General features: G+C 58.9%; 60 protein-coding genes and 1 tRNA gene (1 of these 61 running past the window's edge). 29 read left to right on the forward strand and 32 right to left on the reverse strand.

Annotated elements, in window-relative coordinates; translation table 11 throughout:
• Positions 1 to 75: 75 nt before the first annotated feature.
• Positions 76 to 2,211 (reverse strand): malate synthase G, encoded by a 2,136-nt coding sequence (locus ACRZ9U_RS08985; RefSeq protein ID WP_170404124.1) that lies wholly within the window; start codon positions 2,209 to 2,211, stop codon positions 76 to 78.
• 204 nt (positions 2,212 to 2,415) lie between these two features.
• Between ACRZ9U_RS08985 and pepN the strand changes: the two genes are divergently transcribed.
• The 6 genes from pepN to ACRZ9U_RS09015 all read left to right on the forward strand — a co-directional run bounded on the left by pepN (position 2,416) and on the right by ACRZ9U_RS09015 (position 10,305).
• Positions 2,416 to 4,968, forward strand: coding sequence for an aminopeptidase N (gene pepN / locus ACRZ9U_RS08990; protein ID WP_170404128.1), 2,553 nt, complete (start codon positions 2,416 to 2,418; stop codon positions 4,966 to 4,968).
• Positions 4,965 to 5,393: a hypothetical protein gene (locus ACRZ9U_RS08995; RefSeq protein WP_170397141.1), complete on the forward strand. Its 429-nt coding sequence runs from the start codon at positions 4,965 to 4,967 to the stop codon at positions 5,391 to 5,393. The genes pepN and ACRZ9U_RS08995 overlap by 4 nt, the downstream gene beginning before the upstream one ends.
• 126 nt (positions 5,394 to 5,519) lie before the next feature.
• Positions 5,520 to 6,779, forward strand: coding sequence for a hypothetical protein (locus ACRZ9U_RS09000; RefSeq protein ID WP_170404131.1), 1,260 nt, complete (start codon positions 5,520 to 5,522; stop codon positions 6,777 to 6,779).
• A 77-nt stretch (positions 6,780 to 6,856) separates the two neighbouring features.
• Positions 6,857 to 8,368 (forward strand): Asp-tRNA(Asn)/Glu-tRNA(Gln) amidotransferase subunit GatB, encoded by a 1,512-nt coding sequence (gene gatB / locus ACRZ9U_RS09005; protein ID WP_170404134.1) that lies wholly within the window; start codon positions 6,857 to 6,859, stop codon positions 8,366 to 8,368.
• A gap of 153 nt (positions 8,369 to 8,521) precedes the next feature.
• On the forward strand, positions 8,522 to 9,760 hold the full coding sequence (pepT, locus tag ACRZ9U_RS09010; RefSeq protein ID WP_170404137.1) for a peptidase T: 1,239 nt from the start codon (positions 8,522 to 8,524) through the stop codon (positions 9,758 to 9,760).
• A gap of 98 nt (positions 9,761 to 9,858) precedes the next feature.
• Positions 9,859 to 10,305: a DUF4177 domain-containing protein gene (locus ACRZ9U_RS09015; protein WP_170404140.1), complete on the forward strand. Its 447-nt coding sequence runs from the start codon at positions 9,859 to 9,861 to the stop codon at positions 10,303 to 10,305.
• Positions 10,306 to 10,577: 272 nt separating this feature from the next.
• Here the strand turns inward: ACRZ9U_RS09015 and ACRZ9U_RS09020 are convergent, their stop codons facing one another.
• Together ACRZ9U_RS09020 and ACRZ9U_RS09025 are read right to left on the reverse strand one after the other, a co-directional pair.
• Entirely contained in the window at positions 10,578 to 10,820 is a 243-nt protein-coding gene (locus ACRZ9U_RS09020; RefSeq protein WP_170404143.1) for a glycine zipper 2TM domain-containing protein, read from the reverse strand.
• Positions 10,821 to 11,182: 362 nt separating this feature from the next.
• Positions 11,183 to 11,258 (reverse strand) — tRNA-Thr (locus tag ACRZ9U_RS09025).
• A 179-nt stretch (positions 11,259 to 11,437) separates the two neighbouring features.
• Between ACRZ9U_RS09025 and ACRZ9U_RS09030 the strand changes: the two genes are divergently transcribed.
• Positions 11,438 to 12,313, forward strand: coding sequence for a hypothetical protein (locus tag ACRZ9U_RS09030; RefSeq protein WP_170404147.1), 876 nt, complete (start codon positions 11,438 to 11,440; stop codon positions 12,311 to 12,313).
• Between the two features lie 10 nt (positions 12,314 to 12,323).
• Here the strand turns inward: ACRZ9U_RS09030 and ACRZ9U_RS09035 are convergent, their stop codons facing one another.
• Entirely contained in the window at positions 12,324 to 12,590 is a 267-nt protein-coding gene (locus ACRZ9U_RS09035; RefSeq protein WP_170397751.1) for a DUF2312 domain-containing protein, read from the reverse strand.
• Between the two features lie 147 nt (positions 12,591 to 12,737).
• On the opposite strand from ACRZ9U_RS09035, the gene ACRZ9U_RS09040 reads away from it, so the two are divergent.
• A complete protein-coding gene (locus ACRZ9U_RS09040) occupies positions 12,738 to 12,956 on the forward strand; it encodes a hypothetical protein (protein WP_170397154.1) in 219 nt (72 codons plus the stop codon).
• A 9-nt stretch (positions 12,957 to 12,965) separates the two neighbouring features.
• Here the strand turns inward: ACRZ9U_RS09040 and ACRZ9U_RS09045 are convergent, their stop codons facing one another.
• Positions 12,966 to 13,181 (reverse strand): hypothetical protein, encoded by a 216-nt coding sequence (locus ACRZ9U_RS09045; protein WP_170397156.1) that lies wholly within the window; start codon positions 13,179 to 13,181, stop codon positions 12,966 to 12,968.
• A 242-nt stretch (positions 13,182 to 13,423) separates the two neighbouring features.
• Between ACRZ9U_RS09045 and ACRZ9U_RS09050 the strand changes: the two genes are divergently transcribed.
• From ACRZ9U_RS09050 to ACRZ9U_RS09065, 4 genes are read left to right on the forward strand one after another with little or no spacing between them, the layout of a single operon-like run.
• A complete protein-coding gene (locus ACRZ9U_RS09050; protein ID WP_170397158.1) occupies positions 13,424 to 14,287 on the forward strand; it encodes an MBL fold metallo-hydrolase in 864 nt (287 codons plus the stop codon).
• 19 nt (positions 14,288 to 14,306) lie between these two features.
• The gene (locus ACRZ9U_RS09055; RefSeq protein ID WP_170404150.1) at positions 14,307 to 14,735 is read left to right on the forward strand and encodes a YeeE/YedE family protein; all 429 of its coding nucleotides are present in this window, start codon (positions 14,307 to 14,309) and stop codon (positions 14,733 to 14,735) included.
• Positions 14,735 to 15,166 carry a DUF6691 family protein gene (locus ACRZ9U_RS09060; protein ID WP_170404153.1) on the forward strand — a complete coding sequence of 144 codons (432 nt, stop codon included), beginning with the start codon at positions 14,735 to 14,737 and terminating at the stop codon, positions 15,164 to 15,166. Before ACRZ9U_RS09055 ends, ACRZ9U_RS09060 begins: the two co-directional genes overlap by 1 nt.
• 9 nt (positions 15,167 to 15,175) lie before the next feature.
• Positions 15,176 to 15,604: a protein tyrosine phosphatase family protein gene (locus tag ACRZ9U_RS09065; RefSeq protein WP_170397163.1), complete on the forward strand. Its 429-nt coding sequence runs from the start codon at positions 15,176 to 15,178 to the stop codon at positions 15,602 to 15,604.
• Positions 15,605 to 15,609: 5 nt separating this feature from the next.
• On the opposite strand, the gene ACRZ9U_RS09070 is transcribed toward ACRZ9U_RS09065, so the two are convergent.
• The 5 genes from ACRZ9U_RS09070 to ACRZ9U_RS09090 form a co-directional block, all read right to left on the reverse strand.
• Positions 15,610 to 16,704, reverse strand: coding sequence for a flagellar motor switch protein FliM (locus ACRZ9U_RS09070; RefSeq protein ID WP_170404156.1), 1,095 nt, complete (start codon positions 16,702 to 16,704; stop codon positions 15,610 to 15,612).
• Between the two features lie 77 nt (positions 16,705 to 16,781).
• Entirely contained in the window at positions 16,782 to 19,463 is a 2,682-nt protein-coding gene (locus ACRZ9U_RS09075; RefSeq protein ID WP_170397168.1) for an ATP-binding protein, read from the reverse strand.
• Entirely contained in the window at positions 19,451 to 19,771 is a 321-nt protein-coding gene (locus tag ACRZ9U_RS09080; RefSeq protein WP_170397170.1) for a hypothetical protein, read from the reverse strand. The genes ACRZ9U_RS09075 and ACRZ9U_RS09080 overlap by 13 nt, the downstream gene beginning before the upstream one ends.
• A complete protein-coding gene (locus ACRZ9U_RS09085) occupies positions 19,768 to 20,148 on the reverse strand; it encodes a response regulator transcription factor (RefSeq protein WP_170397172.1) in 381 nt (126 codons plus the stop codon). The genes ACRZ9U_RS09080 and ACRZ9U_RS09085 overlap by 4 nt, the downstream gene beginning before the upstream one ends.
• Positions 20,149 to 20,226: 78 nt before the next feature.
• Entirely contained in the window at positions 20,227 to 21,522 is a 1,296-nt protein-coding gene (locus tag ACRZ9U_RS09090) for a helix-turn-helix transcriptional regulator (RefSeq protein ID WP_170397174.1), read from the reverse strand.
• 176 nt (positions 21,523 to 21,698) lie between these two features.
• On the opposite strand from ACRZ9U_RS09090, the gene ACRZ9U_RS09095 reads away from it, so the two are divergent.
• From ACRZ9U_RS09095 to aat, 4 genes are all read left to right on the forward strand, one after another.
• Complete coding sequence (locus tag ACRZ9U_RS09095) at positions 21,699 to 22,235, forward strand: helix-turn-helix domain-containing protein (protein WP_170397176.1); 537 nt, start codon at positions 21,699 to 21,701, stop codon at positions 22,233 to 22,235.
• A gap of 149 nt (positions 22,236 to 22,384) precedes the next feature.
• Positions 22,385 to 22,879, forward strand: coding sequence for an acetyl-CoA carboxylase biotin carboxyl carrier protein (gene accB / locus ACRZ9U_RS09100; RefSeq protein WP_170397178.1), 495 nt, complete (start codon positions 22,385 to 22,387; stop codon positions 22,877 to 22,879).
• Between the two features lie 9 nt (positions 22,880 to 22,888).
• On the forward strand, positions 22,889 to 24,235 hold the full coding sequence (accC, locus tag ACRZ9U_RS09105; protein WP_170397180.1) for an acetyl-CoA carboxylase biotin carboxylase subunit: 1,347 nt from the start codon (positions 22,889 to 22,891) through the stop codon (positions 24,233 to 24,235).
• Positions 24,236 to 24,286: 51 nt separating this feature from the next.
• On the forward strand, positions 24,287 to 24,919 hold the full coding sequence (gene aat / locus ACRZ9U_RS09110) for a leucyl/phenylalanyl-tRNA--protein transferase (RefSeq protein WP_170404159.1): 633 nt from the start codon (positions 24,287 to 24,289) through the stop codon (positions 24,917 to 24,919).
• Here the strand turns inward: aat and ACRZ9U_RS09115 are convergent.
• From ACRZ9U_RS09115 to ACRZ9U_RS09140, 6 genes are all read right to left on the reverse strand, one after another.
• Positions 24,883 to 25,242, reverse strand: a complete 360-nt coding sequence (locus ACRZ9U_RS09115) for a DUF2155 domain-containing protein (RefSeq protein WP_170404162.1) — start codon at positions 25,240 to 25,242, stop codon at positions 24,883 to 24,885. The genes aat and ACRZ9U_RS09115 overlap by 37 nt on opposite strands.
• Positions 25,239 to 25,691, reverse strand: coding sequence for an outer membrane lipid asymmetry maintenance protein MlaD (gene mlaD, locus ACRZ9U_RS09120; protein ID WP_170397186.1), 453 nt, complete (start codon positions 25,689 to 25,691; stop codon positions 25,239 to 25,241). The genes ACRZ9U_RS09115 and mlaD overlap by 4 nt, the downstream gene beginning before the upstream one ends.
• Positions 25,692 to 25,701: 10 nt before the next feature.
• Entirely contained in the window at positions 25,702 to 26,085 is a 384-nt protein-coding gene (locus ACRZ9U_RS09125) for an NADH:ubiquinone oxidoreductase subunit NDUFA12 (RefSeq protein WP_010443266.1), read from the reverse strand.
• 79 nt (positions 26,086 to 26,164) lie between these two features.
• The gene (locus ACRZ9U_RS09130) at positions 26,165 to 26,527 is read right to left on the reverse strand and encodes a RidA family protein (RefSeq protein ID WP_170397754.1); all 363 of its coding nucleotides are present in this window, start codon (positions 26,525 to 26,527) and stop codon (positions 26,165 to 26,167) included.
• Between the two features lie 62 nt (positions 26,528 to 26,589).
• Positions 26,590 to 27,855, reverse strand: a complete 1,266-nt coding sequence (gene clpX, locus ACRZ9U_RS09135) for an ATP-dependent Clp protease ATP-binding subunit ClpX (RefSeq protein WP_170397188.1) — start codon at positions 27,853 to 27,855, stop codon at positions 26,590 to 26,592.
• 136 nt (positions 27,856 to 27,991) lie between these two features.
• A complete protein-coding gene (locus ACRZ9U_RS09140) occupies positions 27,992 to 28,624 on the reverse strand; it encodes an ATP-dependent Clp protease proteolytic subunit (protein WP_039970058.1) in 633 nt (210 codons plus the stop codon).
• Positions 28,625 to 28,933: 309 nt separating this feature from the next.
• Between ACRZ9U_RS09140 and ACRZ9U_RS09145 the strand changes: the two genes are divergently transcribed.
• The 3 genes from ACRZ9U_RS09145 to ACRZ9U_RS09155 all read left to right on the forward strand — a co-directional run bounded on the left by ACRZ9U_RS09145 (position 28,934) and on the right by ACRZ9U_RS09155 (position 30,623).
• On the forward strand, positions 28,934 to 29,275 hold the full coding sequence (locus ACRZ9U_RS09145; RefSeq protein WP_170397190.1) for an ArsR/SmtB family transcription factor: 342 nt from the start codon (positions 28,934 to 28,936) through the stop codon (positions 29,273 to 29,275).
• A 99-nt stretch (positions 29,276 to 29,374) separates the two neighbouring features.
• Entirely contained in the window at positions 29,375 to 29,512 is a 138-nt protein-coding gene (locus ACRZ9U_RS09150; RefSeq protein ID WP_010443271.1) for an entericidin A/B family lipoprotein, read from the forward strand.
• A gap of 829 nt (positions 29,513 to 30,341) precedes the next feature.
• The gene (locus tag ACRZ9U_RS09155; RefSeq protein WP_170404165.1) at positions 30,342 to 30,623 is read left to right on the forward strand and encodes a type II toxin-antitoxin system Phd/YefM family antitoxin; all 282 of its coding nucleotides are present in this window, start codon (positions 30,342 to 30,344) and stop codon (positions 30,621 to 30,623) included.
• A 228-nt stretch (positions 30,624 to 30,851) separates the two neighbouring features.
• Here ACRZ9U_RS09155 and ACRZ9U_RS09160 read toward each other — a convergent pair whose 3' ends face one another.
• Positions 30,852 to 31,301, reverse strand: a complete 450-nt coding sequence (locus tag ACRZ9U_RS09160) for a hypothetical protein (RefSeq protein ID WP_170404170.1) — start codon at positions 31,299 to 31,301, stop codon at positions 30,852 to 30,854.
• Positions 31,302 to 31,431: 130 nt separating this feature from the next.
• Positions 31,432 to 31,752 (reverse strand): hypothetical protein, encoded by a 321-nt coding sequence (locus tag ACRZ9U_RS09165; protein WP_170397195.1) that lies wholly within the window; start codon positions 31,750 to 31,752, stop codon positions 31,432 to 31,434.
• A gap of 187 nt (positions 31,753 to 31,939) precedes the next feature.
• Between ACRZ9U_RS09165 and ACRZ9U_RS09170 the strand changes: the two genes are divergently transcribed.
• On the forward strand, positions 31,940 to 32,887 hold the full coding sequence (locus ACRZ9U_RS09170) for an aldo/keto reductase (protein ID WP_170397197.1): 948 nt from the start codon (positions 31,940 to 31,942) through the stop codon (positions 32,885 to 32,887).
• A gap of 28 nt (positions 32,888 to 32,915) precedes the next feature.
• On the opposite strand, the gene lepA is transcribed toward ACRZ9U_RS09170, so the two are convergent.
• A complete protein-coding gene (gene lepA / locus ACRZ9U_RS09175; RefSeq protein ID WP_170397199.1) occupies positions 32,916 to 34,715 on the reverse strand; it encodes a translation elongation factor 4 in 1,800 nt (599 codons plus the stop codon).
• Between the two features lie 87 nt (positions 34,716 to 34,802).
• A complete protein-coding gene (locus ACRZ9U_RS09180) occupies positions 34,803 to 35,357 on the reverse strand; it encodes an RNA ligase family protein (protein WP_480901629.1) in 555 nt (184 codons plus the stop codon).
• Between the two features lie 244 nt (positions 35,358 to 35,601).
• On the opposite strand from ACRZ9U_RS09180, the gene ACRZ9U_RS09185 reads away from it, so the two are divergent.
• Together ACRZ9U_RS09185 and ACRZ9U_RS09190 are read left to right on the forward strand one after the other, a co-directional pair.
• The gene (locus ACRZ9U_RS09185; protein ID WP_170404173.1) at positions 35,602 to 35,910 is read left to right on the forward strand and encodes a hypothetical protein; all 309 of its coding nucleotides are present in this window, start codon (positions 35,602 to 35,604) and stop codon (positions 35,908 to 35,910) included.
• Between the two features lie 65 nt (positions 35,911 to 35,975).
• Positions 35,976 to 36,917 carry a LysR family transcriptional regulator gene (locus ACRZ9U_RS09190; protein WP_170404783.1) on the forward strand — a complete coding sequence of 314 codons (942 nt, stop codon included), beginning with the start codon at positions 35,976 to 35,978 and terminating at the stop codon, positions 36,915 to 36,917.
• Positions 36,918 to 37,023: 106 nt separating this feature from the next.
• On the opposite strand, the gene ACRZ9U_RS09195 is transcribed toward ACRZ9U_RS09190, so the two are convergent.
• Both ACRZ9U_RS09195 and ACRZ9U_RS09200 read right to left on the reverse strand, forming a co-directional pair.
• On the reverse strand, positions 37,024 to 37,827 hold the full coding sequence (locus ACRZ9U_RS09195) for an FkbM family methyltransferase (RefSeq protein ID WP_170404176.1): 804 nt from the start codon (positions 37,825 to 37,827) through the stop codon (positions 37,024 to 37,026).
• A gap of 420 nt (positions 37,828 to 38,247) precedes the next feature.
• A complete protein-coding gene (locus tag ACRZ9U_RS09200) occupies positions 38,248 to 38,697 on the reverse strand; it encodes a low molecular weight protein-tyrosine-phosphatase (RefSeq protein ID WP_170404179.1) in 450 nt (149 codons plus the stop codon).
• Positions 38,698 to 38,724: 27 nt separating this feature from the next.
• On the opposite strand from ACRZ9U_RS09200, the gene ACRZ9U_RS09205 reads away from it, so the two are divergent.
• Together ACRZ9U_RS09205 and ACRZ9U_RS09210 are read left to right on the forward strand one after the other, a co-directional pair.
• A complete protein-coding gene (locus ACRZ9U_RS09205) occupies positions 38,725 to 39,423 on the forward strand; it encodes an NAD-dependent deacylase (protein ID WP_170404182.1) in 699 nt (232 codons plus the stop codon).
• Positions 39,424 to 39,484: 61 nt separating this feature from the next.
• Complete coding sequence (locus tag ACRZ9U_RS09210) at positions 39,485 to 40,093, forward strand: HdeD family acid-resistance protein (protein ID WP_170397206.1); 609 nt, start codon at positions 39,485 to 39,487, stop codon at positions 40,091 to 40,093.
• Between the two features lie 68 nt (positions 40,094 to 40,161).
• Here the strand turns inward: ACRZ9U_RS09210 and ACRZ9U_RS09215 are convergent, their stop codons facing one another.
• The 5 genes from ACRZ9U_RS09215 to meaB form a co-directional block, all read right to left on the reverse strand.
• A complete protein-coding gene (locus tag ACRZ9U_RS09215; protein WP_170404188.1) occupies positions 40,162 to 40,626 on the reverse strand; it encodes a copper chaperone PCu(A)C in 465 nt (154 codons plus the stop codon).
• 45 nt (positions 40,627 to 40,671) lie between these two features.
• Positions 40,672 to 41,022, reverse strand: coding sequence for a glycosyltransferase family protein (locus tag ACRZ9U_RS09220; RefSeq protein WP_170404192.1), 351 nt, complete (start codon positions 41,020 to 41,022; stop codon positions 40,672 to 40,674).
• A 405-nt stretch (positions 41,023 to 41,427) separates the two neighbouring features.
• The gene (rpmB, locus tag ACRZ9U_RS09225) at positions 41,428 to 41,715 is read right to left on the reverse strand and encodes a 50S ribosomal protein L28 (protein WP_008756960.1); all 288 of its coding nucleotides are present in this window, start codon (positions 41,713 to 41,715) and stop codon (positions 41,428 to 41,430) included.
• 119 nt (positions 41,716 to 41,834) lie between these two features.
• On the reverse strand, positions 41,835 to 43,028 hold the full coding sequence (locus ACRZ9U_RS09230) for a Hint domain-containing protein (RefSeq protein WP_170404195.1): 1,194 nt from the start codon (positions 43,026 to 43,028) through the stop codon (positions 41,835 to 41,837).
• Positions 43,029 to 43,198: 170 nt separating this feature from the next.
• The gene (gene meaB, locus ACRZ9U_RS09235) at positions 43,199 to 44,176 is read right to left on the reverse strand and encodes a methylmalonyl Co-A mutase-associated GTPase MeaB (RefSeq protein ID WP_170404199.1); all 978 of its coding nucleotides are present in this window, start codon (positions 44,174 to 44,176) and stop codon (positions 43,199 to 43,201) included.
• Positions 44,177 to 44,296: 120 nt separating this feature from the next.
• Here meaB and hrpB point away from each other — a divergent pair, with 120 nt between their 5' ends.
• The 3 genes from hrpB to ACRZ9U_RS09250 all read left to right on the forward strand — a co-directional run bounded on the left by hrpB (position 44,297) and on the right by ACRZ9U_RS09250 (position 48,956).
• Positions 44,297 to 46,735: an ATP-dependent helicase HrpB gene (gene hrpB, locus ACRZ9U_RS09240; protein ID WP_480901633.1), complete on the forward strand. Its 2,439-nt coding sequence runs from the start codon at positions 44,297 to 44,299 to the stop codon at positions 46,733 to 46,735.
• Between the two features lie 194 nt (positions 46,736 to 46,929).
• Entirely contained in the window at positions 46,930 to 47,388 is a 459-nt protein-coding gene (locus tag ACRZ9U_RS09245) for an NUDIX hydrolase (RefSeq protein WP_170404203.1), read from the forward strand.
• An 89-nt stretch (positions 47,389 to 47,477) separates the two neighbouring features.
• Entirely contained in the window at positions 47,478 to 48,956 is a 1,479-nt protein-coding gene (locus ACRZ9U_RS09250; protein ID WP_170404206.1) for an inorganic phosphate transporter, read from the forward strand.
• A gap of 61 nt (positions 48,957 to 49,017) precedes the next feature.
• On the opposite strand, the gene ACRZ9U_RS09255 is transcribed toward ACRZ9U_RS09250, so the two are convergent.
• A complete protein-coding gene (locus ACRZ9U_RS09255) occupies positions 49,018 to 49,992 on the reverse strand; it encodes a 2-dehydropantoate 2-reductase (RefSeq protein WP_170404209.1) in 975 nt (324 codons plus the stop codon).
• A 65-nt stretch (positions 49,993 to 50,057) separates the two neighbouring features.
• A complete protein-coding gene (locus tag ACRZ9U_RS09260) occupies positions 50,058 to 51,023 on the reverse strand; it encodes a pirin family protein (RefSeq protein WP_170404212.1) in 966 nt (321 codons plus the stop codon).
• Between the two features lie 256 nt (positions 51,024 to 51,279).
• Between ACRZ9U_RS09260 and ACRZ9U_RS09265 the strand changes: the two genes are divergently transcribed.
• Both ACRZ9U_RS09265 and ACRZ9U_RS09270 read left to right on the forward strand, forming a co-directional pair.
• On the forward strand, positions 51,280 to 51,768 hold the full coding sequence (locus tag ACRZ9U_RS09265; RefSeq protein ID WP_170397223.1) for a peptidase associated/transthyretin-like domain-containing protein: 489 nt from the start codon (positions 51,280 to 51,282) through the stop codon (positions 51,766 to 51,768).
• 6 nt (positions 51,769 to 51,774) lie between these two features.
• Positions 51,775 to 52,371, forward strand: coding sequence for a ferric reductase-like transmembrane domain-containing protein (locus ACRZ9U_RS09270; RefSeq protein ID WP_480901719.1), 597 nt, complete (start codon positions 51,775 to 51,777; stop codon positions 52,369 to 52,371).
• Between the two features lie 27 nt (positions 52,372 to 52,398).
• Here ACRZ9U_RS09270 and ACRZ9U_RS09275 read toward each other — a convergent pair whose 3' ends face one another.
• The 3 genes in view from ACRZ9U_RS09275 to ACRZ9U_RS09285 are tightly spaced (at most 56 nt apart) and all read right to left on the reverse strand, a layout consistent with a single transcriptional unit that may run on beyond the window.
• Complete coding sequence (locus ACRZ9U_RS09275; protein ID WP_170404217.1) at positions 52,399 to 52,743, reverse strand: tautomerase family protein; 345 nt, start codon at positions 52,741 to 52,743, stop codon at positions 52,399 to 52,401.
• Between the two features lie 56 nt (positions 52,744 to 52,799).
• Positions 52,800 to 53,726 carry an ornithine carbamoyltransferase gene (gene argF / locus ACRZ9U_RS09280; protein WP_170404219.1) on the reverse strand — a complete coding sequence of 309 codons (927 nt, stop codon included), beginning with the start codon at positions 53,724 to 53,726 and terminating at the stop codon, positions 52,800 to 52,802.
• Positions 53,727 to 53,753: 27 nt separating this feature from the next.
• Positions 53,754 to 53,903: the final stretch of an aspartate aminotransferase family protein gene (locus ACRZ9U_RS09285; RefSeq protein WP_170404221.1), read on the reverse strand. 1,038 nt of this gene lie beyond the right edge of the window; only the last 150 of its 1,188 coding nucleotides appear in the window; its start codon lies beyond the right edge, outside the window — the gene reads right to left on this strand; the stop codon is at positions 53,754 to 53,756.

The raw sequence follows: 53,903 nt of genomic DNA on the forward strand, positions 1-53,903 counted from the left end.
TTTTTTTCTCAAACCAAATATTGCTGTGGGGGGAGAGGGAGGGGGAGCACCGTCCTGGTGTACCTGCCGTTGCCCCTAACTCAAACTTGCCTTCAGTTCCAGGCGACGGGCGTGCAGCACAGGCTCGGTATAACCCGAGGGCTGCACCCGCCCCCGGAACACCAGATCACAAGCCGCCTGAAACGCCACCCCGTCAAAACCCGGTGCCATGGGCCTGTAGGCCGGGTCTCCTTCGTTCTGACGGTCCACTACCGCGGCCATTTTCTGCATCGCCGCCATCACCTGTTCCTGACTGACCACATCGTGATGCAACCAGTTGGCCAGCGCCTGCGAAGAAATCCGACAGGTCGCGCGGTCCTCCATCAGTCCTATGTCGTTGATATCCGGAACTTTCGAGCAGCCAACACCCTGATCAATCCAGCGCACAACATAACCCAAGATTCCTTGTGCGTTGTTTTCGATCTCACGGGTGATCTCACCAGCGCTGAGATTACGACCGCCCAGCAGAGGTATGGTCAGCAGATCATTCAACGTACCACGAGCCCCATCAGCAGCCAATTCATCCTGGCGCGCCAACACATCGATCTTGTGATAGTGGGTTGCATGAAGCGTTGCCGCAGTAGGTGACGGCACCCAGGCGCAGGTTGCACCGGATTGCGGGTGGCCGATCTTGGTCGCCAGCATGTCCGCCATCCGATCGGGCATGGCCCACATACCCTTGCCAATTTGCGCTCTGCCTTTCAGGCCGCAGACCAGTCCGATATCCACATTGCGATCCTCGTAAGACGCAATCCATGGCGTATCCTTGATATCGCCCTTCGGCAGCATCGGGCCTGCTTCCATAGAAGTATGAATCTCATCCCCCGTCCGATCCAGGAATCCGGTATTGATAAAGGCCACGCGCGATTTTGCGGCCCGGATGCATTCCTTGAGGTTGGCCGATGTGCGCCGCTCTTCATCCATAATGCCCAGCTTCACCGTATTGCGCGGCAGGCCCAGGATGTCCTCGACCATGTCGAAAATCTCGACCGAAAACGCCACCTCCTCGGGCCCGTGCATCTTGGGTTTGACCACATAGACCGACCCCTTGACCGAGTTCCCGCCCTCGCGCTTCAGGTCATGCATGGCGATCAGCGTTGTGCAGAGCGCGTCCATCAAACCTTCACCAATCTCGCGCCCTTCGGCATCCAGCACTGCGGGGTTCGTCATTAGATGGCCCACATTTCGCACCAGCATCAGCGACCGACCTTTCAGAGTGGCTGGCGTGCCATTCGGAGCCATGTAGGCCAAATCCCCAGCAAGCTTGCGCGTGAAGGTTGTGCCGCCTTTCGTAACCTCTTCGGTCAGGTTGCCGGCCATCAAGCCAAGCCAGTTTCCATAGGCCAACACCTTGTCGGTCGCGTCGACACAAGCAACAGAATCCTCGCAATCCATGATGGTCGAAAGCGCGGATTCCAAACGGACATCAGAAATACCTGCAGGATCGGTGGCGCCAATTGTGCTATGCGCATCAATCTTGACTTGAATGTGCAACCCGTTGTTGCGCAGCAGTACAAACTCCGGTGCTTCAGCTGCGCCAGCGTAGCCTGCGAACTGAGACGGGTCGGCGAGCTTCGGCATCAGCGCACCGTCCTTAACGCTTAACCCGGAGACCTCCGCCCAGGACCCGTCGGACAGCGGCACAGCTTTATCTAAGAACGCCTTGGCCCAGGCGATGACCCGCGCACCGCGCCCGGCGTCAGAAGCCTTGCCTGTCGGCAGATCGCCTAACGCATCTGTTCCATAAAGCGCATCATATAAACTGCCCCAGCGCGCATTTGCGGCATTCAACGCAAAGCGCGCGTTGGTGATCGGCACTACCAATTGCGGTCCGGGGATTAGCGCGATTTCAGGGTCGACATTGGCTGTCTCGATCTCGAAATCGTCGCCTTCCTCTACCAGATACCCAATCTCACGCAGAAAAGACTGATATTCAGCCGCGTCAATGGGCAACCCCCGCCGCGCCGCGTGCCAGCCATCGATCCGGCCCTGAATGTCAGCCCGCTTGTCCAGCAGCGCACGGTTTTTCGGCCCAAGCTCATTGGCCAAGAGCGCCAGACCCGCCCAGAAATCAATTGCCGAAACTTCCGTGCCCGGCAGCGCCTTCTGTTCGATGAAATCCACCAGAACCGGGTCAATCTGCAGCCCGTTGCGGGTCTCTCTGCTGCTCATATTCCGAATCCCCTACGATTGTGTGCCATTGTATGCGCTCCTCAATTAGGGCGTTCGTTTCCGATAGGCAACTTCTGTCCCGACATGAGGGGCATTTGACCCAGCGCGAACCGTCTCAAATGAACAGCGGCAATGGCACATCGGTTGCAGCGTCCGCGCGAAGCCCATAACGTCGCGCCAGATTCCCAGTCGATGAGGCCCCCGATGCGCGACGCCGCCCCCACAACGATTTATCTGAAAGACTACACTCCGTTCGGGTTTCTAGTGGACAGTGTGCATCTGACCTTCGATCTGGCCGCACACGCCACTCGCGTCACTTCCCGCATCGCCTTCCGCCCGAACCCCGAAGCGACCGACCGCACGTTTTTTCTGCATGGCGAAGAGCTAAAGCTGATCCGTGCTGCAATTGATGGCGACGTGATCACGCCTGAGGTGACCACCGAAGGCCTCACCGCACCGGTTCCAGACGCGCCTTTCGTGTGGGAGGCCGTGGTCGAGATCGATCCCGGCAATAACACCGCGCTTGAGGGGCTGTATATGTCGAACGGCATGTATTGCACCCAATGCGAGGCCGAAGGGTTTCGCAAGATCACCTATTACCCCGACCGCCCGGATGTGATGTCTACCTTTACGGTGCGCATCAATGGCGACCTTCCCGTGCTGCTATCGAACGGCAACCCTTCGGGCAAAGGCGAGGGCTGGGCTGAATGGGTCGATCCATGGCCAAAACCCGCCTATCTGTTCGCGCTGGTCGCCGGAGAGCTGATCGCCCATCCCGGCCAGTTCACCACCAAATCCGGTCGCGACGTCGAACTAAATCTCTGGGTCCGCCCCGGCGATGAAGGCAAATGCGCCTTTGGCATGGAAGCCCTTAAGAAGTCAATGAAATGGGATGAGGATGTCTATGGCCGCGAATACGATCTGGACGTGTTCAACATCGTGGCCGTGGACGATTTCAACATGGGCGCAATGGAGAACAAGGGGCTGAACATCTTCAACTCCTCCGCCGTTCTTGCCAGCCCTGAAACCTCGACCGACATGAATTTCGAACGGATCGAGGCGATCATCGCACATGAGTACTTCCACAACTGGACCGGCAACCGCATCACTTGCCGTGACTGGTTCCAGCTGTGCCTGAAAGAGGGCCTGACTGTGTTCCGCGACGCGCAGTTCACTTCGGATATGCGCTCGGCTCCTGTGAAACGTATCCATGATGCCATCGACCTGCGCGCGCGGCAATTCCCCGAAGATAACGGGCCACTTTCACACCCGGTCCGGCCCGAGAGTTTTCAGGAAATCAACAACTTCTACACCTCAACCGTCTATGAAAAAGGCGCCGAGGTGATCGGGATGCTGAAACGGCTGGTCGGGGATGAGGCCTACAGCAAAGCACTGGACCTGTACTTCGATCGCCACGACGGGCAGGCCTGCACGATCGAAGATTGGCTGAAAGTATTCGAAGACACTACGGGCCGCGACCTGACCCAGTTCAAACGTTGGTACAGCCAATCCGGTACCCCCCGTGTCTCAGTTGCCGACGATTGGACCGATGGCACCTATACCCTGACGCTGCGCCAACGGACCGAGCCGACGCCGGGGCAAGAAGACAAGCAACCTCAGGTCATCCCTATCGCTGTGGGTCTGCTTGGCCCGAACGGGGACGAGATACGTACGACCGAAGTGCTGGAACTGACCGAAGCCGAGCAGAGTTTTACCTTTACCGGTCTCGCGGCCAAACCTGTGCCCTCGATCCTGCGTGATTTCTCGGCCCCTGTGATCCTTGAACATGAGATCAGCAATGCCGAACGCGCCTTCCTTCTGGCTCATGACACCGACCCGTTCAACCGCTGGCAGGCAGGGCGGTCGCTAGCCGAGGACACCCTGCTGCGCATGATCACCGATGAGGCAACGCCTGATACCGACTACCTTGACGGCTTGCTGGCAGTGCTACGGAATGAGGCGCTGGACCCGGCCTACCGGGCACTGATGCTGGGTCTGCCGACGCAATCGGAACTGGCCGCAACACTATTTGACAAGGGCATCACCCCCGACCCGATGGCGATCTGGCGAGCGGTGGAGACTTTGCGTCAAGCCACGGCGCAACACGTTCAAGACCTGCTCCCCCGTCTGAACAGTGAAACGCTGGTGGACGCGCCTTATCAGCCGGACGCTGAACAATCAGGCAAACGCGCCTTGGGCAGCGCGGCGCTTGCGCTGACCTCGAGACTGGATGGAGGTGCCAAGGCCGCAGAGCAATATGCACGTGCTGACAACATGACCCTACAGTTGGCCGCGTTGTCTTGTCTGCTACGCGCGGGCAAAGGCGAACGTGAGCTGGCCGCCTTCTATGATCAATGGCAGCATGACCGGCTGGTCATGGACAAGTGGTTCGCCATGCAGGTCTTGATGACCGGACCGGAAAAATCGGTTGAGACCGCGCGCAGGTTGACCGAGCATGCTGATTTCAATTGGAAGAACCCAAATCGTTTCCGCGCCTTGATGGGATCCCTGGCAGGCAACCACGCAGGCTTCCACCAAGCGAACGGAGCAGGTTACGCGCTGCTGGCAGACTGGTTGATCCGACTTGATCCAGTAAACCCGCAGACCACCGCCAGGATGTGCAGCGTGTTCCAAACTTGGAAACGCTATGACGCCGACCGTCAGGCCTTAATACTTGCACAACTGAATCGCATTGCCGGCACGCCGAACCTGTCCCGGGACACGACCGAAATGGTCACGCGCATCTTGGGCGCATGACCGCGTTTACGTTCACTCGACAGAACCGAAATCAGCGAACGGTTCTGATCCTGATCGGCGTTTACGCGATGTTGATCGCTTTGATGATCCTGCTGAACGCGGTCTGGTGGCTGATGGCGCTTCTGGCCCTGACTACCCTGCCCGCGCTGTGGGATGTCATCAAGGACACCAGCGCAGGTATGGAGCTGACCGATGAAACCCTGCGTTGGCACACCGGCCAACGTCAGGGACAACTCAAGCTGTCCGAGGTGGATCGATTCCGGTTTGACACGCGGTGGGATTTCTCGGTGCGCGTCTCAGCGGTTCTGAAATCCGACAAACGCGTGCGTTTACCCGATGAATCACTGCCACCACACAAGCAATTCGAAATGGTCCTGAATCAGGCGGGATTCGCGGTCGAACGACATCATTTTAGAGTTTTCTGAAACGATTCATGGAGTCTGGGCCACATTGGCACCTGAATCACGGGCTCTCCGCGACGCAGTCTTGATTTGAGCAGATTTTTTGGCAAACTGGACGGGTTACAAGTTTGTTCCAGTTCGAGTTTTGCCATGTTTTGGTCTTTGAAGGCTTTTGCCGCCCGTATTGTCGGTTCTTCTGATCCCACCCCTACACCTCTGCCTGCGTCCGTCGCCGATGCTACTGCATGGCTTGTCGCCTCGGGGCAGTTGAATATCCCAATCGCAGAATCAGATGAAAATGATGCGATCGGGCATCAGGTGATCGAACGTGGCCGCCATCTGGCGCGGCAGGATATGTGGGCAGAACTGTCGCTGGAGATGCGCGCTGCAGATGAGGGGCGCAAGGCTACCCCTTGCGGGCAGCCGATCTCCGAGCTGTTGGCATTTGGGGCCCGGTCCGATGTGGTTTTGGCGGCCGAGCACGCGCTGTCGGACGGCAAAGCACTGTCAGACTATGATCTGCTGGGCGGGATCTCGGAATTGGAAGGCGAGATTCAGAACCATCCCGATGATCCGATGATCACGCTTGTGGTTGCCTTGGCCCATATCGATTTGGCGTGGGCCTGGCGCGGGACGGCGCACCCGGACACGCTGCCGGCGCTGCACCAATCCCGTTGTGCCGCGCATTTCGACCGGGCTGCTGCGCTGCTTCCGAAATGCCGCGCTGCGCTGCCCGACAGTCCGGCGATTGCTGCAGCGGATTGCGCCTTGCTGGCAGGACACATTGATCCGCGCACCCGCGTTGCTGATAAATACGAGGCCCTGATCACGCTGGATCCCCAGAACCATCGCCACATGCGCGCGATGGGCAGCCACCTGCTGCCACGCTGGTTCGGCAGCTATGAACAGCTTGAGGTGCAAGCCTTGCGAAACGCCGCACGGACCCAGAAAAATTGGGGTGCGGGTGGGTATACCTGGGTGCAATTCGACGCCATCGCGCTGGATGACGAGGCCTGCGCGCGGGTAGATGTCGAGTACTTCCTTGAAGGTTTGCGCGATATCGTTGCACGTCGTCCGGATCAGCAGACAATCAACCTGCTGGCGGCCTATTGCTCGGTCACATTGCAGAACAGAATGGGCCAGAACCCGCGCGCCGATATCGCCCGCAAACAGATTTGCGAGGCCGCAAACTGGCTGATCCGCGATCACATGACCGAACTGCATCCGCTGATCTGGGCCCACGCGGCAAACGGGTTCAACAACAGCCTTCGCGTAAACTCGGCCGAGCGTTTTGCCGCCCGTGGCCGCCGCGATGCGCTGAAGGCAATCGCCAATCTGTTGCGGGATGAGTTGCGCAGTGGGCAGAGTGTGACCTTTACACCGTCAGGGCTGCAGTTCTCGGGGAACTAAAGCGCCATTGCCCCTTGCCCCTTTGGCGCGCCGGGCCTAATACGCAGGCTTAGACTTCTGCGGAAATGAGGCGCGCCATGCTCGACCTGACATACGAAATGCCCAAACCCAAAACCATTGCCGGGGCCAAGCACGATTGGGAACTGGTGATCGGGATGGAGGTGCACGCTCAGGTCTCGTCCAACGCCAAACTATTCTCGGGCGCGTCGACCCAATTCGGGGCCGAGCCGAATTCGAACGTGGCGTTTGTGGACGCCGCAATGCCGGGGATGCTGCCGGTGATCAACGAGTATTGCGTTGAACAGGCCGTGCGCACCGGGCTGGGTCTGAAAGCGGATATCAACCTGAAATCGGCCTTTGACCGCAAGAACTATTTCTACCCCGACCTGCCGCAGGGCTACCAAATTTCCCAGCTTTATCAGCCTATTGTGGGTGAAGGTGAAGTGCTGGTTGAGATGGGCGACGGTACCGCGCGCATGGTCCGCATCGAACGCATCCACATGGAGCAAGACGCGGGCAAATCGATCCACGACATGGATCCGCATATGTCCTTTGTCGACCTGAACCGGACCGGCGTCTGCCTGATGGAGATCGTTTCGCGCCCCGATATTCGTGGACCAGAAGAGGCCGCGGCTTACATCGCCAAGTTGCGTCAGATCATGCGCTATCTGGGCACCTGCGACGGTAACATGCAGAACGGCAACCTGCGGGCAGACGTAAACGTCTCGATCTGTTTGCCGGGTGCTTACGAGAAGTATCAGGAAACACAGGACTTTTCGCATCTGGGCACACGCTGCGAGATCAAGAACATGAACTCAATGCGCTTTATCCAGCAAGCGATCGAGGTCGAAGCCCGCCGTCAGATTGCCATCGTCGAAGGCGGCGGTACCATCGATCAGGAAACCCGTCTGTACGACCCGGACAAGGGCGAGACACGCTCGATGCGGTCGAAGGAAGAGGCGCATGATTATCGCTACTTCCCGGACCCTGATCTGCTGCCGCTGGAGATCGAACAGGCGTGGGTGGATGACATCGCCGCCAATCTACCCGAGCTGCCAGACGATAAAAAAGCTCGTTTTATCAGTGCGTTCGGCCTGACCGACTATGACGCATCGGTGCTGACCGCCGAGGTGGAATCGGCTGCTTATTTCGAAGAGGTCGCCAAGGGGCGCAGCGGCAAGCTGGCCGCGAACTGGGTCATCAACGAACTGTTTGGTCGCCTAAAAAAAGAAGACCACGACATCACCGAGTCTCCGGTGTCTCCGGCTCAGTTGGCGGGTATCATTGATCTGATTTCGTCGGATGCCATCTCGGGCAAGATCGCCAAGGATCTGTTCGAAATCGTCTATACCGAAGGCGGTGACCCGGCGCAGATCGTTGAAGACCGCGGCATGAAACAGGTGACAGATACCGGCGCGATTGAGGCCGCTTTGGACGAGATCATCGCCGCCAATCCGGCGCAGGTTGAGAAGGCCAAGGTGAACCCGAAACTGGCCGGATGGTTCGTCGGTCAGGTGATGAAGGCCACCGGCGGCAAGGCCAACCCGAAGGCCGTTAACGAATTGGTCAGCAAGAAGCTGGGTTCGTAAATCTTCCGAGTTGTACAAACCCCGGACAGGGGTTTGTTCGACTTGTACATAACGAAAACTTAATTTCAGAGTGCTCAAATCGGGCAAGCCATCGGCTTGACTCCCTGCCCGAATGCGCATTCTCATCTCGCCAAGTCAGAGAGGTGAGCATCAATGAAAAATCGTTTCGATCAGGAACTGGAAACCCGGCTGGTGCGCTATGCCGCCATCGACAGCCAGAGCGATGAGACCTCGCCATCGACCCCCAGCACCGAAATCCAGTTCGACATGCTGAACCTGCTGAAGCAAGAGCTTACCGAAATCGGTGCGCAGGATGTTGAGATGACTGGTGACAGCGTCGTGGTGGCAACCATCCCCGGTACGGCCGAAGGGCCGACCATCGGGTTTCTGGCGCATGTCGACACCGCGCCTCAGTTCAACGCAACCGGGGTCAAGCCGCGGGTGATCAAGGGGTATAATGGCGGCGAGATTACATTCCCCGATGACCCCGATCTGGTGCTTTCGCCCGAAGAACACCCCTATCTGGCCGAGAAGATCGGGCATGACCTGATAACCGCCTCAGGCACCACGCTACTGGGGGCTGATGACAAGGCGGGCGTTTCGATCCTGATGACGATGGCGCGATACCTGCTGGAGAACAAGGACGTGCACCATGGTCCGATTCGTATCGCCTTTACCCCGGATGAAGAGATCGGGCGCGGTGTTACCGAACAGCTGCCCAAAGATCTGGGCGCGGATTTCGCCTATACGCTGGACGGACAGGAACTGGGTGAAATCGAATACGAAAGCTTCTCAGCAGACCGCGCGGTGATCAAGATCACCGGTGTTTCGATCCACCCCGGACTGGCCAAGGACAAAATGGTAAACGCGGCGCATCTGGCTGCAAAGATCGTGCAGACCCTACCTCAGGCAACGATGACGCCCGAGGTGACGGATGGGCGCCAGGGGTTCATCCATGTCACCGATATGAACGGCGGCTCGTCCGAGATGGAGATAAAACTGATCCTGCGCGATTTCGAGATGGATGCGCTGGAAGCCCAGCGCGAGATCGTCCGACAAGTCTGCGCCGCCGTACAGGCCACCGAGCCGCGTGCGACCATCACCTGCGACATCTCCCATCAGTATCGCAACATGCGCTATTGGCTGGAAAATGACATGACGCCAGTTGATCTGGCCCGCGAGGCCTGCCGTGAACAAGGGATCGAGCCGGTCTCGGTGCCGATCCGGGGTGGCACCGACGGCTCGCGCCTGACCGAATTTGGCACACCGACACCTAATATCTTCACAGGCATGCAATGCATACACGGCCCGTTGGAATGGATTTCGGTTCAGGACATGGCGGTCGCAACCGAAACGTGCCTGTCGCTGGTCAGCAAGGCAGCGCGAGGCTAAAGCAACAGTGCGGGCTGAATTTCGCCAATGCGTGATCTTGGCTTTCGCCCGCCTGTCAAAATGTTAATTTGCCCCGACACGGCAATCAGGACCAGTTGATGCAGCGCTTCGAATACAAAGTTGTCCCCGCTCCGCAAAAGGGCACCAAGGCGAAGGGCGTGAAAACGCCCGAGGGCCGGTTTGCCACCTCGATCGAGCAACTGCTGAACCAGATGGGACAGGATGGCTGGGAGTATCAGCGCGCCGAATTGCTGCCCAGCGAAGAACGTTCGGGGCTGACCGGGTCAACCACCAACTGGCGCAACGTGTTGGTTTTCCGCCGGGCTCTGGCGTTGGAAAAACCTGAACAGCCCGAACCCGTCGAAGAGGACACCGCCCCAACCGCGCGCGCAGTCCCGGGACCCGAAGAGGTTCTGGCCAAAACTCCTGCCGCCCCTGCCCCAATCTCGGAAGAGCCCGAAGACCCGCCCTTGTCTTTGAAACCTTCGGACGAAGTGGCGGATGATGAAGTGCGCCCCGAGCAAGCACGCCCAGCCGAGTCGTGATTGGATAACAATCAATCGAAGGATACCGCTTGAAGGGGCAAGGCCCTTATACCCTGCCCCATAACGGTTTTGCTTTCTCAGTTCCAACCCGCGAACTCCAACGGCGAGAAACGACGCGGTAAGGGGATTGCTGCTGAGCCAGCTGACCTTGAATTTGGCACATCCAGGAAGCTAGGCGCGCAACCACCAGACAGGGCAACTGCATGACCTGCGAAACCAATATTTGCGGAGCCAAAAACGAGCGTGGGCTAAGAGGGATTATTGCAAGGTTGTCAATTGCAAGCTGATTGCCCTGCATACATCCCAGCGCCTGCACCTGCTGCAGTCGCGAGTGTCTTGCCTGTACCGCCACCGAACCGATTTCCAACCACTCCCCCAAGGGCAGCGCCACCAAGGATTCCCGCAGCGCAGCGAGCGTCTTGCTGTACCTGCGCCTGAGTTGGCGTCGTCGGAGCCCCGCAAGCAGCCAAGAGCAGTGAGGTCGCAAGCGCACAGGTTAACAGTGCTTTGTTCATCTCGATTGCCTCTCAAATACCAAATAGTTATCTGAGTAAGTGGCTCTGGCGCGTCTAGCGTACAAGATATCAGCGTCTGTTTGATTCGAGATTAATCAAAACTTAATAAAGAAGTCTAAGGGTCGAGTTCTTTATGCGATATTTGCTGGTTTCCGATCGTTGCGGGTGCCGGGTTCCTGGTAAACCCCGACATTGGTCGGCCGTGTTTTAATTGTAGAAAGCGGGCGATGAGCGCGGAGCATCACAGTAAGATTTGACGCACAATAAAGCGCGACTACTGAATCTTCTGTTCCCCTTTATTCCCCCAAAACCACATAGGTCGCGAGCCAGATCGAGCAAATATACATAGATATCTGAAGAGATGGTGCCCCCACACGGACTCGAACCGCGGACCTACTGATTACAAATCAGTTGCTCTACCAGCTGAGCTATAGGGGCACTGGGTGTCGATTAATATCTCGGAACAGGGACTGCAAGCCCGAAATTTCGGGTCATCTTAACTTTGTGCTGGTTTGCCTTAGGATAACAGTAATATCAGGCCTCATCCGAATTTGACTGCACCGGGGACAGGTTGTAACCCAAGCGGCGATCCCGACCGAGGTGAGGACAATTCCGATATGCAGATGGTCATCCAAGCCGGAGCGCACTTTACCGACCATGATCACCTGCTCAATCTACTGCAGGCGAATGCGGATCTGGTTGCGGGAAATCATACTGCCTTCTGGGGGCTTCGTCCGTTCAGAAAGATCTTTCGACCTGCGCTGAAACCCTCTGCCGACCGGCCATCACATCAGGATACACTGGCGCGATTTCATAAACTGTTCCCCAACGGGCAGCAGGTTGACCGGGCGATCTTGTCGAGCGCGCTTTACCTGGGGGAACGGCCTTCCATCATCATGGATGGGCAATTTTACGCGAATGCCGGTCAAAGGTTGGCCTATCTGGATAATCTGTTCAGCGATTCGACGGTTGAGCTATTCGTGGGGCTACGTAATCCCGGCAGCTTTATTCCCAAGGTGCTGATGCTGCTGTCGGCGCCTGAGCGCGAGCATATCAATGCCACCACCGATCTGAGTTGCCTGAGTTGGCTCGCCATGATCGAAGACATTCGCGACCTAGCGCCAGATGTCAAAATCACCTTGTGGAGCAACGAGGATTCGCCGCTGATCTGCGGCGACATCGCGCGCGCGCTAGTGGGGCTACCCGAGGACACGCCGCTGGAACAGGAATACGCTCTGCTGTCCTCACTTGTCTCAGACATGGGCAAACAGGAGATTCAGAGCTTGTTAGAGCATCAAGCGGCCCCCAATGATCCCGTGCTCAGGGGCAGGCTGGCGCAGGTGTTTCAGCAGCATGCGCTGACGGATGAAATCGAAGAAGAGGTGGAGCTGCCTGGCTGGAACGAAGATATCGTTACCGCCTTTACCGAGCTTTATGAGCAGGATCTGGCACGGCTGCAGACCATGCCAGATATACGTTTTCTGAACCCGTAGCCGGCTGGCGCTACATGCCCAGCGCTTCCTTGTACATTTCCAGCACCGCCTCTTCCTCGGCGATGTCGTCCTTGTCGCGCTTGCGCAGGGCGACGACCTTGCGCATGACCTTGGTGTCGTAGCCGCGGGCCTTGGCCTCGGCCATGACCTCTTTCTGCTGGTCGGCGATATCTTTCTTTTCGGCCTCAAGACGCTCGAACCGTTCGACGAACTGGCGCAGCTCGCCTGCGGTCACTCGGTAGTTGGCTGCGGCCTGATCTTCGGTGATGTCTTCCATCTGCGTCTCTCCCAAGGGCTGAAAATAAGGTGCCGGATACATCGGCACCGACCCGACCGCAAGCGTGCATTCTGCACGGCGGGCTTGTCTGACCTGCGCCGATCCGATAAGCGCGGTCACGGATTCAAAGGGTGAGCGTAAACAACCATGTTCGACATTATCGTCTGGGGCGGGGCCGCCCTGTCTGTGGCCGGGCTGGTCGGTCTGGTCTGGTGCATCCTGCAAGTGATGAAAGCGCGCAAAGCCAACCTGACGGATGACGAGTTGCGCGCTGCAGTTCAGGGTGTTCTGCCTTGGAATCTGGCGTCGCTTTTCCTGTCGGTACTTGGGCTGATGATGGTTATCCTGGGCATTTCGCTGGGATAACCAGATCGATCAGATCGGCATATTGTCGAACCGCGCCTCAAGCACGTCTTCGCATAGCGCAGCATCCAGCCGACGCAAGCGCGATGGGATATGAACCCCCTGCGCGCGCATTTTATCCAGAACCATGCTGACATGTGGCTGAAGCTCTAGCCGGGTCTCAAGACACGCACCATTCAGCTTTTGTTCAAGCCGTTCCGCTTCGGTAAAAAGATCCTGAGCAGTCATTTCCTTCCTCCCATATGGTGCCAATGTGCCTGATATAGGTAACGAGTTTAAGACGAGCACGAGACCGGAACAAAACATCGCGAATTCTTGCCTATTCAGGCAAAAAACCGTCAATATGTCCGTGGTCGCCTAAAGCATACGCTCAAATTGCGGAGATTGCTTTGACAGACATCAACTCGTGATTAGGGGCTTTAAACATATTCCACTATTGTTATATGTATGCAAGCTGAACGGAGGAACCCATGACGCCCAGTGTGAAAGCTTTTTTCGACCCGCAGACCTTCACCGTCTCATACGTTGTGCAGGAACCTCAGGGGCAGGCCTGCGCCATCATCGACAGTGTACTGGATTTCGATCACGCCTCGGGGCGGACCGACACCAGCTCGGCCGACCAGATTGTCGACTATGTGACGGCACAGGGACTGAAGGTGGAATGGATTCTGGAAAGCCATGTCCATGCCGACCACCTGTCAGCAGCCCCTTACCTACAGGAAAAGCTGGGTGGTCAGATCGGGATTGGCGAGAATATCGTGGTCGTTCAGGACACGTTCGGCAAGGTCTTCAACGAAGGCACCGAGTTTCAGCGTGATGGCAGCCAGTTCGATGCACTGTTTGCCGAAGGGTCCAGCTTTCACATCGGCCAGATGCGCGGGGACGTTTTGCACACGCCAGGCCATACGCCAGCCTGCATGACCTATGTGATCGGCGATGCGGCCTTTGTGGGCGATACGCTGTTCATGCCAGATTTCGGAACTGCCCGATGCGATTTTCCCGGCGGGTCATCGGCGGACCTTTATGCCTCGATCCAGAAAATCCTGTCTCTGCCTGACGAGACGCGGATTTTTGTAGGCCATGATTACAAAGCGCCTGGTCGCGATGAATACGCGTGGGAGACCACGGTTGGCGAACAGAAGGCGCTGAACGTTCATATCGGTCAGGGCCGCAGCGTCGAAGAATTTGTCGAGATGCGCGATGCGCGGGATGCGACCCTGGCGATGCCGCGCCTTATTTTGCCCTCGCTGCAGGTCAATATGCGGGCCGGTCAGATGCCACCAGCGGATGAGCAGGGCGACGTTTTCATGAAAATCCCAGTCAATAAGCTTTGATACGAGGGCAGACGAGACAATGAATATCGAATGGATTTCGGGTCTGGCTGGTGGTCTGCTGATCGGGCTGGGTGCCAGCGTTTATCTGCTGTGTAATGGGCGGATCATGGGGGCGAGCGGCATATTGGGCGGGCTGCTGGAACGCAGCGACCGGAGCGTAATGACTGAACGCCTGGCTTTCGTCGCGGGCTTGATCGTGATGCCCTTATTGCTGCGCCCATTGATTGCGCCGCAGGCCGAGACCCATTTGACCCCGGATCTGGCGATCGTGATCCTTGCTGGGCTGCTGGTGGGGGCTGGAACACGGATCGCCAATGGCTGCACGTCGGGTCACGGCGTTTGTGGGATTTCTCGCTTCTCGTTGCGCGGGATCGTCGCAACGGTGTTCTACATCCTTGCAGGTGGCCTGACGGTTGCGCTGTTTCGCCATGCTTTGGGGGTGATCTAATGCGCGCAGTGTTTGCTTTTCTCGCCGGATCGCTGTTCGGCATCGGGCTTTTGATCTCAGGCATGACCGACACCACCAAGGTGCAGGGGTGGCTGGATGTGTTCGGCAATTGGGACCCGACGCTCGCCTTTGTCATGGGCGGGGCGATCCTGCCGATGCTGGTGGCGTGGCGATTGACACGGAACAGGGTCCCTGTTGTGGGCGGACAATTCCCCACCCCGCCCCGTGTTGAACTGGATCGCCGTCTGATCGTCGGGTCGGTCCTGTTCGGCGTCGGTTGGGGATTGGCGGGTTTGTGCCCGGGCCCGGCGATGGCCTCGCTTGGATATGGGGGCGTTGGCGGGATTGTGTTCCTGATTGCGATGATCGCAGGCATGTTTGCGGCACCAAAGCTGGGTGCGCAACTGGACAGGATCGCCGACGCAGCCTAAGCAATTGCCATGGAGATTCGACCGATAACCCCCCGCTACGCCGTCTCACCTCAGATCTCGGTGGAGGACGTGCCAGCCATTGCCGAGGCCGGTTTCGTCAAGGTGATCTGCAACCGTCCCAATACCGAAGTTCCGCCGGATCAGCAGTCAGACGCCATCGGTCAAGCCGTTCGCGAGGCCGGGATGGAATATGAGGTTCTGGAGTTGACACACCAGACGATGACACCGGAAAACGTGGCGCTGCAACGCGATCTGGCCGAAAGCTGCAGCGGGCCGGTTCTGGCCTATTGCGCCTCTGGCACACGATGTTCGGTGGTCTGGGCGCTGGGACAGTGCGATCGGCTAAGCACGGATGAAATCCTCGATGCGACCGGAAAAGCGGGCTATGCGCTCGACGGGTTACGCCCGGCATTGGAACAGCTGCGAGGGCGCGGATAAGCCTCTTAGTCGCGGCCATTGCCTTCGGGCGCTGGTAGACCGGCGAGGTGCGAGATTTCCGTGACACGCTGTTCGGAACTGGCAGGCAACAAGTCGTCGGGTTCCAGGAGGGAATCCTCGGTCGTCAGATCATGCGCTACAATATCGTCATCAAGCGGGGACGACATCTCGTCATCCGGGGCCGAGGGCGTCAAGCTTGATTTGCTGGCCAGAAATCCGGCGCAGTCCTTGGCGGGCAACGCAGTAGGAGGGCCTTGTTCGTTGATCCGTACCGCACGCATTCCGCCGCACTGACCCAGACGTCCGATGGCGGTTCGGGCACGATCGATTGACAGAACTTCAACCCGATCCACCCGCGCGCCTTGCAGCGACAGGACATCCCCGACGGACAATTCCGAAAGCGCTGTCAACGGCAAAGACAGGCGGCAGATCACGGTGTTCAGCTCAGCCCGAATTACCCCGGATGCCTGATCCAGATTCACCCCCGATTGGGTGATATCCGCAACCTGTTCCTGATCCGAGAGCGGGCGCTCGGGCAGCAGGATACAGACCTCGCCCTGACGCGGACCACCGGCAAGTTCGACCGTCAGATCAAACATGCGATAGACCTCATCCACCAGCGCCAGGTTCAGTGCGCGCCGACCCTCGGCGCGTGAGGTGAACTCATACCCGGACAGGCTGGCCATGTCTGCCGAGGACTCAACCAGTTTCAGCGCCCGGCTCAGCATATCCTCGATCAGAGGGGCGACCATGGCAGCGTCGGTGTCGGTAAACGCACGCTCGGGTGGTGGGTCAGAGGTGACCATGGCAATCGTTTGCTGCTGGACGATGGCAGAGACGCAACCCGGGTCCAGACAGGCCGCGGCCAGGCCGCCCTGATCCGAGGTAAACAGCAGCATCAACCACCCCTCATTCAGCCGGTCGGCTATATCTTCCTGCGCACGTACGGCCTGCTTTGCCCCGATGACCGACAGCGCCAGCCCCATGCTTTCGCCGGAGGCGCGTGCCAACCCCAGCCGCAAGGCGCGCAGGACCGAGCGGGGCGTGTCGGCACCGCATTGCCCCGCTGAAAGCTTTCGTGCCAGTGCTGATGTGGTCATGGCCCCGTTCCGCCGTTTGTCGATGCGATGACAATTTGTCTAACCCGGCGGAGGTTACGAATGTCTTTATGACGCCCTCATTGCGCGGCCTGACGAAAAGCCAGCGGAAGGCTGACGCGGAAGGCCGCCCCTCCCTGCCCCGGCAGATAGGCAACTTCGCCGCCCAGGCGCTGCATAATCTCTCGGCAGATCGCCAGCCCCAACCCTGCCCCGCCTGCCTTGTCCGAGCCGACGCGGGCAAATTTCTCGAATACCATCGATTGCGCCTCGGCCGGGATACCACCGCCGTTGTCGATGAAATCGATTACCACCTGCCCGCCGACATCATGGGCCGAGATGGTCAGTACCGGTTCAATGGCGTCGCAATATTTCTGGGCGTTGGAAATCAGGTTGATGAACACCTGTCCCAGCCGGTCGAGATCCGTGTGCAGCGGGATACGTTCGCTTGCGCGCACCCGCCGCACGCCAATCTTACGATCACTGCCCGCCAGCGCGCTTGAAACGGCGCGGTCCAGAACTTCGCTTAGGGTGGCTTCGCCCATGTTCAGGCTAACCTGGCCGCTTTCCAGCACGCTAAGGTCGAGCAGATCATCTAGTAGCCGGGTCAGACGCAGCGATTCATCATGTATGATCGCAGCATAACGGATTTGTTCCTCGGCACTGAGGCCATCGGTGTCGCGCATAATTTCAGAAAACGCCCGAATCGAGGTCATGGGCGTGCGCAATTCGTGGCTGACCTGGCTAAGAAACGCGTCTTTCTGTTTCGAGACTTGCGTAAGCTTGGCATTCGCCTCGCGCAATTGCCGCGCTGTGCGGCTGAGCTCAGTCGATTTCGCCTCAAGCTGGCTGGAATATTCCAACATCTGCGCGGACTCGTCGGCAACGGCCAACAGGTCTTCGACAGACACAGACGCCCCGCCAACGATCTGACCGATCATCGCATGCGCGGTTGCGGCCCCGACCGAGCCGCTGAGTTCGCGTTCCAGCCGTTCCAGAAACTGCGGCGTGGGCTCGGGCAGTCGTCCGGGGCGACCATTCTGGCGCTCGGCTTCGGCTTGAAAGAACTCTTGCGCGGGAATAGTGCCCAGAATCCGCTGGGTCATGATCATCAGGTCTTCGCTTTGCGCAACCGAACCGGTCCAGCCACGGGCCGAAACCGAATGGTCAAATACATTTACGAATTGCGCACCCTGAAGGCGTTCCAGCGGGCTGGGGAAGCTGAGCATCGAGGCGACGCAGAAGGCGATTGTATTCAGCGACAGCGACCACATGACCGTATGCACCATCGGGTCGATCCCTTCGATCCCGAACAACGCCTGCGGGCGCAGCCAGCCCCAGCCGAAGGGTCCGTTTTCAATCACCGATGCCGGGACAATGCCGCCACCCATGCCAGGCAGCAGCAGTGTGTAAATCCAGAGAAAGAACCCGACGCTGAGCCCGACCAACGCCCCAGTTCGGGTCGCGCCGCGCCAGAACAGGCCACCCACCAGTGCGGGCAGAATCTGGGAAATCCCGGCAAAGGCCACCAGCCCGATCGAGGTCAGGGCAGCCCCGCCCCCCGAAAGCTGGAAGTAGAAATAGCCCAACGCCATGATCGCCGCGATCGAGACGCGCCGCGCCATCAGCACGACTGTTCGCACATCACCAGAGACCGACGCGGTGCCTTCCTGCGTATTCAGCCAGATCGGCATGACCACATGGTTCGAGACCATGGTTGACAGCGCCATCGCGGTAACGATCACCATTGATGTGGCCGAGGAAAACCCGCCGATGAACGACAGCATCGCCAACCAGTCATTGCCCTGCGACAGCGGCACGGTCAGCACAAACAGGTCGGGGTTCGAGCCTTCGGGCATCAGGTCCAACCCAACGACGGCGATGGGCACGACAAACAAGCTCATCAGCAGCAGGTAGAGCGGAAAGGCCCAGGCGGCGGTGCGCAGGTGGCTCTCATCGTCATTCTCGACCACCATGACCTGAAACATCCGCGGCAAGCAGACAAAGGCCGCCGCCGAAAGGAAAATGAAAGTGGTCCAGCGCCCGGCATCCACATGCCATTGGCCAATTTCCGAGGCATCGATCTGATCCATCATCGGCCCCAAGCCGCCAGCGACGCCCCAGACAACAAAGATGCCAACGGCCAGAAGGGCGAAGAGTTTCACCACAGATTCCAACGCAATAGCGGTAACAACGCCGTGGTGGCGCTCATTGGCATCCAGATTGCGCGTCCCGAAGAGGATCGCAAAGACGGCCAAGCCCGCCGCGACCCAGAACACGCTAGAGCCTTCGCGATAGAGACCTGAGGGATCGGCCTCGGCAAAGATCGAAAAGGACAGCGTGATCGACTGCAATTGCAGCGCGATATAAGGCGTGCCGCCCAACACCGCCAGAATGGTCACGCAGACCGCCAGTGTGTTGGACTTGCCGTATCGTGACGAGATCAGGTCAGCGATCGACGTCACGCGCTGGCTGCGTCCGATGCGCACGAGTTTGCGCAGGCCCCACCACCAACTGATCATCACCAGTGTAGGACCCAGATAGATGGTTACGAATTCAAGCCCAGAACGCGCGGCGTTGCCAACCGCGCCATAAAACGTCCATGCAGTGCAATAGATCGACAGTGACAGGGTGTAGATCAGCGGGGAACGCAACCATTTCCCGCCGCCACGCGCAGCCAGCCGGTCCGCTGCGAAGGCGACACCGAACAGAAGAACCACATAGCCCAGACAGACCAGAATCAGGACATTCAGGGTTGCCATGTCTCGGCCTCGGGCTCGGCAGTCTCGCGCGCGGTCATACGTTTGGCGACGAAGCCGAAGATCACGCTGATCAGGATCAGAACACCCCAGCACGCAAAGATGTAGAACATGGCCGTCGATAGCGACAGAGCCTCGGCGCCTGCGCTATCATCCGGCCATAGAAGCGGCAGCGCGAGCATTGCGGCACCTAGAAACGGCAGCAGCCGCGCTGCATCCGCCAGCCTGCGCCGACGATAGCTTTGCCGTTCCAGAAACAGGGACGGACGAACTGGCGAGGGCCGATCTTTGCCGTCGCCCGCGGAGCTCATAACTGAGACGCCTGCGCATGTAGGTCGCGCACCGCTGTCAGGACTTCGGTATTCGAAAACGGCTTGGTCATGAATCGGCTGACCCCTGCCTGCTCGGCCATTTCACGATCGCGGGATTGCCCGCGCGCGGTCAGCATCAAAACCGGCAACGCCTTCATATCATCATGTTCGCGCAGATCACGCAGCACATCCATCCCGCTTTTTCCCGGCAACATCACATCCAGAATCACCAGATTGGGCCGCGCGGACAGAATCACCTGCACCGCATCCGTTCCCTCGGCATGGGTTTCAACCTGCCACCCCTCGCGTGTCAGCAGAAACCGGATCGCCTCGGTGATGTTGGGCTCATCCTCGATCAACAGAACCTTGCGGCTCATATTTGCATATCCTCCCCATGACGGATTGCACGTCCGGCCACCCGTCCAGCCCAGATTAAGCGCTGTGTCACGAAACTGTCAAAACCCTTCGCTCAGGATCGATGGCTCGCGCCGCGCGCTGCATTCGCGTTTCGGGCATATCCGACAACTGGCTCCGGCTTGCGCCGCGTTTTCCGCAGGCTGCACCGTGTCTTCGACCGGCAGCACCAGCATGACCGAACGATAGACCGGCTCGGCCCCGAATTCCTTAGCTGGCTGAGGGGTTGCGATTGCAAAACACTCAAACTCAGCAGCGGTTCGACCAAGCTGAACGACCCGTTTCCGGATCGGGACCAAGGGCCGATTCAAGGCGGTGAACAAGGGCCAGAGCGGACAGGCCTCGCCATGGCGCGGCAGAGCAAACCCCGGCGCGGGTTTAAAAAACAGAACGCTGCCGGAGGCGTCGCAAATCACCAAGCCAGCCGGACGCGCCAGCGTGCCTTCAGGCAGAAAGGCCAACCGTCGCAGCACCGTAGCAAGGTCCACTGAAAACACCGTCGCCAACGCCAGAGGATCGGGGTTTGCTGCATCCAGCGCGGCACACACCTGATCCAGCGGCATAGCGCGCGCGTCGGCGGCATAAAGGTCCAGCAACCCCGAGGCTACAGTGTTGGCCGCAGCGGAATCGAGCCCATCCAGCGGCACTTCGGTCAATTGCCCACCGGCTTCGAGTTCCGGGAAATGATATCCTTGCTCGGCAAAAAACGCCTCGACCGCGTCCAGTGGGATACCACGCAGATCGCGCTGCCCGTCACTGTCATCCAGATAGGTCACCAGCGCTTTGGAGCTTTCGGCCAGTCGTTCGGCATCCTGATGCAGGTTGCGATGGAAACGGTCGCGCCATTCCGGTTCGATCTCTCCCGGTTCAGCCAAGATTGCAGCTGTTGAGCGGATAGCGGCGGCGGTCGACAGCACCTCGTGCATTGAGGCCGCCAGATGCGGGTCATGGGTCAGTCGGTCGGAAAGAACTTCGACAGTGCGCTCCAGCGACACTACGCGGCGATGCATCTGCGCCAGAACACCCGACCAACCGGGAAAGCGGCCGGCGAATTCTTCCAGCCCGTCCACCTCGGCCTTTTGACCGACTGCATCCGCCGCAGCTTCGCGCAGAGCGGCGATGAGCGTCTCTTCGATCCCTTGTGTCAGCAGTGACGGCTCGACCGACAAGGCCGCCGCGATATCGACGAGCAGTTTGCCCCCAATGCGGCGGCGGTTGTGTTCGATCAGGTTCAGATACGATGCCGAAATCCCCACCTGCCGCGCCAGTTCCGCCTGTCGCAGCCCAGAGATTTGCCGTCTTTCGCGTATCCGGCTGCCGGTCAGCGTGTCACGCATGGCGTTTATATCCTTGGCTTCTGCGGCTGGTTTTGCAGATTAACTAAGTATTTATTATCTGTTGCCGACTAATTTTCAAAGAAGATTTACAACTTTGACAACGGCCAGAGAAAGAAACCCGCCCTTTCCTGCCGCCCACCCTTCTCTTTCGACGCAATACCCGTCACCATAAGAACATGAGCGATCCCGCCTTTGAATACGCCCCCATCGGCCTTGTTGAGCTTGAGAACCGGATCATCCGGCGGTGCAATCTGCAATTTGCGCGGACCTTTGGCGGGGATGAGGTTGACTATCGCAACATGCCCCTGCTGCATCTTTATCCTTCGGTCGCCGATTGGGAACGGATCGGCGCGCGTAGTCTGCAGGTGATGCGCGATACAGGCTATTACACAGACGAACGGGTGATGCGGCGACGCGACGGTGACCTGTTCTGGTGCCGCGCGCGGGGGCGTTCGCTGACGCCAGACGATCCGTTCCGGCACGGGATATGGAGCTTCTCGGACATCTCGGAAGAGCGCCCCTTGGTGCAATTGACAACCCGCGAACGCGAAGTGGCCATCCTATCATGCCGGGGTTTATCCGCGAAGGAAATTGGCGTTGAACTTGGGCTAAGTTACCGCACGATCGAGGCCTATCGCGCCCGCCTTTTGGAAAAATACGGAGCCCGCAAGCTACCAGAACTGGTCGCAAAATTGTCCGGAACGCCGCTGTAATCGCGACAGCCCTCGTAATTCGCGCAAAAACCCCCATTTGGCAGGCTTAGACGGCGCTTTTCATGGCCGTCTGCATGGCTTATAACCCTGCGTAATCAAACCAAGCCCGCAGCAAACAGACGGGCATAGGGGAACCTTCGAGGACACTCATGACAGATACCAAACACGAAGCGGATGTCGCGTTTATCAAGGCACTGGCCGAACTGCTGCGCGAGAATGACCTGACCGAATTGCAGGTCAAGCGCGAATATGGCGAGGAAGACAGCCTGAATGTCCGTGTCAGCCGCATGTCGCAGACCGTGGCCGCTCCGGTTCAGGTTGCGGTTCCTGCGGCTGCACCGGTTGCCGCACCTGCTGCCGCGCCGGCCGCTGCCGAAGCGCCCGCTGCCGTGGATGATCCCGCCAGCCATCCAGGCGCTGTGACCTCGCCCATGGTAGGCACGGTTTACATGCAACCGGAACCGGGCGCGCCTGCGTTTATCTCGGTCGGTGCATCGGTCTCGGAAGGTGACACGCTATTGATTGTCGAAGCCATGAAGACAATGAACCACATCCACGCACCCAAGTCGGGCACCATCAAACGCATTCTAGTCGGCGATGGTGATGCTGTGGAATTCGGCACGCCTCTGGTCATCGTTGAGTAAGGCGGGCCCATGTTCGACAAAATCCTGATTGCCAACCGAGGCGAGATCGCCCTGCGTGTGATCCGTGCTGCGCGCGAGATGGGGATCAAGACGGTTGCCGTGCACTCCACCGCCGACAGCGATGCGATGCATGTGCGCATGGCGGACGAATCGGTCTGCATCGGCCCCCCGCCCAGCCCGCAAAGCTATCTGTCCGTGCCCGCGATCATCTCGGCCTGTGAAATCACCGGCGCGCAGGCGATCCATCCCGGCTATGGCTTCCTGTCCGAGAATGCCGAGTTCGTGCAGATCGTCGAAGATCACGGCATTACCTTCATCGGACCCACCGCCGAACATATTCGTGTCATGGGTGACAAGATCACCGCCAAGGACACGATGAAGGAACTGGGTGTACCTTGCGTTCCGGGTTCTGACGGCGGTGTGCCAACGCTGGCCGACGCCAAGCGCATTGGTGAAGAGTTCGGCTATCCCGTCATCATCAAGGCAACCGCCGGTGGCGGCGGTCGCGGCATGAAGGTGGCACAAAACGCCGATGAGATGGAAAGCGCCTTCATGACCGCACGCGCCGAGGGCAAGGCCGCCTTTGGCAATGACGAGGTCTATATCGAGAAATATCTGACAACCCCGCGCCATATCGAGATTCAGGTCTTCGGCGATGGCAAGGGAAAGGCAGTGCATTTGGGCGAACGCGACTGTTCGCTGCAGCGCCGCCACCAGAAGGTGTTCGAAGAAGCCCCCGGCCCCAGTATCACGCCGGAAGAACGCGCCAAGATCGGTAAGATCTGTGCCGATGCGGTCGCCAAGATCAACTATATCGGCGCAGGCACCATCGAGTTCCTCTATGAAAATGGCGAGTTCTACTTCATCGAGATGAACACGCGTCTACAGGTGGAACACCCCGTGACCGAAGGCATCTTCGGCGTCGATCTGGTGCGCGAACAAATCCGCGTCGCCGCTGGTGAGGACATGTCGTTCGGTCAGGACGATCTTGAGATCAATGGCCACGCCATCGAGGTTCGCATCAACGCGGAAAAACTGCCGAACTTCTCGCCCTGCCCGGGCAAGATTACGGCCTATCACGCGCCAGGTGGTCTGGGCGTGCGGATGGATTCCGCGCTCTATGACGGCTATTCGATCCCGCCATATTACGACTCGTTGATCGCCAAACTGATCGTTCAGGGCCGTGACCGGGCTGAAGCTTTGGCCCGTCTGGAACGTGCTTTGGGCGAGTTGATCGTCGACGGTATCGACACCACCGTGCCGCTGTTCCACGCGCTGCTGCAGGAACCTGACCTGCACAGCGGCGAGTACAACATCCACTGGCTGGAGCACTGGCTTGCGGAGAACATGGCCTAATCTGACCAAAGGGCCGAAGGACAACCCCCCTTCGGCCCCGAGGCACCCGGCATGAGCCTTTCCCCTGAACTTCTGCTCCATGGCTATTCCATCGGCATTTTTCCGATGGCTGAGCATCGCGACGACCCCGAGTTGTTCTGGGTCGACCCGAAGTTTCGCGGCGTGTTCCCTCTGGATGGGTTCCACATCTCCCGCAGCCTAGCGCGGCGTATCCGGACCTGTGGGTTTTCGGTAAGCATCAATCGCGATTTTGCGGGCGTCGTGGATGGCTGCGCCGACCGATCGGATACCTGGATCAATCCCGAACTGCGCCATCTGTATCAGGAACTACACCGGACCGGCCGCGCGCATTCCCTCGAAGTCTGGGACGGCGCTTCACTGATTGGCGGCGTTTACGGCGTAGTCCTCGGCGCGGCCTTTTTTGGCGAAAGCATGTTCTCGCGTCGCACGGACGCATCGAAGATTGCACTTGCCTATCTGGTGGATCGACTGCGCCAAACCGGGTTCACGCTGTTCGATACGCAGTTTCTGACGGCGCATCTGGCCTCGTTGGGCGCGATCGAGATCCCGCGTGCGGTTTATCATAGCGAATTGAAACAAGCGCTTGACCTGAAAGCAGATTTCACCGCTGATCTGCAGCAGACCCCTCAGGGTGTGATACAACGTATCACCCAGACATCGTAGCGGGCGTGATCCAACGCGTTCAGCGCGGGTGAGGTCGCAATCATCCAGCCATCAAACAGCTGCTGCGCCTTACCCTGTTCCCAGATGGTCAGATAGGCAAAGGCGTCACCTGTCGGGTTGTCGGCTGGATAGCGACAATCACCCAGCGCGACATCCAGACCAAAGACCGACGTGGTCTCGCCGTTCTGCATTTCGATGTCCACCGTCTGCCCGCTGACCTTGTCCAACCCGCGCAACATTGCGCCAGGGCCGGATTCGACCTTTTGCTGCGCAGCAGCTCCGGTTGCGGTGACTATCAGAGCCACCAGTGCAGGGCGGATCATTCGCTTCCGTCCCCGGCCACGAATTTGACCAGCAACGAGATCAGGCTGACCGCGCCTTGCGTATCGGTAATCTCATCACCCGCCTCAAAATAGAACGGGGAACCGCCCGGCATAACCTCAACAAAGTTGCCACCCAGCAAGCCTTCGGAAGAAATCACAGCGGCGCTATCGTCTGGAATAAGAATACCATCTGCCACGGAAAATCGGGTGTCCGCGCGGTACGTATCAGAGTTTAGCGTAACGCCGGTCACCGTCCCAATCTTGACCCCGGCAAGGCGTACATCCGTGCCAACGCCCACACCTTCGAGCGAGCGGAAAGACGCGCCCAGCTCGTATCCTGCGCCGGATTGAGACAGGCCTGTGGATTGGCTGGCGTAGACACCGAACGCAATGGCGCAGGCCAGCACGGCACCGCCGACGATAACTTCGGTCTTCGTATGAGTAGACATCAGGCCTCGCTTATTCCGGGCTCCACGCCTCGTAATCGCTACGTTCAACCGGATCGGCACGACGCAGAGAACCGGCAGGTGCATAGGCCAGCGCGGTGCCGGTCAGATTCTCCTGATGCGGTTTTTCCCAGGACTTGTGCGCCAGAGGTTTATCGGTAGGCGGTTCATCCCATGTGCGGTGCAGCCAGCCATGCCAATCGGGATCGATCCGGCTGGCCTCGGCTTCGCCATTGAAAATCACCCAGCGCTTGCTGTCGTCGGCATTGCGATAGAACACGTTGCCCTCGTCGTCCTCACCGACCTTGATCCCCTTGCGCGCAGTGTAGAACTGCGTGTTCAGGGTGGCCCCGTTCCACCAGGTCACGGCCCGCAAAAGACTGTTCAGGATTCCCATCGGCTGCCTCCGGCATTTCTGTCACCGAAGATATGGACCAAAGGCACGCTAAGGTCCAGTACTGCCAGCGCTACCTGCGTCATTCCGGCAGGATAGCGGTGACTTCAATTTCAATCCGGTATTTCGGATCGATCAATCCGCATTCGATCATCGTCGCTGCAGGAGGGTTCGCACCAAAGGTTTCGGCCAGAATGGGCCAGCAAGGTTCAAATTCGGTTCGATCCGGCAGCATATAAGTGATGCGCACGACATCAGAGAATGAAGCACCCGCCTCGGCCAGCGCGTTTTCGATGATAGACAGCGCCGAGCGGCATTGCTCCACGACCGTTTCACCTTGCCCAACGGTTCCCGCAACATGAACCCAACCACCCGCGACAACCGCGCGGCAATAGCCAACCTTGGCTTCAAACTCACCACCCGAAGAGATACGTCTTACTGTCATCGTGTCCTCAAACGAAAACGGCGCGGACATTGCCGCGCCGTGTGTGCATTAATCTATGCGGTTCAACCCGCCGAAGCCGATTCCGCCGCGTCTGCGTAGATGATCAAAGGCTGAGAGTCCGACGTCACAGCCTCTTCGTTGACCACAACTTCGGTCACGTTCTTCATGCCCGGCAGTTCGAACATTGTATCCAGCAGGATGTCTTCCAGGATAGAACGCAGACCACGTGCACCGGTTTTACGCTCGATCGCTTTCTTGGCGATCGCCTTCAGCGCATCATCGGTAAAGGCCAGTTCCGCATCTTCCAACTCAAACAACCGCTGGTATTGCTTGACCAGAGCGTTCTTCGGGCTGGTCAGGATGGTGACCAAAGCGTCTTCGTCCAGATCTTCCAGCGTCGCCAGAACCGGCAGTCGGCCGACGAATTCGGGGATCAGGCCAAATTTCAGCAGGTCTTCGGGTTCCAGATCCTTGAAGATCTCGCCCACGCCGCGCTCGTCATTGTCACGCACGTCGGCACCAAAGCCCATGGCCGAGCCTTTGCCACGCTGTGCAATGATCTTGTCTAGTCCGGCGAATGCACCGCCACAGATGAACAGGATGTTCGTGGTATCCACCTGCAGGAATTCCTGCTGCGGATGTTTGCGCCCACCCTGCGGCGGAACGCTGGCCACGGTGCCTTCCATCAGTTTCAGCAGGGCCTGCTGAACGCCCTCGCCCGATACATCGCGGGTGATCGAAGGGTTTTCAGACTTGCGGGTGATCTTATCGACCTCGTCAATATAGACGATGCCGCGCTGTGCGCGTTCGACATTGTATTCGCTGGCCTGCAGCAGTTTGAGGATGATGTTTTCAACATCTTCACCCACATAACCGGCTTCGGTAAGCGTGGTCGCGTCCGCCATCGTAAACGGCACGTCCAGAATCCGCGCCAGCGTTTGCGCCAGCAGGGTTTTGCCGCAGCCGGTGGGGCCAATCAGCAAGATGTTGGATTTTGCCAGTTCTATATCGCTGCCCGCTTTCTGGGCATGATTGAGACGCTTGTAGTGGTTATGTACCGCAACCGACAGCACCCGCTTGGCGGTGGCCTGACCGATCACATAATCATCCAGCACTTCGCAGATATCCTTGGGCGTTGGCACACCGTCCGAGGATTTCAGACCGCTGGCCTTGGTTTCCTCGCGAATGATATCCATGCACAGCTCGACACACTCATCGCAGATGAACACGGTCGGGCCTGCGATCAGCTTACGCACCTCATGCTGGCTTTTGCCGCAAAAGCTGCAATAGAGCGTGTTCTTGCCGTCACCGCCTGAATTCGTCGCCATGCTTTACCCCTCGGGCTCCGTCTCAGCGGCCCCTCTCAAGGGCCGCGCTTGCCGTATATGCCTGCAGCTTAGGCCAGCGTTCTGGCAGCTACAATCTCAAAATCATCCCTCACGCCGGACGCGCGCGGATTTGAACCTAGGCCTCGTCACCATCCATCTTGGCGCGGTTCTCGACGATCTCGTCGATATGGCCCCAATCCTTGGCCTCTTCCGGGCTCATGAAATTGTCACGATCCAGCGCCTTTTCAACCGCCTTTTTGGTCTGCCCGGTATGGCGCACATAGATGTCATACAGGCGATCTTTCAGCTTTTGCGTCTCGGCCGCGTGGATCATGATGTCGCTCGCCTGGCCCTGATAACCGCCGCTGGGCTGGTGCACCATGATCCGGCTGTTAGGCAGCGAAAAGCGCATTCCCTTCTCGCCCCCGGCCAGCAGAACCGAACCCATCGACGCCGCCTGACCGATCACCAATGTGGAACATTTCGGCTTGATATACTGCATTGTGTCGTAAATCGACAAACCACTGGTGACCACGCCACCGGGAGAGTTGATGTAGATCGAGATTTCCTTGTTCGGATTTTCCGCCTCAAGGTGCAGCAGCTGAGCGACCACCAAATGGCTCATACCGTCATGGATGGGGCCGTTGATGAAAATGATCCGCTCTTTCAGAAGGCGCGAGAAGATGTCGTATGCGCGCTCGCCCCGGCTGGTCTGCTCGACGACCATGGGGACGAGTGTGTTCATATATGTATCAACTGGATCGAACATTCGGAACCTGCCTGTTTTGCGATGGATCGGGACATTACCCGAAGAGTAGTTACCCGAGTCTTAGTGCCGCCACAGGGGGGCTGCAAGGGGGGCCGAACGTTCCCACGAATTCCGTCTACCTGCACAACCCGAATGCACACGCCGCTACAGGTCGGTTGACGGATTGCGCGGAAACGTGCTGGTTACATCACGCTATTTTGATCCATGCATATGGAAATACATGCCTGGAAATTGTACCAAGAGTTCTCGCTGCGGATGCGGCGCCGGTCAGGCGTCGGGATTCGGCGGCACTAACGAGGGAATACGATCATGGCTTTTCCGCAAATGACCGAGGATATGTCACCCGGCGACCTTGACCGGATGGTTGAAAACGCAACGCGCGCGTCGAACTTTCTGAAGGCCATAAGCCACGAAGGGCGTTTGATGATCCTGTGTCACCTCGTCTCGGGCGAGAAATCCGTTACTGAACTGGAACAATTGCTATCGGCCCGCCAAGCCGCCGTTTCTCAGCAACTGTCGCGGCTCAGACTTGAGGGGCTGGTTGTTCCTCGTCGCGAAGGCAAGGCGATATATTACCGGCTGGCAGATGATCGACCAGCCCGAATACTGGAAGTGGTGTACGAACTGTTTTGCGCTCAGGATGCGACCTGAGCCTAGTATTTAGCCCTTCGAAATCGGCCATGCAAAACCTGTAGCTATGGCCCGGGAAAGCTGCTAGTCAATTCGAAACAAGCACTTATGGAGCAACCGATGATCCGCGCAATTCTGATTGGCCTGGCCCTGTTCACCTTGACCGCATGCGAAACCGCAAAGGGCGCTGGCAAAGATATCGAAAACGCCGGAGATGCCATCCAGAACGCGGCCGAGGACGTTCAGGAAAACATCTGATCGTGACGGGATGTTGCGTTCAGGCAACGCTTACACGCAATATGTAGTTGCCACACCGACCCAACCCGAGTAGTGTGCCGGTACAGGTGCATAGACGCGGCATTGCATTTCTGACACTTTGACGGGGTTCTTTTGCGCAAGCGAAAGAACCCCGTTCTGGTCCGGAGGGTGGTGCGTGGTAGCCTGTATGAACCTTGGGTTCTCAAAAAGGAAAAGGCGTCAGGTGCTCAGACGCGGTCTTTGCATGCATCCTTGCGGACACTCCTGACGCCTTGCCGGTCCGTTCCGCCCGAGGGGCTTCCCGGTCCAGTTGCCTCGGCCCCCGAAGGGACTTTGGCCACTGCCACACGCGCTATGTCGCGTCGCAGTCCGCGCGGACCTTCTGAGAGGCTGAGCATTTAACCCGAACCGAAGCCCAGACCACCTGCTCCACCACCGGTAAGCCATTGCAACTACAAACAAATCCTAAAATCCGCCTTCGCTGCTGCGGCCCCCTTGGCCCTTGCGTCCCGCCCCTGTTCCGAAGATCAGAAGCAGTAACCAGACTGTTACATCAGCGTCATGATCCGGCAAGAAAATAGCACTGCAGCATAAAAATTAGACGGGGATAAGCTGTTGATATCCGCCGGGAGAGCCATGTGGATAACCCGAGAATTCGCGTCATCGCGCAGGCTTGGAGATGGAAAAAGTCAAATATGGATCTCGGGCCAGAATTCGCTTGGTTTCTGCACCTGCGAAGGTCCCGTGCGCTGAATTAGGGGGGGTATTGTCCGAGTTGTACAACACTCAAGCCCCCAATCTTTCGAATCGTACAACCGGAGATTCGCCTATGCGCCTGACCATTTCTCAAGCCCGCGCCCGTTTGGGCGAACTGGCCACCTTGTCGCAAGACCCCCGGCAAGTGATCGTGCTGACCCGTTATGGCAAACCGATCGCCGCACTGGTGTCGATGAACGAGGCGCAGCGGATTTGGGAGTTAATGGATGATGACACCATCGGACGCAAACACCCGCTCAGCGGGCTGCGCGGGTGGTGGTCGAAGGGCGTGGTATTCCGGGGATGGAACCTGGGCCGGACGGTTCTTACCTCACCGCGCGCGACGCCGCGCTGAAGGTCCGCGAGATCCAGATGACCCGAGCCGAGGAACGCCGCATTCTCAAACGCGGGGGTCTGGACCCTGTCGCGGGCGGCGAGATCGCCGCCCGGCCCGTCGCCTCCCTGTGGAGACTGTTGTTTATGAGAAGCGCTCCGACCTGACCGGGGTACCTACTACTCCTGCCGCAGTCACAAATCTCAGCGGCATTAACCCCCTTTAACATCCGATCGGGCCGGAAACGCTTCAGTTCACCTGACGTTCCAGAACGGTGCTGTAGGTCGTTCCGTTCCGCAGGCTACGGAAATCGGCAAAGATCTTGCCATCCTCGTACCGCGCATCGATCAACGCATTGGCGCCAATCACCAGCGGGGAAGTTTCAACGATGCCGATCGAGCCAGACCCATCGAGGCTGATGGTTCCGGTGGCCTCGTATTCATTCCATTCAGTGTCGCCCTCACGGCGCCATTTGCTGGGGCCCCAGAAGACATTGTCTTCCTGCATCTGGACGTCGAGCATCCATTCGGCCTGATTAAAGCGGGGCTGATCCCCCTTGTAATAATGGCTGGGCTGCACGGTCGTATAACTTCCCAACCACGTGCCGCGCAGATCCGGTGTGGTATCGGCCAGTGCTGCGGTTCCGAGGGCGAGGGACGTGGCCAGAGCGGCGGCTCCGGCGGTCATATATCTGGTCATGGGGATCTCCTCCTGAAAGCGACCCTTTGGAGTTCAAAAGCGAACATCCTTGCTGTGGCATACAGATTGGGCGGAGGTGCGCCGGTTACAACTTACCTAAGGGAAACTTCATGAACCGGTAATGTTAGCGTCAGGCCCAGGCCAGCGCGGTGCCGAGGATGACCAGACCGATACCTGCCGCCTCGCGATACGAGAAGTTCTCGCCGAACAGAAAGAATGAGGCGATGGCGATCAGAACCACCTCGGCCCCCAGAATGCCGGTATAGATGATGCCCAGCCGTTCCTCGCGCAGCGCGGCGAGTTCCAGCGTGGCCCCGGCCAGCAGGGTCGCGACGATCAGTAGACCAAGACCCACGCCGGGGAGTTTCCACCAGAACTTCATCGCGATCATGGCAACGGAATAAAGGCCTGCTGATCCAAAAGCGATAAGGGGAACAAGCGATGTAGACACAAGGGCCTCCTGCAAAGGTTGCCGTTAGGTCAACTGTAGCAGATGGGCTGATTTAGGGCTGTGAGGTGGGTCACAGTTTCAGGTTCCATTCTCGCTTTTCTTCTTGTGTTTTTTTGCCCCCGAACTTGCAGTGATGGGTCGACCTGTTCAAAATTCAATTATTCATATGCGACTGGGGAGGGGTGCAATGACAACACTTTGCGAAATAGGTCAAACCGGAGTGCGAATCCCACGAATTGGCTTTGGATCAACCGGTATAGGCAACATTCCACAGATTTACGGTTACGAAGTTGATGAGAATAGGGCGCGCGAGACCATACGTGCCATACTTGCCCGGCCCGACGGTTTTATCGACACCGCCCGAGGCTATGCGTTGGGGCGTAGCGAGGAGCGCATCGGGAGTGTCATCCGTGAACTCGGTGGCTGGCCGAAAGGCCGCGTTCTGTCCACAAAAGTAGACCGTGACATGGAAACGAATGTTTTCGACGCCGCCCAAGCGCGGCGGTCCTTTGAACAAAGCCTCAAGGCTCTTGAGGTAGATCGCGTGGACATCCTTCATCTGCACGACCCGGAATACGCTGGTGACGTAACTGAGATTACCCGCAGCGGAGGTGCGCTGGACGAATTATTCAAAATTAAAGAGGAAGGATTGGCAACTGCAGTTGGTCTGGCGGGCGGGCAGTTGGATGTGTTGATGCCAATGCTGCGCGAACGGGATTTCGACGTGGTGATGACTCACAACCGGCACACGCTTGTAAACATGAATGCGGCGCCGCTGATCGAACTGGCCAACTCGAAGGACGTTACGGTGTTGAACGCAGCGCCTTACGCCGGCGGAATCTTGGCCAGAGGCAGCGCAATCCATCATTTCTACGTCTATCGGCCAGCAACAGAAGAAACGCTCGCACCTGTGCGCGCGGTTGAGGAAATCTGTGCCCGCTATGACGTGCCCTTAGGCGCCTTAGCGCTGCAATTCTCGATGCGGGACGCAAAAATTGCGTCAACGGTGTGTGGAGTGACTTGGCCACAGCATGTGAGACAAACACTCGAATGGGCGGATTGGGATATCCCAAGAGCGGTTTGGAGTGAACTCGCGGAACTTGGTCAGAGTGACGCTGATCCTGAGGCCGTATAGAACCGATCAACGGAGAGGAAGGACAGCCTTAGCTGTCCATCTTCAACGCTGAAATAAACGCCTCCTGCGGGATATCCACTTTCCCGAACTGGCGCATCTTCTTCTTACCCGCCTTCTGCTTGTCCAGCAGTTTGCGTTTCCGCGTGGCGTCGCCTCCGTAGCATTTGGCGGTCACGTCCTTGCGCAGGGCCGAGAGGGTCTCGCGGGCGATGACCTTGCCTCCGATGGCGGCCTGGATCGGGATTTTGAACATGTGGCGCGGGATCAGGTCCTTGAGCTTTTCGCACATCGCCCGGCCCCGCATCTCGGCCCGGTCGCGGTGAACCATGGTCGACAGCGCGTCGACCGGTTCGTCATTCACCAGCACCGACATCTTGACCAGATTATCCTCGGTATAACCGGTCATCTGATAGTCGAACGAGGCATAGCCCTTGGTCACCGATTTCAGGCGGTCGTAGAAGTCAAAGACGACCTCGTTCAGCGGCAGGTCATAGACGACCATGGCGCGGGTGCCCGCATAGGTCAGGTCCAACTGGATGCCGCGGCGGTCCTGGCAGAGTTTCAGCACGTCGCCGAGGTATTCGTCGGGCACCAGAATGGTCGCCTTGATGCGCGGTTCCTCGATATGGTCGACCTTGGACGGATCAGGCATGTCGGCGGGGTTGTGCAGCTCGATCATCTCGCCGTCTTTCATGTAGACGTGATAGATCACCGACGGCGCGGTGGTGATGAGCTCGATATCATATTCGCGTTCGATTCGGTCTCGGATGACCTCAAGGTGCAGCAGGCCAAGGAAGCCGCAGCGGAAGCCAAAGCCAAGCGCGGCCGAGGTTTCCATTTCAAAGCTGAAGCTGGCGTCGTTCAGCGCCAGCTTGTCGATCGCATCGCGCAGGTCTTCGAATTCGGAACTGTCGACGGGGAAGAGGCCGCAGAACACCACCGGCTGCGCGGGTTTGAATCCCGTCAGGGCCTCTTCGGTGCCGTTGCGGTCATTGGTGATGGTGTCGCCGACGCGGGTGTCGCGGACCTGTTTGATTGAGGCGGTGAGAAAGCCGATCTCACCGGGGCCAAGCGAGTCGACCATCTCCATCTCGGGCCGGAAGACACCAACGCGGTCGACATGGTGCAGGGTGTTGTTCGACATGAACTTGACCCGCATGCCCTTTTTCAGCGTGCCGTCCATGATGCGGACCAGAACGATGACGCCGAGATAGGCGTCGTACCATGAATCCACCAGCATCGCCTTGAGCGGCGCGTCGAGATTGCCCTGCGGCGCGGGCAGCTGCTGCACAATGGCCTCAAGTGTTTCGTGGATGCCCTGCCCCGTCTTGGCACTGACCTGAATGGCGTCGGTCGCGTCGATGCCGATCACATCCTCAATCTGCTCCGCGACGCGGTCACAATCGGACGCTGGCAGGTCGATCTTGTTGAGCACCGGCACGATCTCATGATCGGCGTCGATGGCCTGATAGACATTCGCCAGCGTCTGAGCCTCAACCCCTTGGGTCGAGTCCACGACCAGCAGCGAGCCCTCGACCGCACGCATGGACCGGCTGACCTCATAGGCAAAGTCCACGTGGCCGGGCGTGTCGATCAGGTTCAGCACATAAGCCTCGCCATTGTCGGCGGTATAGTCGATGCGAACCGTGTTGGCCTTGATGGTGATGCCGCGTTCACGCTCGATATCCATGCTGTCGAGCAGCTGTTCCTTCATGTCGCGATCCTTAACCGTTCCGGTCTCTTGGATGAGCCGGTCAGCAAGGGTGGATTTGCCATGGTCGATATGCGCGACGATGGAGAAATTGCGGATATGAGCGAGGTCTGTCATGGGTTGGGGATATGCGTCGGAAATGGGCTGTGGTCAAGGTGGGACGAAGCCCCAGCGAAACCCTTTGATTGCGAGGCCTCTGACCGTTCAGAGCAACCTGTTTTTGACCAACTCCGCGTTCATCCAATGCGTATCACTCTGCACGTGACCCCCGCGCACGTATTTCGCGTGGTGAGTGGGCATGTCTTCTTCGTTAAACGCTGCAGTTGCGCGAACGACAAAACCCTCCTGAGTATCCAGATCCAGGCCCGCGATCACATCTGCCAGAACCTTAACAGAGAACCGTCCGCGATAGAGTTCGGGAACGGCAGCAATCCCCAGCTCGAGAAAGCGTGAAAGCGTCGCGTCCCACGATTGCACGCGCTTTGCCTTGATCCAGGCGAAGCCCAGGAAATAAGTCGGCAACGCCGAGTACGCTATCGAGTGGCGCGCAAACAGATATTCACCGACTATGCGCTCATCTTCGTCAAGCTGTGGCGAAATTCCGGTAGCGAAGGCCTTCATCCAATCTCGGGACGGGTGGTAACGCGCGTCAATACTGCGGGGGTGGCAGCCCTGACTATGAATCGTTGTATTCTCACCGTCCAGTTTTTCGGTGAAGACGACCTCATCAGCCGAAGCCAGTTTATCAACGCTGGACATGATCTTATCATCGCTGGTCGCCCCGGGAGACTCCGGCAGATGGAAGTGCGCCCGTATTTCTTAAGCATAGTGGTCTCATGAAAGAGATTTAAACAATGTCTGGCTAGAAAACGCGACATCCCAGCCGCGTGCAATCACTTTTTCGAACCACCCAATTGATCCCGAATCCACTTTGATTCATACTCCGCCGCAGACCGAGAGGGGCATAAGACCCGTCCGGGCAGGCAAAAAACGAGGCTCGAGTATGAAACAGTTCCTCTTAATCGCATTTTGTGCGGCATCGCTGACGTCGGTGGCCCACACAGTGGACGCGGCGCAGATCAAGCGGGCGTGTCTGGCATCAGACCGTGAAGCGGCGACGCGGGCGCGGTGCCGGTGTATTCAGCGCGTGGCGGATCAGGCGCTGACGCGTAGTGATCAGAAGACCGTCGCCAAGTGGTTCACCAATCCGCATCAGGCGCAGGAGTTGAAGATGTCGCAGACCGCGCGCGATGATGCGCTGTGGGATCGGTATCAGAACTTTGGCCAGATGGCGCAAGCGATCTGCAACTGAGCCCTGTCAATCCTTGACCTGATGCCCGCTGCGCCTCAGAAATGGCGCAGCGAAAGGTATGTGCGATGGTGATGAAAGGGCTGACCCTGCGGGGCCTTGAAGTGTTCGAGGCGCTGGCGCGGACCGGATCGGTGGCGCAGGCGGCCGAGATCACGGGGCTCAGCCAGCCCTCGGTTTCCCAGCAGTTGCGCAATCTGGAAAAGGCTTTGGGCACCGATCTGGTGGATCACGGGCGGCGACCGATGCGACTGACGCAGGCCGGCCGCAGTTTCCTGGCGCGGGCCGAGGCAGTGCTGGCCGAGTTGCAGATGGCGCAAGGCGAACTGGCAGTGATGGATCTGGGGCATCTGACCACCCTGTCCATCGGCTTGATCGACGATTTCGACAACGACCTGACGCCGCGATTGGCGACGTTGCTGGCCGACAGTCTGACCCGGTCGAAATTCAAGCTGATCACGCTGCCCAGCCTGGACCTGTTTGCCGAGCTGGAAGCGCAGCGCCTGCACATGGCGGTCTCGGCCCATTCTGGCGAGGTGCTGGAGGGCGTGGTCGAATATCCGCTGGTGCAGGATCCGTTCATTCTGGTCGCGCCTAAGGGCGTTGCGCAACCAGTGCAGGATCTGCCCTTTCTGCGCTATGCCCGCGAGCAGTTGATCAGCCGTCAGATCGAAAGCCATCTGGCCCGGCAGCAGCTGGAGTTCGAGGAACGGTTCGAAATCGGCTCACACCTCGCGCTGATGGCGATGGTTGCGCGCGGCCTCGGCTGGGCGATTACCACGCCGCTGGGCTATATGCGCGCCGCCCGCTTCCACGACGGGATGGAGGCGCACCCTGCCCCGTTCGGTGAGTTCGCACGCACCATTTCCTTGTTTACACGGACCGACTGGTCCGATCAGGTACCTCAGGAGGTGGCCGACATGATCCGACGCCTGATGCGCAGCCAGATCGTTGATCCAGCGATTGCGCAATTGCCGTGGTTAGCTGGTCAGTTGAAGGTGGTGGGGTGAACCGGAAAGTGAGCATCCAGGCTCTTTTATTTGAGCCATGCGTGATCCGTCCTGCAAACCAAAAGACGTTTGATGAGCGTTAGTATGTCCGGAATAAAGGCTGTTCTTACCTGCTGAATTCAGCTTCTACTAACGCCTCGTAGGCGTCCAGTTCAGCCTCTTTGACAACGTCGCGATCAGCCAGCACTTCCAGAGCCATAAGTGCGACATCGGGGCTTTGAAACACTGCGTCCGCCAGGATCGCAAGATGTTTCAAGCTTTCTGTCGGTGAGTCCTCCAGTGCGAAGAACCTTTTCAGGAACACGGCGTCGCCATCAATGGCCTGATTGCGCATAGCGCGCATCTTCAGGCGGGACGAGGCACGGGTCTTGACCGCCATAGACTTTAGAAAAAGAAACTTGTGGAAATGAAATCCCTGCGCAGACAACTCACTCATTTGTGAGTCAAGCAGTGGCTGACCCTTGTAAAGCGGAACCATGGCGATTTCGGATATCACAGCGACCGCATTCTTGAGTTTTTCGCGCGCATTCCTGAATACGTCCAATTCTCCGCCCTGCACGTCAATCTTCAGCAGATCGAACTCTGGCAGCTCTTTCAGGTCGTCCAGCCGATGGGTGGTTATTGGTACAACTTCTTCGACCCGCATTTGCCTGGGCCACCTTCCCATAACTCTGATGAAGTCGGGGTTGGGCTCGAATAGCGAAGTGAAGCCACTTCCCTTGCAAACATGAAGGCGCTCACTTCCTCCTCTGCCGATCGCATAAGGAAGATAGGTTTCATTTTCTCCTCCCTCTTCAGAGAGCCGTGCAAATGCATCTTGCTGTGGTTCGAAACCCCAGACATCGCATATGCGGTTCTTCAGGAGGGTTGAATATGGGGTAGCGCCAAGAGGATTGGCACCCACATCCACCACCCGCGTCAGTCTTTCCGGTGACAGAACTTCGTGCAGGAACAGCGCGCGCTCGTCGTTCATTTTTTGTCACTAACCTTTGGGGTATTCAGCTGGTTAAACGTGCCTGTGATCATATGTCTAACTCACTTGGATTAGCTGGCTGTAGTCGCTCTTGGAGCTTGGAGATTTATGTGTGCTGATGACAGCCTCGTGCGTGCATCAGGAATTTGTATCATTCCATCAAATGACCATTGGGGATCGGACTACTATTCCATGCACTTAATGCGACTATCTGCATAGGCACAAGGGTTTGCGCTAAGAAGGCAGATGATTTGACCCCTGTCGCTGATTGCGATGCAGCCTGCAGAGGCCGAATAAACGTTGGTTTTGGGCTCAAACATGCTGTCGCTCTGGATTGATTGAATACGCAAGGCAAAACTACCGCTGAGCCCGTACATGCGCATCCAGCCCCGCCACGGCCTCTTCGATCAGGTCCAGAGCACCGTCGAAATCCCGGGTGTAGTACGGGTCAGGCACATGGTCGGCACCGGTATGGGGGGCGAAATCGGTCAACAGGCGGACCGGGGTGTCGTTGCCGTCCGGGCGCAAATCTTCGATGTTCGCGATGTTTTCTGCGTCCATTCCGATGATCAGGTCGAAGTGGTTGAAATCCTCGGCCACGAACTGGCGCGCGCGTAGGTCGCTGAGGTCGATATCACGCGCGCGGGCGGCCTTTTGCATTGGGCCGTAAGGCGGGTCTCCGATATGCCAGCCCGAGGTTCCGGCGCTGTCGGTCTGGTGATGCGGGGCGCGGGCGCGAAAAGCGCCCTCGGCGGCGGGGGATCGGCAGATATTGCCCAGGCAGACGAAAAGGATACGGTGTGTCATAAGAGTGGTTTAGCGCGTGGGGCGGATATGGAAAAGATCGTCATTCTGACCGGGGCCGGGATTTCCGCCGAAAGCGGGTTGGGCACGTTCCGCGATGAAGGGGGCCTGTGGGCGCAGCACCGGATCGAGGATGTGGCCACGCCCGAGGGCTTTGCCCGCAATCCGTCGCTGGTGCATCAGTTTTACAATGCCCGCCGAGTACAGGCCGCCAAGGCGCAGCCCAACGCGGCGCATCAGGCGCTGGCCCGGTTGCAGCAGGGCTGGCCTGGAGAGGTGATCCTTGTCACCCAGAATGTCGACAGCCTGCACGAGGCAGGAGGGGCCGCGCATGTGCTCCATATGCATGGCACCTTGGCTGGGGCTTTGTGTGCGGGGTGCGGATATCGTTGGGCTTCGCCACCCGAAATGGATGTGGGTGAGCCCTGCCCGTCCTGTCACCAGCCCTCGGCCCGGCCCGACGTGGTATGGTTCGGCGAGATGCCATATTTCATGGATGAGATCTACGACCATCTGATGGAAGCATCGCTGTTCGCCTCGATCGGCACCTCGGGGCAGGTTTATCCGGCGGCAGGGTTTGTACAAGAGGCGCGGGCCGTGGGCGCGCGGACGATCGAATTGAACCTTGAGCCATCCGCCGGAATATTTGATGAAACCCGGCTGGGGCCAGCCTCGGAGGCAGTACCGCGCTGGGTCGATGAGCTGTTGGCGCGAGGCAGCACGCGATAGGGGCAGACAGCGGCGCGTCTTCCCGTCTATGGTGCAGAAAACGCAAACCCGAGTGAGTGACATGACCGATCTACCGCCCAAAGACGGAGAAATCCTTGACGACAGCAGTATCGACGCGCGCGATACGTTAAGTACCAATCTGGCCAGCCTGTGGTGGACCTTTCTGCTGCGTGGAATTCTCGCGGGTCTGATCGGGATTGCAGCGCTGTTCTGGCCGACCAGCAGCATCTCATTATTGCTGCGATTGGTAGGGGCGCTGCTGATTCTGGATGGCGCGCTGACCTGGCTGGGTTTTGGGCGGCGCGGGCTGATCGGAGGCGTCGGTATCGGTGCCGCGCTGATCGGTTTGGTGTTGCTGATCTGGCCACAGGGCGTGGCCTGGCTGGCGTTCACCCTCATGGGGGCGATGGCGCTGTTCGTTGCGATCGGCTCGTTCATGGCGCTGCCGCAAATGCATCCACAAGACCCCGAGCGCGCAACGGTGCGTAATTCAGGTATCTTCGCACTCATCGTCGGGCTGGTGCTGATCTTCTGGCCCGGCAGCGGCATGGTGGCGTTGGGCTGGGCAATTGCCTTCTTCGCGCTGACCTCGGCGGTGGTGATGTTCTTTCTGGCGGCACGGTTCAAAAAAGCGGGCGATCGATTGGAGATGAAAACCGTCAACAGATGACGCAACAGGCCGGGCATTGCCCGGCCTGTCGTATGGATGATGGCTGTACCACAGCCTTAAGACAGGCGTTAGTTCGAATGGCCGCCTTTGTCCTGGCGCTCAAGATCGACCGGGATATCGACCGCGACCTCTCCAGCATTTTCGAAGATCAGAGTGACGGGAACGGTTCCGCCCTGTTCGAAAGGCGCGGTCAGGCCCATGAACATGACGTGATCACCGCCGCGTTTCAGCATGTGGGTTTCGCCCGCCGGAATGGCGAAGCCTTCCTTCACATGCACCATCTTGGCGACACCGTTTTCGTCAACCTTATGAGTGTGCAGTTCCACTCGGGCAGCCGCATCCGAGGTCACGCCGATCAGGCGGTCATCGGTATCGCCTTGATTCTGGATCATCATAAAGGCGGCACCCGCCTTCGCGGTTTTGCCCGAAGACCGTGCATAAGGGTCTTCGACCGAGATGGTATCGGCAGCCAGCGCCGCACCGGTCAGCGAAAAGGTAGTCAGGACTGCAAGCAGGCTGGATTTGAGGGTCATTATGCCTCTCCTTGGTAACTGTCTGATAGAGTTTGGAAACTGGAATCAGGCAGAAACCGGCGGGGCACGAGCTGGGTGTCGCGGCAGCGGCGCGGCAATCAGATGCTGGGAAAGGAGCGACGGCGCGGGGAGCGCGCGCGGCGGGGCCGGAGGTACGGCAACCGAGGCTTCATGGATCGCGCCCAGCAGGTTGAGCGCATAGTCAGGGCAGTATTGCGGTGCGCGGGTCGGTTGGCCGTCTTCGTCCATATAGACGACGACCGGTCCGCTGCCGGTGCACAAAACCATCTGCCCGACCGCGCGCTCCATACCCCGCGACACGGCCAGTCCCTGCCCGGTGAGGATCACCATCAAGGACAGCGTATAAGGCAGAAATGTGCGGAAAAAGCCTGTCATGTCAGCTTGGTATATACGCCGCCCACTGAACCGGCTTCAAGCGCAAAGCAGTGGCTGAGACAGTATGGCCTAGCTCAGCTTTTCGGCGGCCTGAACGCCTCGGCATTCATCCCCGTATGCAGTCGGTTTACCCGGCGCTGCATCCGGGTGCAGCGGATCACGGCTTTTGCAATTGATCGTGGCAGTAAAAACAGAAAATTCTTTGCTTTGAGTGACATGGTAACCCCCTCAACATGAATATGCATAAACATATGCGATATTCAGCAGGCGTTCTGTGAACAACGTCACGAAGCGGGGCGTTTTATTACCATTTCAGAGACAATCATTCGCACAGGGGCAGCGAATGCAAAAAAGAAAAGCCCCACACCGCAGGGTGCAGGGCTGAATTCTAGCGTGAGAAAGCGCTTAGGCCGAGGCTTGCGCCTTGGCGATTTCTTTCTTCACTTTCAGGGCGTTCGCCGACAGCTCGTCATCCTTGGCTTTGGCCAGGAACGCGTCCAGACCACCGCGGTGGTCGACCGAGCGCAGGGCAGCTGCCGAGATGCGCAGCTTGACGCCACGACCCAGAGTTTCCGACTGCAGGGTAACGTCGTTCAGGTTGGGCAGAAAACGGCGACGAGTTCTGTTTTTGGCGTGGCTGACATTGTTGCCAGTCATCGGGCCTTTTCCGGTCAGTTCGCAACGGCGCGACATGGTTTCTTCCTTTGTTTCTGGAGGCCGGGTACAAGACCCGCGGCCAAATCACAAGGGGCGCAACCCGAAGTCGCGCCCGAAAACTGGTTGGATGCGTTTAGTGGGAATCGCGCGAAGGGTCAAGACGGCTGCGGCGAAATCTTTGCACCCGAGTTGAATTCATTTGAGGTCAAGATCGGGGACATCCGCAACAGCGGCTTGTTATTCTTCAAATGCCGCGTGATCAACTGCGCTTGCAGCCGCCCGCCGGGGATCATGCGGGCCGGGTCGGCGCGGTAGTCAAGGTCTGTCAGTTCGGGAAAAATCTCGAATATCTCGCGACGCGACGCGGCGCTCAGCATTTTCAGCGCTTCGGGGCCGGTATAGAGGCTTTCGGTTGGCGCATCCTCGGCAAAGATCACCTGATGGCGGTCGAACAGCAGGTGGTAATACTCGACGCTTTCCACGCTTTCATCAATGTAGATATCCGGCATTGCAGTGAGTTTGATGGCCGGAATCAGAACCTCGGTCGTGCCGAACATGCGTTGGGCGATCTTTGAGTGCACCAGCATCCGATGCTGGCGCGAGACCAGCAGATCGCGATGCGGCAGCCCCTCGCCCAATGCCCCTGCAAGGATACGCACAGGCCAGAGTCTGGGGTTGGCTTCAAGCTGGAAGCGATCAAATTCGCGCCGCCCGATCCAACGGATCGGGTGCAGGCCCTGCCCCAGCGTGGGGATCAGGTCACCGGTGCACAGCGACTGGATGGGGGTCTGGCCCTGCTGCGTCGTGATCAATGTATCGCGCGTGAAACAGGGCATACCCGACCCGTTCTCGAACGCTGAATACGTGACGGTGATGCCTGAAGGCAGGGTAAATGTGCCGCTAGAGACTGAGTAACCAACCCCGTCTTCGACCGTAATCACCCCGAAAGTATCGTCCGTGATAACAGTGCCCTCAGGGAGGTTCAGCGTGTCGGTTCCGCTGCCGCCGCGAATGTCACCCGACACCGTGGTGCTGGTGAAATTCAGCGTGTCATTACCGGCACCAAGCCGGATATCGCCGACGGTTGACCCCCTGATATCAACCGTATCCGCATCGGACCCGCTAGCGATGCGCCCGCCAACCGTGCTGTTGGTGACAATGATCGTGTCGGTGCCTGCATTGCCCAGGACATTGTTGGCAATGGTGCTATTGGTGATGGTGATATCGTCATCGCCGCCACGGCCACGGATACCGGTCACCGGAGGCGTCGCCGGGTTTCCGTTCAGAGTACCGTTGTCATTTGTGACATCGATATCGTCGTCGCCGTTGGTACCATTGATATTAGGCATTCTGACGTGTCCCGTTCCTCGGAGAATCCGGGCACGATCCGAGCTGACCAAGCCCTTTCTCAACCCGGTTCAAACGCAGTGACTTACACTCAAACACAACAATATATGTAGCTTTAATACACGATTAGCGGTCAGCGCACCAGCCGCGCACGCATCATAACGCCAGAGCGTTACGCGTCGGACAGCCCGGAGAGGATTTGTTCGGCCGCCGCCGATGGGCTGAGGTGGCCCGCACTGACCTGAGCGCCAAGATCGCTCATCCGACTGCGCATCTGTGGCGTTTCGAGACGCGCAAGCAATGCGTGGCGTACCTCTTGCTCGAACCAGTATTGTGCCTGTGTGGCGCGGTTCGATACCCAATGCCCGGCTTCGCGCCGCCAGGTTGTCAGGGCCTGCATCTCGTCCCAGGCCTGTTCCAGCCCATGCTCTTCAACCGCTGAAACGGTCATGGCCTTGGGAAACCCTTCGGGGTCCTGCGGGCGTTTGCGCAGCAGACGCAGCGCGCCCGCGTAATCGGCGCAGGTGCGGGTGGCAGTCGCTTTCAGGTCGCCATCGGCCTTGTTGATCAGGATCATGTCGGCCATCTCCATGATGCCGCGCTTGACGCCCTGCAACTCATCTCCGCCCGCCGGGGCCAGCAGCAGCAGGAACAGGTCAGACATCTCGGCCACAACGGTTTCCGATTGGCCCACACCCACGGTTTCAATCAGCACGACGTCAAAACCAGCCGCCTCACAAAGTGCAATCGCTTCGCGTGTGCGGCGCGCCACGCCACCAAGATGGCTCTGGCTGGGGGACGGGCGGATAAAGGCGTCTTTCTCGCGGCTCAGCCTTTCCATGCGGGTCTTATCGCCCAGGATCGAGCCCCCCGAACGGGCCGAGCTGGGGTCAACTGCAAGAACCGCAACACGCAGCCCCTGCCCCGTCAGCATCATGCCGAAGCTTTCGATAAAGGTCGATTTGCCCACACCCGGCGTGCCCGACAGGCCGATCCGCAAAGCCTGGCGTCCGGCGCCGCTCAATTGATCCAGCAGCGCGGTTGCCTGCGCTCGATGATCTTCACGCCCGCTTTCGACCAGTGTGATCGCACGGGCCAATGCCCTGCGCTCTCCGTTCAAGATCCTGTCGCCAAGCTCGGCAATGTTCATCGGTAAGTCCCCGGCTGGAATTTGCCCTAGATGAGGGGGTGTGACCCGGTTTGTCCAGCCCCAACCGGAGCCGAGTTTGGCGACGCTGGACCTTGGCCGAGGCTTTGGCGATAAGGCGATATGACCCGGTTGCCCATTGATGACGCCATTCCCGATCTTCTGAACGCCTTGCGAACGCATGGGCGCGCGGTGCTGCAGGCGCCGCCGGGTGCGGGCAAGACAACCCGCGTGCCGCTTGAGATGCTACAGACCGGTCTGTGCGAGGGCCGGATCGTCATGCTGGAGCCCCGGCGGCTGGCCGCCCGCGCCGCCGCCGAACGCATGGCCGAGACGCTGGGTGAACCCGTGGGCCAGACCGTGGGCTATCGTGTCCGTGGAGACGTGAAAGTTTCAAAGGCGACGCGCATCGAGGTTGTGACCGAAGGTATCCTGACACGGATGCTGCAATCCGAACCTGACCTGCCCGGCGTAGGTGCTGTGATATTCGATGAATTCCACGAACGGTCCCTGAACGCCGATCTTGGGCTTGCACTGTGCCTTGAGGTGACTGGAGCGTTGCGCGATGACCTGATCTTGCTGGCGATGTCCGCGACGCTGGATGCTGAACCGGTGGGCCAGCTGATGAACGCGCCTCTGGTGACATCCGAAGGGCGCAGCTATCCGGTCGAGACCCGCTGGTTGGACCGGCCTTTGGCGCCGCAGGCGCGGCGACTGGACGCGCTGATCGATCTGGTGGTGCGAGCCGAACGGGAAACCAAAGGGGGCATGCTGGTGTTCCTGACCGGTGAAGGTGAAATTCGGCGGGCCGAGGCGGCTTTGGCCAGCCGTCTACCCGACTCCTGTTTAGTGCGGCCTTTGTTCGGAGCACTGCCCTTTGCCGCCCAGCGCGCGGCGATTGCGCCGGTTAAGCAAGGTCGCAAGGTGGTTCTGGCGACGTCGATTGCCGAAACCTCGCTGACTATTCCCGATATCCGCGTGGTGGTCGATATGGGGCAAGCCCGGCGGGCACGGTTCGATCCCGGATCAGGCATGTCGCAGCTGGTGACCGAGCGGGTGACGCGGGCCGAAGCGACGCAGCGCGCAGGCCGTGCGGGGCGTGTGGCCGAAGGTGTCTGCTATCGGTTGTGGTCCAAGGGCGAAGAAGGTGCACTAGCCGCCTACCCGCCTGCCGAGATCGAGGCAGCCGATCTGACCGGGCTGGCGTTGGAATTGTCGCTCTGGGGCGCAGAACCGGGTGATCTTGCGTTTCTGACCGCGCCGCCCGAAGGCACGCTGGCTGAGGCGCGCGCGTTGCTGGCGATGCTGGGTGCCCTGGATGGCAAAGGCCGGATCACCGAACATGGGCGGGCGCTGGCGGCGCTGCCGCTGCATCCTCGGCTGGGGCATATGTTGCTGCACGCAGGACCTGAGGCTGCGGCACTGGCGGCGCTGATGGCGGAACGCGATCCGCTAAGGGGCGCTCCGGTCGATCTGTCTTTGAGGCTTGAGGTGCTGCGGGACGTGCGCGCGTTTCAGCGCAATCGGGTCTGGCAGGTCAACATGGGCGCGCTGGATCGGATCAAGGGCGAAGCAAAGCGGTTGCGCGCGCAATCTAAGGATGCGGGCGGTCTGAGCCCGGCAGCGATGGCGGCGCTGGCCTATCCCGATCGCATCGGACAGCGACGCAAGGGAGATGTCCCGCGTTATGTCCTGTCGGGTGGCAAAGGCGTCGTGCTGGAAGCCGGTGATACGCTGGCAGGTGCGCCATATCTCGTGGTGACGGATACGGATGGGAACCCGCGTGAGGCGCGTGTGCGCATGGCAGCGCAGATTTCCGAGGGGGAAATTCGCGATCTATTCGGCGATCAGATCGCGTGGGTCGACAGCTGCGACTGGTCGAAACGCGAACGCCGTGTCGTGGCGCGCAGGCAAGAGCGGTTCGGAGCGATCACGCTGGACGACCGCATCTGGAAAGATGTCCCCGAGGATGCATTGGCGCAGGCGATGTTGGACGGGGTGCGCGATCTGGGTGTGCGGCTGAACGGGGCCGCAGCGCGATTGGCCGCTCGGGTCGAGTTGATCCGCGCGGAAGGCGCTGATTTGCCGGACTTCTCGGAAACCGGGCTGATGGATACGCTGGAAGACTGGCTGCTGCCGATGCTCTCGGGCGTGCGCAATGCCGATGACTGGAAGCGGTTCGACCTGCTGCCCGCGCTGCGCGCCCGGCTGGACTGGGACCAGATGCAGGAACTGGATCGGCGGGCGCCGGGCTCGTTTGTGACTCCGTTGGGCCGCAAGCTGCCAATTGACTATGGCGGTGCGGTGCCCGAAATCTCGGTTCGGCTACAAGAGGTATTTGGCGTTACGCAACATCCGGTGGTTGGGGGCGAGCCTTTGAAGATCACGCTGCTGTCACCGGCCCAGCGACCGATCCAGATCACCCGTGATCTGCCCGGATTCTGGGCCGGGTCTTATGCGGATGTGCGCAAGGACATGCGGGCGCAGTACCCAAAACATCCCTGGCCCGAAGATCCAACTCAGGCGGATCCAACGCTGCGCGCGAAGCGGCGCAAAGGCTAAGTTGATCAGGTGGGCGTTGATAAGCCTCATTGGCGGAAACGGCGGAAAGCGCACAAATTGCTGCAAAAATACACGAAACACTGAAAGTTCAGGCCATATTTTGCGGTTATCCGAGGGCGGTATTGTTAACTCAGCAATACATGATTATGTAACTTCTTCGAATTACAAAAAGAATACGCCCGAGCAGGCCTGACATGACGACATGGATACGCAACATCTGGGAAGAGGTCGCGCGACCGCTGATCCAGCGCCCAAGCCGGGTGCAGGTTGCTGCGTTGTGTACCCGCAAGGCAGGTCCCGGTGACGACGTTTTGTTAATCACCAGTCGGGGCACCGGACGCTGGATTATCCCCAAAGGCTGGCCCATTGATGGGCTCAACGGGCCGGAAACCGCATTGCGGGAAGCCTGGGAAGAGGCTGGGGTGCGCGCGACTGAGGTGCAGAAAGATCCCGTTGGTCATTACTCTTACGACAAAAGGTTGGATGACGGCACGGCGTTGCCGGTTATCACCAGCGTTTATCGGATCGAGGTGACCGATCTGGCGGATGTATTCCCCGAGTCCGATCAGCGTAAGCGCTGCTGGGTGTCCCCGAAGGTGGCCGCCGAACGCGTGCAAGAGCCGGAATTGCGCGACTTGCTACTGCAATTGTAACAATATTGTAAAAAACTGATGACAAAGGTTGCCGCGCCCATTGGAACCGTTTAGCGGCGGGCATCATTCAAAACAGCCGTTGTGAACCGATGTCAGACCACTCCACCAAAGCCCGTTGGCACGCACTGGACCGTGACCTACAGCGTATCTCGCGCGTTGAGCACGCCAATGCCCAAGTATCGCGTCCTCTGTTGGCCCCCGGAATTGCACTGGCCTTTATCGCGCTAGCAGGATTGGCTGCAGCGCTTCTGTTCGGACGGGCCGATGGTGGCGTGATCGTTGTCGCAGCTGCGGCATTCGGCGCTTACATGGCGATCAATATCGGTGCCAACGACGTAGCCAACAATATGGGCCCGGCAGTGGGGGCCAATGCTCTGACCATGGGCGGAGCCATCCTGATTGCCGCCATCGCAGAAAGCGCAGGCGCGTTGCTGGCAGGGGGGGATGTGGTTTCGACCATCTCTAAGGGCATCATCGATCCGATGTCGGTGCAGAACAGCAATGTGTTCATCTGGGCGATGATGGCGGCCCTGATATCGTCGGCACTGTGGGTCAATCTGGCTACCTGGGTCGGGGCACCGGTTTCGACCACGCATTCGGTGGTCGGCGGCGTGATGGGTGCCGGCATTGCAGCAGCGGGCCTGAGCGCGGTGAGTTGGGGCACGATGAGCGCGATTGCCGCCAGCTGGGTGATCTCACCCGTTTTGGGCGGGATGATTGCAGCCGCCTTTCTGGCATTGATCAAACACAAGATCCAGTATCAGGACGACAAGATCGCGGCAGCGCGGCGCTGGGTGCCCATTCTGGTTGCCGTGATGGCAGGGGCGTTTGCCACCTACTTGTCGGTCAAAGGCCTGAAGCGGATCGTCAAAATTGATCTTCAATTTGCCCTTTTGATCGGTCTGACCTTTGGCGGCCTGGTCTGGGCTGCGACGGTACCGTGGGTCAAGCGCAAGTCTGAAGGGTTGGAGAACCGGACCCGGTCGTTGAAGACATTGTTTGGTCTGCCTCTGGTGATTTCGGCCACATTTCTGAGCTTTGCGCATGGGGCCAATGATGTGGCCAATGCGGTGGGTCCATTGGCGGCGATCGTGCATGCGGCCGAGTTCGGAGATTTTGCCACGAAAGTCTCGATCCCGACATGGGTCATGGTGATCGGTGCGTTTGGCATCTCGTTCGGCCTATTCCTGTTCGGTCCCAAGCTGATCCGTATGGTCGGCAGCCAGATCACCAAGCTGAACCCGATGCGGGCGTTCTGTGTCGCGCTATCGGCGGCGATCACGGTCATCGTCGCCAGTTGGCTGGGTCTGCCGGTCAGTTCGACTCATATCGCAGTTGGGGCCGTCTTTGGTGTTGGCTTCTATCGGGAGTGGCATGCAGAACGGCGGTGGAAATACTCGAACCGCCAGCGGCCGGCGGAGCTGCGACTGGCGCGCGAGGAACGGCGGCGGCGCAAGCTGGTGCGGCGGTCGCATTTCATGACCATCGTAGCGGCCTGGGTGATCACGGTACCGGCAGCGGCAGTGATGTCGGCGCTAATTTTCTGGGTTTTGACTGCGTTCGCTTGATCGGAATTTGCGAGGCTCTGCCTCGCGCTCCGAGGTATTTTAGGCCAGATGAAGAGACGGATCAGGTTATGATCTGGTCGACTGTGAGCGGCGTGTCCGGTGATTGGTGGATGAGTTGAGAGACTCGGCTATTGATCGGGGTTGGGATCGCGTACTGTTGGCCGAGTTTGATGATTTCGCCCTGTAGACTGTCGATTTCGGTCGGGCGACCCGCCGTCAGATCATAAGCCATCGAGGTGCGCGCATTGGGGTCGATGGTCAGCATTTTTGCCGCAATTCGTGTAAAAATTGGCGTTGGCAGACGTAGAATGTGCGGTGTCATCCATGCGGGTAGTGGCGTTGTGGAGGTGGCCTCGATCTCGGCGACTTTCAAAACACGCTGCGCCTCGGCCATTTGATCAGCCATCAGGCGACGCCAGTTTCGGTCGAGCAGTTGGTTTTGCAAGGTCAGGCCGGACAATGCGTTCAATGCATTGTTGAGGTTGATCACCAGCTTACCCCATTGCACTGCCTCGATCTGGTCGCTTTCGCTGACGGGTAGATCTGGGGCGCTAAGGCGTTCAGCCAGAGACCGGGAGCCACGCTCGATGACGATCTCGCCCGATGTGGCGCGGTGATAGGTTGCCGGGCCCGTCGGCACCACGTTGAAGGGCACCATTCCAGCCCGAACGTCGCGTCCGGGAAGAGCGGTGCGCAGGGTGCGGGCGTTCTCGAGCCCATTCTGCCAAGACAGAACCGGGGCCGTTTCCGTGGCGTATGCGGCGATCAGCGCTGCCATCTCGGCGGTCGCGCCGGTTTTTACCGTGACGATGACCAACTCGGCATCCCCAAGACAGGCAGGGTCTTCGCTGAGCGTGAGTTGTGAGGCGGCGACGTGGCGATGCAGGTTCAAGAAATCTGTCACCGTCAGCCTCTGTCCCCGGATGGCGTCCAGCACCCGCGCGCGGCCCAGCAGCGTCACGCTGTGCCCCGCTGCGGCCAGCAATGCGCCGCAAAAGCAGCCAATGCTGCCTGCACCGGCGATGACGATATTCATGGCTTACCTCCGCTGTGCCTCCAAGGATCGCCGGGATCGTTCAACGGAGCCAGCGTGACGTGGGGTCAGACGCGGGCGCGTCTGGGTCGGGTGCGTTCGAGGTCTTCCGAGATCGGAATGAACTCCTGATCATCACCGGGCGGCAGGTGGAAGGCGCCGTTCGCCCAGTCGGCAGTTTTCCATTCGCGTGTGGCCGTTTCTATCTTCTCCCTCGAGGAGGAGACGAAGTTCCACCAGATGTAGCGATCTTCGTTCAGGGTTGCACCGCCCAGCAACAACAGCCGCGCACCCAGTGGTCCGGCCTTCACGGACAGGTGATCGCCGGGGCGGAAGACCATCATGCGACCCGCCTCAAAGCTGTCGCCTGCGATCTCGACCGAGCCTGTGGTGACATAGACACCGCGATCCTCGTGATTGTCGGGCAGCGGGAAGGAGGCACCCGGTTCGAGCTGGACGTCGAGATAAAAGGTCTCGGACAGCATGGTGACCGGGCTGGTTTCGCCATAGGCGGAACCAAGGATCAGGCGGGCGCTGACGCCTGCATCCTGAATATGAGGCAACGCGCCCTGTTTGTGGTGTTCGAAATCGGGGGCCATATCTTCGTGAGTTTCGGGCAGGGCGATCCAAGTCTGGATGCCAAACAGGCTGTGTTTCTTGCCGCGTGTTTGGTCACTGGTACGTTCGGAATGGGTCACACCACGCCCAGCGACCATCCAGTTGACCTCGCCGGGATAGATCATCTGATGCGTGCCGAGACTGTCGCGGTGTTCAAACTCGCCCTGATATAAATAGGTCACGGTACCAAGTCCGATATGGGGATGCGGCCGAACATCAATACCGCCTTCGGTGATGAATTCGGCCGGACCCATTTGGTCGAAGAAGATGAAGGGGCCGACCAGTTGCCGTTTGACCGAGGGTAGCGCGCGGCGCACCTCGAACCCGCCCAGATCACGGGCACGGGGGATGATCAGGCTGTCTAGCGCCGGGTTCTCGGACCGGCAGTCGGGGGTATGGGTCGGATTCCAGCTCATTCTCGCTCTCCCTTAGGTCAGGATCTGGCTTGGGCTTCAATATGTTTGATAATGTGGAATATAGTATGATTTATTATCTGGCATAGCGCATGAGTGCACATATACAGTGCACGATGGGCGGAAACGGCGGCAACGCTCACGTGACGGTGATGAAATGACCCGATCTTCAGACCAGCTTAACTCGGCTTTCGCAACAAACGTGCTAGATTGAGTATCAGGCCAGACAACATGCCCGTTATCGAAAGGAGCCCTCTCGATGTCGCACGTTCTTCTTACCCGCCGCAGCGCGTTGGTTACGGCGGGCTGTTTTGCAGCGCTAGGCACGGCCGGGCTGACCACGCCTGCGCGGGCGCAGGGCGTTGCACCGACCCCGTCCATGCGGGGCGGATCGAACAACTATCGCCCCGGCGCCCCTATTGTGCAGCGCATCGGCGGCGGAGGTTTCTGGATGACCGGCACCGTGCGCCGCGCAGGCGACGGAGCCCCCTTGCCCGGCCAGCGTATTCAGATCTGGGCGCATACGACCGAGGGGCACGAGCGCGACCAGCGCAGCCATGGGGCGACGCTGACGGATGCGAACGGTGAATTTCGGCTTGAGATGCCACAAATCGTGCCCGCCTTTGGCCAACCGCATGGGCATCTCGCCTATGACAGCGGCGAATTCGAAACGGTTTTCCTGCGCCCGGTGATGTCGAGCGCGAAAGACAAAACGCTTGCAGCGCATTTCGTCTTGCAGCCTGCCTGATACGTGTTGAGGCGCATACTGATCTGGGCAGCGTTGATTGTCGCCCTTCTGGTGCCGGTTATCGCGGCAGCATTCAGCCCTTATCTGGCGTGGCGCGAGCCGATCTACATCCTAGCCGGGTTTGCGGGCATCGTCGGGATGTGCCTTCTGCTGATGCAACCCTTGCTGGCCGGACGCTGGTTGCCTGGGCTTTCACCTGTGCGCAGCCGCTTATGGCACAGGCGGTGCGGTCTGGCCCTTGTCGCAGCGATCGTAATCCATGTGGGCGGTTTGTGGATCACGAGCCCGCCGGATGTCGTGGACGCGCTTCTATTCGTATCAGCCACACCCTTTTCCGTCTGGGGTGTGATCGCGATGTGGACGGGTTTTGCTGCAGCAACGATGGGCGTTCTGCGCCTACGCCTGAACCTGCGATTTCGGCTCTGGCGTCTGGGGCACACAGGACTGGCGCTGGTAACCATTCTGGGCAGTGTCGTACACGCCCTGCTGATTGAGGGCACAATGGAGATCATGACCAAGATCGCATTGTGTGTGCTGGTAGTTCTGGCGTGCGTCGCTACGCTCGCCAGATTACGGATCTGGGATGTGACCCGACGCGTTTAAACATCCCATACGCATGCCGGGGCCGAATCAGGCTGACAAGCGTTTGGCATAGGTCGCGCGATCTATTTCAACATCCCGCACGGTGATACTGCCGACTGAGGGCGCAGATGTAGCCAGAACATTCAGAATGATCGCGTTCAACTCGGCGCGCGTCGCCTCATCACGGCCCTGCAGCAACAAGAGCGTGGCATGAATGAACGTCTGCGGTTCGGTCCCGATGCAGAAATACGGAAACGAGGTGGCACGGATTTTGAGTGTTGGGGCATCGAATTCTTCATGCGCGGCGAGCACGGAATAGAGCTGCTCACAGATGGCTTGAAAATCATGAGTTTTTTCGAGCCCGGCAGAGAATTCCAGAGTGATGTGTGGCATTGGTTGCTCCGAGATTTAAGAGAGCCATCTATGGCTCTCCCAGATTGCTGTCGGCCTCAGACGCCCAGACACCAGCGCATCACGGCTTTTTGCGCATGCAGGCGGTTTTCGGCCTCGTCAAAGATCACCGAGTTCGGGCCGTCCATGACCTCGGATGTGGCCTCTTCTTCGCGGTGCGCAGGCAGGCAGTGCATGAACAACGCGTCTGGCTTGGCATGCGACATCAGCTCGGCGTTGACCTGATAGGGGCGCAGCATGTTGTGGCGGCGCTCCTTCGCGGATTGAGAATCGTGCATTGAGACCCAAGTATCGGCGACCACGAGGTCGGCCCCTTCAACAGCTTTGTGCGGGTCCCGTTCGATCACGATTTTCGAGCCCTTCTGGCGTGCAAGCCCCATGAATTCTTCTTCCGGGTCCAGCTGCGCCGGGCCGGTGAATGTCAGGTCGAAACCGAATTGACCGGCGGCATGCAGAAATGAAGCGCAGACATTGTTGCCGTCGCCGGTCCAAACGACCTTTTTTCCTGCGATGGGGCCGCGATGCTCTTCATAGGTCAGCACATCGGCCATGATTTGGCAGGGATGTGTACGATCGGTCAGACCATTGATGACGGGAACGTCCGAGTATTCGGACATCTCGGTCAGGATGGTTTCATCAAAGGTTCGGATCATGATCATGTCGACATAGCGCGACAGGACGCGGGCGGTGTCGGCGATGGTTTCACCATGGCCCAGCTGCATGTCCTTGCCGGACAGCACCATGGTCTGCCCGCCCATTTGGCGCACACCGACATCGAAGGACACGCGGGTCCGTGTTGACGGCTTTTCAAAGATCAGCGCAACCATGCGGCCTGCCAGAGGCTGTTCGTCGTCCGGGGCTGCTTTGGGACGACCGAGGCGCGCCTGCTTCATCGCGCTGGCCTGATCGATCATGTTCCGCAGATCACCTGCGTCAGTTTTGTGGATATCAAGGAAGTGGTTCATTTTAATTCACTTTTTAATCAGGCGAGTTCAGGCCGAAGCCATTGCGTTTTCGACTTGTGCCGCAGTTTTCTCGAGGCGGATCAGGGCTTGTGCGATGTCATCCTCGGTGAGGGTCAGCGGCGGCAGCAGGCGGATCACGTTATCTGCGGCGGGAACCGTTATGACCTCGTTGTCATA

It is taken from the genome of Ruegeria sp. D7 (assembly GCF_056534355.1).

What these genes read in the sequence shown, in the direction of transcription:
- ACRZ9U_RS08985 (WP_170404124.1), bottom strand. Translation starts at nt 2,211, where the DNA reads ATGAGCAGCAGAGAGACCCGCAACGGGCTGCAGATTGACCCGGTTCTG.
- pepN (WP_170404128.1), top strand. Translation starts at nt 2,416, where the DNA reads ATGCGCGACGCCGCCCCCACAACGATTTATCTGAAAGACTACACTCCG.
- ACRZ9U_RS08995 (WP_170397141.1), top strand. Translation starts at nt 4,965, where the DNA reads ATGACCGCGTTTACGTTCACTCGACAGAACCGAAATCAGCGAACGGTT.
- ACRZ9U_RS09000 (WP_170404131.1), top strand. Translation starts at nt 5,520, where the DNA reads ATGTTTTGGTCTTTGAAGGCTTTTGCCGCCCGTATTGTCGGTTCTTCT.
- gatB (WP_170404134.1), top strand. Translation starts at nt 6,857, where the DNA reads ATGCTCGACCTGACATACGAAATGCCCAAACCCAAAACCATTGCCGGG.
- pepT (WP_170404137.1), top strand. Translation starts at nt 8,522, where the DNA reads ATGAAAAATCGTTTCGATCAGGAACTGGAAACCCGGCTGGTGCGCTAT.
- ACRZ9U_RS09015 (WP_170404140.1), top strand. Translation starts at nt 9,859, where the DNA reads ATGCAGCGCTTCGAATACAAAGTTGTCCCCGCTCCGCAAAAGGGCACC.
- ACRZ9U_RS09020 (WP_170404143.1), bottom strand. Translation starts at nt 10,820, where the DNA reads ATGAACAAAGCACTGTTAACCTGTGCGCTTGCGACCTCACTGCTCTTG.
- ACRZ9U_RS09030 (WP_170404147.1), top strand. Translation starts at nt 11,438, where the DNA reads ATGCAGATGGTCATCCAAGCCGGAGCGCACTTTACCGACCATGATCAC.
- ACRZ9U_RS09035 (WP_170397751.1), bottom strand. Translation starts at nt 12,590, where the DNA reads ATGGAAGACATCACCGAAGATCAGGCCGCAGCCAACTACCGAGTGACC.
- ACRZ9U_RS09040 (WP_170397154.1), top strand. Translation starts at nt 12,738, where the DNA reads ATGTTCGACATTATCGTCTGGGGCGGGGCCGCCCTGTCTGTGGCCGGG.
- ACRZ9U_RS09045 (WP_170397156.1), bottom strand. Translation starts at nt 13,181, where the DNA reads ATGACTGCTCAGGATCTTTTTACCGAAGCGGAACGGCTTGAACAAAAG.
- ACRZ9U_RS09050 (WP_170397158.1), top strand. Translation starts at nt 13,424, where the DNA reads ATGACGCCCAGTGTGAAAGCTTTTTTCGACCCGCAGACCTTCACCGTC.
- ACRZ9U_RS09055 (WP_170404150.1), top strand. Translation starts at nt 14,307, where the DNA reads ATGAATATCGAATGGATTTCGGGTCTGGCTGGTGGTCTGCTGATCGGG.
- ACRZ9U_RS09060 (WP_170404153.1), top strand. Translation starts at nt 14,735, where the DNA reads ATGCGCGCAGTGTTTGCTTTTCTCGCCGGATCGCTGTTCGGCATCGGG.
- ACRZ9U_RS09065 (WP_170397163.1), top strand. Translation starts at nt 15,176, where the DNA reads ATGGAGATTCGACCGATAACCCCCCGCTACGCCGTCTCACCTCAGATC.
- ACRZ9U_RS09070 (WP_170404156.1), bottom strand. Translation starts at nt 16,704, where the DNA reads ATGACCACATCAGCACTGGCACGAAAGCTTTCAGCGGGGCAATGCGGT.
- ACRZ9U_RS09075 (WP_170397168.1), bottom strand. Translation starts at nt 19,463, where the DNA reads ATGGCAACCCTGAATGTCCTGATTCTGGTCTGTCTGGGCTATGTGGTT.
- ACRZ9U_RS09080 (WP_170397170.1), bottom strand. Translation starts at nt 19,771, where the DNA reads ATGAGCTCCGCGGGCGACGGCAAAGATCGGCCCTCGCCAGTTCGTCCG.
- ACRZ9U_RS09085 (WP_170397172.1), bottom strand. Translation starts at nt 20,148, where the DNA reads ATGAGCCGCAAGGTTCTGTTGATCGAGGATGAGCCCAACATCACCGAG.
- ACRZ9U_RS09090 (WP_170397174.1), bottom strand. Translation starts at nt 21,522, where the DNA reads ATGCGTGACACGCTGACCGGCAGCCGGATACGCGAAAGACGGCAAATC.
- ACRZ9U_RS09095 (WP_170397176.1), top strand. Translation starts at nt 21,699, where the DNA reads ATGAGCGATCCCGCCTTTGAATACGCCCCCATCGGCCTTGTTGAGCTT.
- accB (WP_170397178.1), top strand. Translation starts at nt 22,385, where the DNA reads ATGACAGATACCAAACACGAAGCGGATGTCGCGTTTATCAAGGCACTG.
- accC (WP_170397180.1), top strand. Translation starts at nt 22,889, where the DNA reads ATGTTCGACAAAATCCTGATTGCCAACCGAGGCGAGATCGCCCTGCGT.
- aat (WP_170404159.1), top strand. Translation starts at nt 24,287, where the DNA reads ATGAGCCTTTCCCCTGAACTTCTGCTCCATGGCTATTCCATCGGCATT.
- ACRZ9U_RS09115 (WP_170404162.1), bottom strand. Translation starts at nt 25,242, where the DNA reads ATGATCCGCCCTGCACTGGTGGCTCTGATAGTCACCGCAACCGGAGCT.
- mlaD (WP_170397186.1), bottom strand. Translation starts at nt 25,691, where the DNA reads ATGTCTACTCATACGAAGACCGAAGTTATCGTCGGCGGTGCCGTGCTG.
- ACRZ9U_RS09125 (WP_010443266.1), bottom strand. Translation starts at nt 26,085, where the DNA reads ATGGGAATCCTGAACAGTCTTTTGCGGGCCGTGACCTGGTGGAACGGG.
- ACRZ9U_RS09130 (WP_170397754.1), bottom strand. Translation starts at nt 26,527, where the DNA reads ATGACAGTAAGACGTATCTCTTCGGGTGGTGAGTTTGAAGCCAAGGTT.
- clpX (WP_170397188.1), bottom strand. Translation starts at nt 27,855, where the DNA reads ATGGCGACGAATTCAGGCGGTGACGGCAAGAACACGCTCTATTGCAGC.
- ACRZ9U_RS09140 (WP_039970058.1), bottom strand. Translation starts at nt 28,624, where the DNA reads ATGTTCGATCCAGTTGATACATATATGAACACACTCGTCCCCATGGTC.
- ACRZ9U_RS09145 (WP_170397190.1), top strand. Translation starts at nt 28,934, where the DNA reads ATGGCTTTTCCGCAAATGACCGAGGATATGTCACCCGGCGACCTTGAC.
- ACRZ9U_RS09150 (WP_010443271.1), top strand. Translation starts at nt 29,375, where the DNA reads ATGATCCGCGCAATTCTGATTGGCCTGGCCCTGTTCACCTTGACCGCA.
- ACRZ9U_RS09155 (WP_170404165.1), top strand. Translation starts at nt 30,342, where the DNA reads ATGCGCCTGACCATTTCTCAAGCCCGCGCCCGTTTGGGCGAACTGGCC.
- ACRZ9U_RS09160 (WP_170404170.1), bottom strand. Translation starts at nt 31,301, where the DNA reads ATGACCAGATATATGACCGCCGGAGCCGCCGCTCTGGCCACGTCCCTC.
- ACRZ9U_RS09170 (WP_170397197.1), top strand. Translation starts at nt 31,940, where the DNA reads ATGACAACACTTTGCGAAATAGGTCAAACCGGAGTGCGAATCCCACGA.
- lepA (WP_170397199.1), bottom strand. Translation starts at nt 34,715, where the DNA reads ATGACAGACCTCGCTCATATCCGCAATTTCTCCATCGTCGCGCATATC.
- ACRZ9U_RS09180 (WP_480901629.1), bottom strand. Translation starts at nt 35,357, where the DNA reads ATGTCCAGCGTTGATAAACTGGCTTCGGCTGATGAGGTCGTCTTCACC.
- ACRZ9U_RS09185 (WP_170404173.1), top strand. Translation starts at nt 35,602, where the DNA reads ATGAAACAGTTCCTCTTAATCGCATTTTGTGCGGCATCGCTGACGTCG.
- ACRZ9U_RS09190 (WP_170404783.1), top strand. Translation starts at nt 35,976, where the DNA reads ATGGTGATGAAAGGGCTGACCCTGCGGGGCCTTGAAGTGTTCGAGGCG.
- ACRZ9U_RS09200 (WP_170404179.1), bottom strand. Translation starts at nt 38,697, where the DNA reads ATGACACACCGTATCCTTTTCGTCTGCCTGGGCAATATCTGCCGATCC.
- ACRZ9U_RS09205 (WP_170404182.1), top strand. Translation starts at nt 38,725, where the DNA reads ATGGAAAAGATCGTCATTCTGACCGGGGCCGGGATTTCCGCCGAAAGC.
- ACRZ9U_RS09210 (WP_170397206.1), top strand. Translation starts at nt 39,485, where the DNA reads ATGACCGATCTACCGCCCAAAGACGGAGAAATCCTTGACGACAGCAGT.
- ACRZ9U_RS09215 (WP_170404188.1), bottom strand. Translation starts at nt 40,626, where the DNA reads ATGACCCTCAAATCCAGCCTGCTTGCAGTCCTGACTACCTTTTCGCTG.
- ACRZ9U_RS09220 (WP_170404192.1), bottom strand. Translation starts at nt 41,022, where the DNA reads ATGACAGGCTTTTTCCGCACATTTCTGCCTTATACGCTGTCCTTGATG.
- rpmB (WP_008756960.1), bottom strand. Translation starts at nt 41,715, where the DNA reads ATGTCGCGCCGTTGCGAACTGACCGGAAAAGGCCCGATGACTGGCAAC.
- ACRZ9U_RS09230 (WP_170404195.1), bottom strand. Translation starts at nt 43,028, where the DNA reads ATGCCTAATATCAATGGTACCAACGGCGACGACGATATCGATGTCACA.
- meaB (WP_170404199.1), bottom strand. Translation starts at nt 44,176, where the DNA reads ATGAACATTGCCGAGCTTGGCGACAGGATCTTGAACGGAGAGCGCAGG.
- hrpB (WP_480901633.1), top strand. Translation starts at nt 44,297, where the DNA reads ATGACCCGGTTGCCCATTGATGACGCCATTCCCGATCTTCTGAACGCC.
- ACRZ9U_RS09245 (WP_170404203.1), top strand. Translation starts at nt 46,930, where the DNA reads ATGACGACATGGATACGCAACATCTGGGAAGAGGTCGCGCGACCGCTG.
- ACRZ9U_RS09250 (WP_170404206.1), top strand. Translation starts at nt 47,478, where the DNA reads ATGTCAGACCACTCCACCAAAGCCCGTTGGCACGCACTGGACCGTGAC.
- ACRZ9U_RS09255 (WP_170404209.1), bottom strand. Translation starts at nt 49,992, where the DNA reads ATGAATATCGTCATCGCCGGTGCAGGCAGCATTGGCTGCTTTTGCGGC.
- ACRZ9U_RS09260 (WP_170404212.1), bottom strand. Translation starts at nt 51,023, where the DNA reads ATGAGCTGGAATCCGACCCATACCCCCGACTGCCGGTCCGAGAACCCG.
- ACRZ9U_RS09265 (WP_170397223.1), top strand. Translation starts at nt 51,280, where the DNA reads ATGTCGCACGTTCTTCTTACCCGCCGCAGCGCGTTGGTTACGGCGGGC.
- ACRZ9U_RS09275 (WP_170404217.1), bottom strand. Translation starts at nt 52,743, where the DNA reads ATGCCACACATCACTCTGGAATTCTCTGCCGGGCTCGAAAAAACTCAT.
- argF (WP_170404219.1), bottom strand. Translation starts at nt 53,726, where the DNA reads ATGAACCACTTCCTTGATATCCACAAAACTGACGCAGGTGATCTGCGG.